We start from the raw sequence: 43,170 nt of genomic DNA, 5'->3' as shown, positions 1-43,170 counted from the left end.
AACCTGACGCTGGCACCAGAAAACTGGGTAACTGTCAGATCAGGTCTGAGCTAGTACAAATAAAGAATACTTTGTATGTGCGCCGGTTCGAATCCCATTTTATTCTTACTATGATCCACAGTGCTAATATCCTGTTTTAATTAGTGCTGATTGGTGAAGTCCAACATAAAGTTGCTCGATTCGCGCTACGCTATTTCTTTCTATTGCTTTGCCCGGGTGGGACACGATGGCAGCTCCAGGGTTTATGTTTCGCATTTTCACGAATGTTTTCGTCAACGAATTGGTAGTAGCCTTCTTTCATCTTTGTCCAAAAGTCATCAGAAATGTCTGCACCGTGTGCACGAATGATTGTCTCAATGCCATCTAAATTGCAGTGGGTCGCGTCATAGCCGATATGCAAAGTGTTTTTGGCTTCTTCAAATGAAACGGCATCAATACCAAAGGTCCCATCAATTTCAGCAACAATTGCTAATAAATTACCGTCGGTAATGCCGGTTAACTTCAAATGCCGTACCACTAAATTAGCCTCAGAAACGCCCACTCTGTGATCTAAATCGCTCATACTTTTCTCCTATAAATTAATTGCCTACACAGTTATGTCAGTCACGTCTCTAATTGCTTAAAACGCTATTGGCATTAACCACTTGCTGCATTAACGATTGTAAAACTGTCATTCTTTGTTCTATTAACAACAAATGTTCATCTATCGAGTTCCCCATCACAACAATGTCGCTTGCTGATATGCCGCTTTCGATAAGAACAAGACTTCTTTGCAGGCCTTTTCTATATGTCTCTTTTAATCGTATCTTTTGTTCAGTATTAGATTCACTTTGGATCCTCTTCTCAATACTCGTTAAGTAGGTATCCATCATCTTCATATGCTCAACAATCAACGTTTGCCTCTCAGAAACGTCATTGATCCGTTGGATGCGTTGCATTAATGCATCCATGACGCGCTCGTTACTGCGTAACATCTCATCGGCACTCATGGATGTCTGAGCACTCGTAAAGGTAGCGGATAAAACGCCTGCGACAAACAATATTGAAACTAATGCTTTCTTCATTTTGTAATCCTTACACGGGGCTTGAAACGTTTGAATTGAGAAATCGTGGGAACCAACCTGGCGTGGCTTGCTTATATTGCCTATAGGTATCACCAAACTCAGTTTCGGCGTGCTGCTCTTCGCGTTTGGCCAGTCGAACATAGACAACAATGAGAATGGGAAACATGAGCAAAGTGGGTAGTGTTGGCCATTGCAGTAAAAAGCCAAACATGATCACAATGAAGGCAACATATTGGGGATGCCGACAACGTGCGTACCAACCGCTGGTCGCTAAGCTGCTCGTTTTTTGCGCGTGATGCAGGACATTCCACGAAGCAGATAAAACAAAGAATCCTAAAACGATGAGAACATTACTTAAGATGTGCAGTACATCCCAATGCGCATCGCCAGATAACCCCAACAGTGTATGCCACAAGTGACCATTTTCGTGACTTAAAAAATCTACGCCTGGGTAACTTTCGGCTAACCAACCGGACAAAAAATAGATAGTGAGCGGGAAACCATACATTTCAGTAAATAACGCCACGATAAAAGCGGAAAATACGCCTAAGCTTCGCCAGTCTGTTTTTGACTTCGGCTTGACGAAACTAAACGCAAAAAAGATAAATATTGCGGAGTTAATGATGACTAACGTCCAAAGCCCATAATCTGATTCACCGTGCATTGTCGCTCTCCATTTTACGTTTTTCCTTGCGTGCCTGCTCTAACCCTTCGATATAACCTTGTCTGTATTGATCATTGTCTTCGGTTTGCTCTTTAAATGTTTGCTCGTCGTTAGCATGTGTCTCATGCCCTTTACCATGACTTCCGTGCATAAAGATATGCATCACCGGGCATAGCAGCAGGATCAAGTATGGTAAATACGGGAAAACATGTTCACCATGCTCGACAAACAAGAAATAGCTTGCCGCCGCTATAAGTCCGATGGCGGACCAACCACTGGGGGTGCGCCAAAAAGGTAATTTTTGTTTATTCACAATACACCTCGCTTTTGTGTCGTTTAAGTTTTCAGAAAACGGTAAATCACTTGATCACCAAAGTGCCACGGTACATTTGCATCTGACAATGAAACGGATAGCGACCTGCCTTTTGGGGGGGAATAGTGACCATCACACGCTGGTTAAGCACTAATGTTTCACTGATCTCCAACTCGGGTATTAGTAGTGTTTCCGCACAGGGAGTCGCATCTTCTCTGTAGAACATCAGTTGTACAGACTCATTCGCGGGCACTGTGATATTGGCAGGTTGATACACGCCATCTTTCACGCGGACTTCGATGCTGCCGTCTCGTACTTCAGTTGACTTTGTTTGGTAAAGCCAAAACCACCAAACAATAAGCCCAATCACGACTAACCCTATCAAATTAATCCACATCATCTTTAGGTTCTCCTAGTGCTCTTTAGCTTTGAATAAACGTAATCGATTCGCGTTGGTCACTACCGTTAACGACGAGAATGCCATCGCTGCACCGGCAATTACTGGGCTAAGTAGTAAGCCTAAAAATGGATAAAAAACACCTGCAGCAAATGGGATCCCCGCGACGTTATAGATAAATGCTCCGAAGAGATTCTGCTTTATGTTTCTCAGCGTTGCCTTACTCACTGCAATCGCATCCGCTAACCCATGTAAGGAGCCTCGCATCAACGTGATATCTGCACTTTCTATTGCGACATCAGTGCCTGTTCCGATAGCAAATCCGACGTTGGCATGGGCTAAGGCGGGCGCATCATTGATCCCATCGCCGGTCATTCCGACGATTTCACCCTCACGTTGAAGTTCGAGCACTTTGTTTGCTTTATCTTCTGGCATCACTTCAGCAACGTAATCAACAATCCCCGCCTTTCGAGCAACGGCTTTTGCAGTCATACGATTGTCCCCCGTCAACATCACCACACGTATTCCGTTGTGCTGTAGGCGGTTAATCGCATCTATTGAGTCTGATTTTATTGGATCGGCAACAGCAATGACGGCAACTAATTTTGAATCAATCGCGAAATACATTGGGGTTTTAGCCTCTGCGGCCAGCCTCTGCGCTTTATCAACGTAATGATGAAGTTCTATTGATTTTTCTTTCATCAATTTTTCATTGCCAAATAGCAAACGCTGAGAATTCAGTGTTGCCGCTACGCCCTTCCCTGCAATGGACTCAAAATCAGTCACCGAGTGGATCGGCACACCTTGCTCTTTCGCTGATTCAACGATCGCCATTGCGAGTGGGTGTTCGGAACCCGACTCCAGGCTTGCAGCTAACGAAAGCACGTCATCTTGATTGTGAGCTGACGCAATAACAACGTCGGTAACTTTAGGCGCCCCCTCTGTTATGGTGCCGGTCTTATCTAATACCATTGTGGTAATTTTCGAAGCAGATTGCAGCGCTTCACCGTTGCGGATAAGTACGCCTGCTTCAGCCGCCTTGCCAACCCCCACCATGACCGACATCGGCGTGGCTAAACCTAATGCGCAAGGACATGCAATAATCAGTACCGTGGTTGCTGACACGATTGCGAAGGCAACCTCGGGAGCCGGACCAAAATTGAGCCACGCTAGTGCGCTCATTACGGCAATGATCATAACAACCGGCACGAAATAGGCAGAAATAACATCTGCCAATCGACCAATAGGTGGTTTTGAATTTTGTGCACGTTTTACCATGTTGATGATCTGAGCTAGCGCGGTGTCTTTTCCCACGCGTTCTGCCCGAAAGACGATAGAGCCTGATTTGTTGATGGTACCGGCCACAACCTCATCGTCTTTTCGCTTCTCAATTGGCATAGGCTCACCCGTTAGCATTGATTCATCAATACTGGTTTGGCCCTCGACGACTACACCATCCACAGAAATGCGTTCTCCGGGTCGAACCCGGATAAGATCATTGAGCAAAACATCTTCAATAGGAATATCAATATCATCGCCATCTCGGATGACACGTGCAGTCTTGGCTTGCAAGCCTATCAGCCTTTTAATGGCCTCTGAGGTTTTACCGCGTGCTTTGATCTCAAGGGCCAGGCCTAAATTAATTAGGCCGATGATCATAGCGGTTGCCTCAAAATAAACATGTCGTGCCATTTCAGGGACATAGCCCGGGAAGAACACAACTGTCATCGAGTACAACCAGGCGGTTCCTGTACCCAAGGCTATCAAAGTATCCATATTGGCCGAATGATTTTTAAACGAATTCCATGCACCCACATAAAAATGCCGACCAGAGAACACCATGACACCTAATGTCATGAGCCCAATAATCAACCATACAATTCGCTCCGTGGTCGTGTTGACGCTCATTTCCCCGGTTACCAAACCATAGATCATGAGCGGTACTCCAAGCGACAATGCGATGACCATGTGTCGCATTAGCTTTTTATAATATGCCCAATCCGCTTGCTCTTTTTCTTCAATGGCAGCCTCATCAGAATCGGCATTTGCCAGCGTTGCGTTATACCCAGCTTCTTCTACCGCACCAACCAGTTCGCTTGGCGAGGCATTACCATTGATAAGCACTGTACGCTGTGCAAAGTTCATTTCTGCGCTGGTGACGCCTGCGACTTGTTTTAAGGCTATTTCAATTTTAGTGACGCAACTGGCACAACTCGCCCCTTGAATATTAAGTTGTATCTCGCCTGCATCGGAAGACACCTGTCTGGTCTGCGTTTTAGTGTCAACCGCTTCGTTCGCAGTTGATGTTTTATCGCCGCCACTACAACACCCATGTGCTTTCGCACTGTCTGTTTTAGAATTCATAAACCACTCCCTATTTAAACCTTGTTATGACTTAAGCGCTGTGAAACCTTCAATTAAATGGCATATCGTATCGGCCGTTGGAGGTTGATCGGGTTTGTTTTGCCACTCTGAAGTGGCTAAGCGCATGCGCTCTCTAAGTTCATGCATGTCCTGATACCGCTGTTCAGTCTCTTTCAACCTCTTTTCAATAAGACGCCTTACCGTTGGACACGGCGCATTGGTTTGTGAAGATGTAACTAGGATCTCTTTAATATCATTGACCGAAAAACCTAGTGACCGAGCACTTAAAATGAATCGTAGTCGCGTCACATCCGCCGGCCGATAATACTTGTATCCATTGTGGGATCTATTTGGGACCAAAAGTCCAATGCGCGTATAATAGCGTACGGTATCAACGCTAATATCTAGTGCATCTGCTATTTGTTTTACCCGCATTTTAAACCCCCTTCTTTATCAACATAGTTGTGCTGCTACAACACGCCTTTAATCCTATGTTTTACTCTCACCTTCATACGATAAACCTGTGAGCCGCTCACAGGTCAACACCTAAACCTTCAACAGATCCGTGGAAGTGGCTCATCTTCAAGTTCACTCATGAAGCGTCGCCCTCCCATTGGCGTAATAATCGACACGCGGCCCTTTAAGTCTGTATTTTTTGATATAACACCAATATGTTGGGCATTTTCACCGTTTTTTATACCCCGCCAATGAGTGAGTACTTCGCTGCTAATATCGGGACTGACAATTGCAATAACGCGTCCCTCACAAGCCAAAACGAAAGGATCAAAGCCTAGAATGTCACACACGCTTGCGACCTCTGGACGCACCGGAATGTTATTTTCAATTAGCTCGATATTGAAACCCGTTTCAGTTGCCACGTCATGGAGTAACACTGATAGTCCTCCACGCGTTGGGTCTCGGACAAAACGAACGCCTTCTAAGTCTCTGATTGCATTGACTAACGGGAAAACGCTGGCACAGTCGGACTTTAATTGGCCATGCAACCCATAGTCCTCACGCGCCAGTAATACGCAAGCACCGTGATCGCCAACAGAGCCACTGACAAGTACATGATCGCCCGGCCTTATAAGACTCGTATCCCAAATTGGTGTTTCTTGGCTGTCACCCACACCCGTTGTATTGATATAAACGCCACCACCGAATCCCTTTGGAACGACTTTAGTATCTCCCGTTATTATGGACACATTGGTTTCTACAGCAGCTTGATGCATTTTATGGACAACCTCCTTGAGAGCCGTCATCGAAAAGCCTTCTTCAATAATGAATGCAGTACTGATATACCGAGGGGTCGCGCCAACGACAGCCAGATCATTCACGGTACCGTAAATACTTAATGCCCCCACATTGCCACCTGGAAATGTGTAAGGTGAGACAACGAAGCTATCGGTTGTCATACTCAGAAAGGGACCTGCGAAGGTTACCGAAGCCGCGTCGTGTAGCAGATCTAGTTCTTTATTGGCAGTATTTTTAAACACATCATTAATAAGTTTTTTGGTCAATATTCCACCATTGCCTTGCGCTAACCGAATAGTATCGGTGTCCAACGGTTCTGATGATGCTCGATTATTACGCTCTATGCCTTTCATGATGATCTCCTTGAGCAATATTCGTGAATTTGCCCGACACTTATTGCTGCATCGTTTAAAGGTAAACTGCTTGGGATAACAACAGGAATGTCTGATTGTGCAAAACGTTCAGCTAGGCCATCGCATAAAATGCGGTTTTGGAAGACGCCTCCGGCCAAACCAATATGTTTGAAATCATACTTTTTGCGACAACGCTGGGTTAACTCCCACGCAGTTTCAATGAGTGATGCGTGAAAATTTGCGACGCGAACTGCTGGCGAACATGTTTTTGCGGATTGCATTAGCCTCTGTCCTCTATTAACTGTGCTGTGCTGGTATCGACCAGCCAATCACAAAGGATAAGGAAACAACAATCGCGCAAAGACCAAGCAATTGAAGCGATTTGAAGCGTTGTTCTTTGGGGCGCAGTAGTACTAGCTTGAATGCGATGAGTGTTTGTATAAGGTAATACAGTGCAAATCCCTTTGACGCGAGATTAATGATTTCAAATACGTTGGATGACCAAACTAATATGCCTGCAATCGCGATAACCAGAACATAGTAAAACTGAGGAGATATGGGTAAGTGGAAGAGTTCTTTTAGCAGTCCTCCGCCACCGATAGTATCGGCCAATGCGGCGCTTAACTGACTTGCTGTCGCTGCCACTAACAATAATATGGGCAATACCCAAATGGCTTGACCCAGGGTATAACTAATGGTGGTTTCATTCAGTTCGGTTATCGGAAAATCGAGAAATATGGGACAGGTTAAACCAATAAACACAGCGTAAAGAAAAATGGCAATCCACTGGGCATATCGCCCTGCTTTAATGCGCTGCTCTGCATTGTAGTTACTGCCCATGAAGCGCGTTGTCTCAAACCCTTGCGTAACCATGAGCATACCCGCGAGCATACTAAGGGTTTCAAAATGGCTGAGGGATTGTATCGCTTCGTGTTTAAACCACGCACTTTGGACTTGTATGTCGTAGGTTGCCAGCGCGACAAGCACACCCACAATAATCGCCAACTTAATGGTTACCGCGAATAGCTCGATGGTCTCTAGCCCTCTCGCACCGCGAAGCCAAGCGACCAGCATAATGATGACAAGCAGCCCACTGGTAAACAATTTAATGAGTGTTGTATCAGCGATAGCCAAGCGGTCAAAGACAAATGCGGCAAACAAGCTAATGTAAAACGCCACGGAAATCGCATAGGCAGCGCCAAGTGCCCATTGACTGGCTTTCTCAAGCGTTGCGATACTGCCGTGGGGATTGCGAGCAAGCTCAGGCTCTGCGTGACGTATATTGAAGCGAATGACCGAACCCAACGTATATGCCAGAATGGACAACAGAATAATGCCCAGCAGCGCCCATTTGCCCATCACCGAATGCAGCAGTGGTGCAATGATCAAAAAGCCACTGCCAATTATTGAAGCCAACGGGGTGACTGTTGCTCGCCATTGGACAGATTGTCGTAGGCGAGGCAGAAACAATACTATTGCTACCAACAGTGAGGTTGCCAGCGCAATGGAATTTGTGATCACAGTTTCTCCCCCTTAATGATGCTTGTACCAGCCGGCACGCTTAATATCGTTCCAGGAAGTCGATTGATGACAGGCATAACACGCCTCCACTTTGGCTTTTGGCTCGCCAGCGACTTTGGCGGAAATCATTTTAAAATGTTGCATGTAGTGACTGGGCGGCGCTTCATGACATTGATTGCAATCACGAGATTGACTCGAGGGGTGAATAAACGTCGGCAGTGACCACTTGTCTGTACTGTGGCATTGCACGCAATCCTCTCCGAACAACGTGAAGTGGCGATCATCGTTGCTGTGGCACTGTGAACAATTCAATAATGCTTCTTTATCACTGACGTCGGGATGCACAAATAGGGGATCAGCCGTTTGCTTATTCGCTAGAACATTTTCTAAAAAAGCCATCGTGGCTGCGCCTTCGTCAAATGGCACGTTTGGGTTGGGGAGCATATTGAACCCAATATCGACCAATGCAATATGGTTCATCAGTGAAATCTTAGCATCCTCACCTTGATGCTCAGTATGACAACTAGCACATTCTGTTATGTCGGCGTGAAACGCAGTAGGTTGACGCGCGACGATATGGGTATCATTTGCATGACAGGCGACACACTTGTCGCGCTCAACGCCTTCTACTGGCGTGTGACAACTCAAGCAGTCATCCGCCAAAAACGCATGCGCTTTGCTCAGTGAACCAGGCTCTACCATTTGTTCCCACGGAATTTTTGCAAGATCCTCTGGTGTGTGAAAAAAATGGCTAACACCAAAGCCCGCTGCAACTAAGCCCAGAATAACTATTATCCACTTGATCATAACCAGCGTAGTCCAAAATAAACTTCGCTGAAAATGTGAAAGAACAATACGCCATAGAGCGTTATCGAAATCACGATATGAAACTTCAACCAACGAGCAAACCAAGTTTTCGCAGTGTCGTGAATCAGAATGCTGTATTCAACATCAGAAATGGCATCGATAATGGATAGAACCTTACTCTCTTGTCGAAACAGCTTACTTTGCGCTGAAGTAGGTACACTTAAAGCAATGTATGGAATGTGTCTCGCTGATGTTTGGGCGAAAGTCGAATATCTTACGTCGCAGACCGCGTCTTTAAGCGATTGTTTGGCGCTTGAAAGTGCACCTTGGAGTTCTGTCACTTGACGCTTTTTCTCTTTTACATTTGAGGAAATAAGCCCTAGCACATACCGACCAACAAACCCACTGATCACAACGACCATCATAAAGATGATGATGGAGACTCCAGTAGCACTATCAAAACGATGAGCGCTATGGATGAGTGCAAGAATAGGTCCCAATACTCCAGCATAAATATGAATGCGCAGCAGCGTAGGCATGGCTATTTGCTTGGTCACGACTTTCTTTAGTGCTTTGTTGCGTTTAATGATCATGTAAAGCAACGGAATAAACATTAATACCAGCGCAGTCAAACCAACGACAAATCCAGCAAAGCTGCCAGGGAATGCAGGGTCACGGTGCCACACAAACCCTAGCCAAAGTAAGATCATTAAGACCACCAAGCTGCCTACAATGGTACGCTCTTGACTATTCACTATGCTTCCACCTCCACATCAGTTTTAGGGATGGCTTGACATGCTAAAATATAACCACTGACCCTATCTTCTGGCTCCAACCCATCATCAACCTCCATATCAACATCGCCGCGCAGTAATTTCACTTTGCAACTGCCGCAAGAGCCTGCCCGGCACGAATTCTCAATATCAACATCAAGTCCATCAGCAACGTCCAATACGGTTTCATCTGTGCCGGCTTGTGCCTGTGCATTTGATAAACTAAATCGCACTTGGCGCGTATTGTTTGCAGGCGTGTTTGGGGCAACCTCCGTTTTAGTGGCCGTTTTCTTCGGACTCGCACCACCGAAAGCTTCTGTTTTAATATTCGCTTCAGGCATACCCAATTCAGATAAAATATCCTTGGTTGCATCCATCATTGCCGGCGGCCCACAAATGTGTGCTGTTTTTAATGCTATGTCCGGCACGAATTCATTTATCAATGCCGATGAAAAACGCCCCTGAGGTCCCATCCAAGAAGTGCCATCCGCCTGTGTCATACTGACGAGTACTTTCAACCTTGGGTGACGTGCTTGTAGATATTTTAATTCCTGTTCAAAAATAAAATCGTTAGACGTTCGCGTACAAAACAGAAAATAAATGTCACCGTCCCAGCACGTCGTGGTTAAATAACGCACCGCGCTCATCATGGGCGTGATCCCAACCCCCCCTGAAATCAATACAACGCTACTTGCATCTTGACCATTGAAGTAAAACTTGCCGCCAGGCGCTTTAATTGAAAGCGTATCTCCCACATTTACGACGTCATGCATATGACGAGAAACAACACCGAATTCCTCGCGTTTGATGGTGACTTCAAAGTAATACTGCTCAGTGGGTGATGATGCGATGGTGTAAGACCGCTTCACCGGTTTTTCAACACCATCAATCGTGAGCGTAAAAGTCACAAATTGTCCAGGTTCAAAACTAAATGGGATGACTTGACCATCGGCGCTGGCAAGTCGAAACGTTTTAACATCATGGGTCTCATGAAAAATACCGGTGACTTGCATACTGCCGCTATAGACACCTTTACGCGGTGACATAGTCGTAGAAGATAATGCCTGCGCTGTAGCGGGTATTAAAACAGCGTCAGTCCCTACAGGTGCGTTAGTAGGTATCTCGTTAAGTGATGTGTGCTTCGTGGGCGCAGAAGCGCTTGCGGTCTCAGTGGACCTAAGCTCTTCTAGCAATGCGGCAGCTCTGCGCATTTTAAATCCATAAACATACACCATGACGACAGTGAAGATCAGCAGAACAAGCATCACTGCAGTATGAAACGGCGTCATGCCAAATAGTGTTGAGGAATCATTCACTGGTGAACTGGGTAGCAAATTCATTTGCGATTTAAACCAGGTTAATGCCACTCTTCTGGGCTCTTGCCCATCTTGTATTGCCCGTTTTGCCGCCAGACCACTATCAAAATGCGCGATCCCTTCTTTAACGGTCTCAACAGCTACTTGCATTTGGGTATAGTCATCAACGGCTGCGGCACGGGCGAGCGATTCAAACCCGGTAGTCAGTTGTTCACTTCCTTGTTGCATACGCGCCGACGCTTTGCCTAAGATACTATCTCTTTGTTCCGGCGTGGTTGATTGCATCCGCATTAAAGTTGGATAGAGATCTTTAGGTTTAGGCGCTCCCATTTTCTCCATCATTTTATCCATGCCTTTTGCCATACCTGGCCCCATCATTGCGTTGGCATTGCCCGGCTGACCTTTAACTTGGCTGGCTAAAGCTGGAGAATCTGTGCTTGCCGCAACAATCGGCCCATTCGCTGCCTCAGGATGATGACTGGCATGCTCACTATCCTCAGTCTGTTGCTGTGCGTGCGCATTTATAATCACGAAAAAAAGAACGACGTTTAGAATGACACAATAGCGGTGAATCATTGATGCGCGTTTACTCCCCCTAGTCATGACGCATCCTTTTGTTCAGCCGCCCACAGCGCATTTATTTTCGCAATCTGCGGGGGTGTTAATACAGAGACGGCTTTCCCCACCGAAGCAATAAACTGTAGGCGTAGGGTGCTGTTTATGGCCTCTATTTTACTAATGGTGTCTTTAATATTGTCGTATTGAGGCAATCCTTGGGCTGTCAATTCCCACAATGATGCCTCTAATGCACTACGCTGCTGCGCAAGGCTTTTTTGGAAAGACTCCCACTCAGATTGAATCAATAACAACGTTTGATACTGCGTATCTGTTATTTCTAATGTTGTTGTATGGTTTAAGAAAAAGGCTTGTTCACCAAGGTGGTAAATATGAGGTGCACTACTCGCACCTGGCAAGCTTATCGTTGATGAAGGTTTGGATATCTCCGGTGTATTTTGTTCAGGAGGCATACCCATCATCGAACTATTTTTCATCATCATCTTACACATCATCCCCATGCAAGACTTTCCGTTCATTGTCATCTTCTTTTTCCCTTTTCCCATGCCCATCTTCATCTTGCTCGTCGCTTGGGGGGGCGTAGATGATTCGTTGAGTTGAGGGCTGGTATCGCTCTGTTTAACGCCGGTATTGCTTTTTGATTGCGCTACCAGTGAGTTGTCTAATGAGCGCAAAGCTGATTGGATCTTTGCAAAGTCAGCCGGCGCTAACTCGGGCGTAGTGTCTGAAGATTGTGTTTCTTTAGGTTTTTCTTTCGAACTAGTTTGTTGTGTTATCGCTGAACACGCGGTTGTGAATAAGACACTAGATAATACCAGACTCACAATAGCCGCTAAACGGTAGGTTTGGTGACACTCTCTAATCTTCACAACGGCATGCTCCTATTCAAAAATATCGACTAAAACCCACGATCAAACTCGACCATGTCATAACGTGCTAGTTCGCCATCAAGTACAATAGCCTCTGCAAAATGCTCATCCTTCGTTTTACCTAATCGAATTTTGCCCACGAATTCGCGCGAGTAGCCGTCTTCCCCTTCAGAAATTGCTGTCGCATCAAAAACGGTGCGATAAACATTAAAGACTTGATGTTCTTTGAGACCATCGGTGTCAGAGACACACACCACTACTTGTTTATCATCGACGGTAACAACCTGCCCACTCATGATGTAGTCATGGTATATCTGGCTTGCACAGCCCCCTAGTAGCCCAACAGACAAGACTGCAATTGATAAAAGCTTGATTAATTTTTTCATGTAAAACTCCCGCGATTATTAAAAGAAAAGAGGCAGTCGCTTTTCCTGCCTCATAACGCATTGATTAGTTCTTTTTATGCTTGTGTATTGGCTTCGCTTTTTCAGCCGTATGTCCCATCATTTGCCCCATCATGTCTTCCATCATGGCCATACGCTGTTCCATCATTTTCATTTTCTCATCGGTCGACATATCACTGTGTTTATGCTCCATGCCCATGCCGCCTTTCATTCCTTTTCCATCTTTCATTCCCATCGAATCTTTGCCTTCCATCATGCCCATCATGTCTTGCATCTTTTGGGCATGCTCATGCAACATGGCTTCACGCTTTTCAGGATCAGATTCACTTTTTACTGCATCTAAAACTGCTTGCATTTCTTCCATATGTGTTTGCATTTTCTTCATCATCTGACCGTCCATCATCGGCATGTCAGATTTATCAGTGTGTTGATGCGCGTAAGAAGTCGCAATTGGCGCAGCGACAAGGGCGCTGGCCAGTAATAATGACGTTAATGTTTTCATAATTTTTCCTTTAATTGTGCTCACATGAGCGGTTTAGGTTTGAAATAGACGACTTGTCACCTTAATCCTATGTCTTAGACTCAGGTCAAGGTGCTATTTGGGCGATAAAAATTCGGCCAAAACCTCAAGCTCTTCATCTGTTATAGGCATTTGTGGCATTGCAGATTAGTGCTATCGTAATTTTTTGCACCCGATTTATCCTTTGCTTTTGATGAAATCCATCCTATAAATCACACGATAAATGTAATTGATTTAGATCAATCCTTCACGACAATCGGATTACAGAATCATTACATTTCCGTAATCAAATCATGGGTTTATTTATCCTTGGTTCAAAATTATCTATGCTCAAGCTGCGTCAACAGGTCTCCTCATAGCTACTTTGCAGCGGCATATGCTGAATACCAGATGCAATTTTTAATTGGGTGAGCGGATAATAAGAAATGACGAAACACAAAATTGCGGTAATTACCGGTGCAGGATCAGGGATTGGATTAGCATTGACTAATGAATTCTTATCAAGGGATCCAAATATGCTTGTTGTTGCACTGTGTCGTGATAGCTCAGGACTAGGAGCGTTCAATGAAAAATTTGAACCCCGCCTCATCATAGAACACGTTGATTTTAATAACGAAGCGGCAACGATTGAAATTCAAGAAACGCTTAGCCAATACGAACAGATTGATTACTTAGTGCATTGTGCAGGTATTGTCACACCGCTTAAACCTATTCAATCAATAGGCTACAAAGAATGGCGCACGGCACAAAGAATCAACTGCGATATCCCCTTTTTGATAACACAACTGTGCCTGGATAAGTTTAAACATAGCCGCGTACTGTATTTGACAAGCGAGCAACCCGTTAGTGCAGTGAAAGGCGCATCAGCATACTGTGTGAGTAAAACGGCTTTAAATATGGTGTGTAGTTGTTTTAGACAAGAAGTTAATGAAGATGTAGCTGTTTTTGCCACCGCAGCTCCCGGAAATGTTGATACAGCGATGCAAAAAAAAATCCGGCAAGTGCCAAGCGATGTACTGCCGATGTCGGCCTTTTTAAGAGGCTTACATGAAGAGAACAAGCTACTACCGCCGCGCCTTGTTGCACAATACCTTTGGCAATTGTTAAATCGTATAGACCCAAAGACATTTAGCAGAACAAATTGGGATTTATTGCAAAGCATTGACGAAGCGCCGCTCAACCCAATTGATACCAATAAAACTATTTCAACGAAGCCAACTGAATCTGACTTACTGTCGTTGCGAAACAAGTTAAGCGGCAGTGTCTGGGACGTTGGAAGTACAGGCTATTCAGCGCGGCGTCATGTTTTTAATCGAGCCATTTCACATTTTCCATATGCGATAGTCGTGCCTGAGTCAGACGTCGATATCATTAATACAATTGACTATGCCAATCGCCTTAATTTACAAATATCAGTTAAAGGCGGCGGCCATGGGGTAACGGGTGCGGCCGTTATTGACGGTGGCATTGTCCTTGATATGTCTGCCTTTCAAAGTATAGAACTTTGCGCAGTTGGTCAGTCAGTAAGAGTGGGCGCGGGTGTGAAAAATCATAATTTGGATCTGTTCTTATCGAAATATAAGAAAGTGATCCCATTAGGCACCTGCCCGGATGTCGGTGTTGTAGGAGCAACGTTAGGCGGCGGGATCGGTTTTTTGTCACGCAAACATGGGTTAAGTTGCGACAATGTCTTGGCGTTTAATCTGATCACAGCAGATGGTCAGCAAAGAGTTATAAACACTTTGGAACACTCTGATCTTTTTTGGGCACTACGCGGCAGTGGCGGCTCTCAATTTGGCGTTATCACCCACATAACATTTAGGCTGCACCCGGCTCCAGCTTATGTTCAAGGAGGTATCATTGAATGGCCAATTCAAAAGGCAAAGCCTATTTTAAAGCAATACAGCGATGCTGTACTGCAGGGGCCGAGAACGCAATTCTTATATGCATACATCGCTCGTTCAGCGTTACAAAATGCAAAAATATCAATTATGGGGTTTAGTGAAGACCCTGACTCCAACCTAAATAACATAGCAAAATGGGAAACGGATGCCGATATCTCTGTTACGCATAAACAATACATAGAGTGCCAGTCAAATGAATATGAACAAGGGCACGCACTTTATTGGCGCAATGGGATCATTGAAGGTGAACTTACGGAACAGTTTATTGATGCGCTTTTGCAATGCTATCAGTCTTGCCCAGACAACGCAGCGGGCATTATGCTCGATCCGTTATGTGGCGCGATCCAGGATATCGAGACCCATGAAACCGCATTTATTCATCGCGATGCCTCATTTGTATGTAGCATCACGGGTGTGACTCTGCCCGATCAAGACAATACCAAGGTTATAGACTGGGTTAATCAAACCTATGAACGATTATCCCCATTTTTTAATGGCCATGCCTACCAAAATTATGACATGGGCAACGACTGTCCATTGACCAGTTATTTCGGTCACCATGTAGAGCGTTTGATTGCTTTAAAAAAGAAATACGACCCTCAACTTAGGTTTGCAGGCTCTTTGCAGCGGGATTTACAATAAACCGTTAAGCTGGTGTAATACTTACTCAAGCGCTATGGCGATCAACCGTCAGTTGCAGTAATTAGGATATATACAGTGTTTAAATGGATGTTAGTTTTTACTCTACTTCTTCCCACCATTTGCTTTGCCGATACCGATGACTATGTTCACGCAGACTTCTATCGCGGATTAGTTGGCCTTAAAAAACAGGTTGATGAGATTAATCGAGATTTACGACTATTGGAAAATGCTACGCTTTCCAATGCAGAAGTTAATCGTCGACTTGCGCGTATTGAACAAGATATTGATGCGGTGAAAACGTTATATAATGAAGCGACACGCAATTTGGCCAACACAGTATTAACATTAACAGCCATCCTAGTTGCCGTTATTTCTGCGGTTATTGCTTGGATGAACCCACACTATTACTGATATACAAGTGCTAGAAACGCCGAGACTACTTGTAAAACAAACAACGCTCTACTTTTGTCAAAGGTCCCTTATTATCATTGTCTCATCTTCAACTTAGACTCACATAACCGAATGCGAAAGCCAATACACGCTGCCTAATGTTACAAAAAACAGAGGTTGATGTAACACATACACAGCAAGACTGTGACGTCCTAAAAACGTGATTTTAGTTGATAATTTCAGTGAAGCACAGGGATCTATACCCTTAATAAACATATGGCCAACGCCAATGCCCAGCAATACAACGCCAATCCAAGGAAATAGTGCAACATAATCGTTGGGTGATGACGGCAGCCCCAATTCCCATAAGTTAAACGGCCATTTACTTGTAACCACATTCGTTAAGAACAGTGTAATAATCCCTATCCCAATAAAACAAGCCATGACTGGATAACGTGCGAAGGGAAGGCATAGTACACTGGCCACGGCGATAAAGTGTAAAACACCAAAAAATATCCAATTACTATTGAAAAACCAATAAGTAAATAGTGATATAACGCATGCCCATACCACTATCCACATTATTCGCTTCGCAAAGGATTTCAAATCCACGCGTTGGTGATGAGCGAACACCAATGATGCACCCACACTTAAGAAAAAGAGTGATAAAATGACATACCGAAATTGTTTCCAGCCAGGACCATTTGGCACACTCCAATCTACCCAGCCAAAGAACCGCAAGTCATACGCGAAGTGAAAGATCACCATTAATACAATGGCGACCGTGCGCATGATGTCTAGGGTAACGTTGCGAGTGATGGGCATACTGACGTCGCTTAATGATGCTTGTGGGGCTTTTTATCGCGGGTAGACGAATGTGAATGTATGACTTTCCATCCTTTACTCGTTCGTTTAAACAAGTACGTTTGGTAGCCCTTTTTGTCAAATGTTGAGCCAGTTTTTCTTACTTCACCAGACACATTTACGGTCGTAATCGCCCATGCCATATCGTCATCAATTGTAATATCCATATCCAATATATCGATGGTGAGGCGTTTGAGTACTTCTTTCTCTGGCTCCACATGATTTTCGACGAGATCACTTAATCCTGTGTTTTGGCCGCCTGATTCAATGTATCGAGCACCTTTATGGTCGAGATAGTGTTCATAAAAAGGCCGTCCTTGGCCCGACTCCCAACCGTTTTCAATAGCAATGATAATTTCTTCAATCGTCGCTTTGTCTTCATCTGCCTGTGATGCAAAGACGCCCAGTGTAGTTGTGCTTAACATCAGGACGAGTGAGATTCGCATAAGTAACGTCATTTAAAGTTTTCCTATAAATTAAAGTGTTAATGGGACCAGTGGATATGACTTATTTTCCAATGACCATTGATAAGGTTAAGTACCAGTGTTTCATTTCCTTGCTTATCAATTTGTTTACCTTTGTATGTGCCAAGGGTGTGGCTTCTGGCAATTGAGACCGCCGTATCCCCATAAACGCGAACATGATGTTCAATTGTTGTGGTTTTGACAGCCGCAGAAAACCGCATATCACCGTGTAAATGATGTTGTCGATATTCTTCAGCACTGCGTTCTATTCGCGATCCCTCTAAAATAATGACTTCGGATGTCAATGCACTCATGACGTCATCCGCTTGTCCATTAGATAATGCTTCGTGATAAGCGAGCACACTGCGACCCGCTGCAGTATCCAAGCCACTGAAGTGAGTTGCAGAGTGCTCTATTGATTTGAGTGGCTCATGAGCAAACGTACTAAATGAAAGCAGCGCAATAGACAAAACAGTCGTTAAAACGTAATTAATTTTCAGATAAATCCAAAGTTAAGATTGAGGACCAAGAACAGTAGTCAAAACAGCGGTGATCAGAAAAATGCATAGTCCAATGAGCATTTCAATTTGGATCGAACGGCGCATGTCTATCGCTGCGTTACTGTGCGTTAAAAGCTTGGGCGTTAATTTTAATTTATGCCATGCGGCAAGCAGCAGGATCGCATTGACAAAGCCCAGCTTTAACAGAAGGCTTTGTCCATAGATTTGATTGAATAAATTACCTACAGAACCAACTAGCTCCCATGCTAGCAGAGTGCCGGCAAGGAGCAGCAGGCTCACCAGTCCTATAGCAAGATGACCAAATTGCCGCATCAGACTGTATAGCGGTGTAGGCGATAGGTGTAGGCATGCTGCTGACAACGGCCAAAGAGCGCCCATCCAGCTTAGCGCGATGATCACATGCACAGCTAATGCATAACCATATGAACGTTCCAGTTGCACGGTATGCCCGGAAAGCATGAATACATATCCAATACTCCCCCACAGAATTATTGCACCAAGAAGAGTCACGATAAATTGAGGCGTTTTTTTGCGAGCGAGTTGCCAATAAAACGATCCACAAAAAGCAATGCCGACGATGAATATGCACAGCCGACTTATTGCAATAGTCCCTAAAGTAGATTGTGCAACCATACGTCGCATGACCGCATCAAACATGCCTGTGAAACCCGTTTGAGATAGCGACCCCACTTGGAAAAAGAAATCCAACGTAGTCGCGAAAACACCAACTAAACCAAACATAGCCATATACTTAATAATATGACCTTGCAGAAGCAGACGAGCGTGAGTTTGTTTTTCCAGGCTAAACGGCACTAAAAGAAGGATAAGAAATCCGCCCAAAAGCGCCGACAGTCCTAGATAGACAGTAAGCTTGGTGGATAGGATCAATACTTCCCAAATTGCCATTTTAATCTTCCTCTTTAATGGTCTTTGTGTTGACTATGGGCTTTTTTGTCATCTTGCATGGACTTGTTTCCGTGAACCATGAAGTCAAATGAACCGTCCATTTTGTGCCCATCCTCACCAAGTAACATCCACTGTGCGGTATAGTTACCCGGCGATAACGTCGGTAAGTCGTAATTAAAGAAAGTGCTAGACTCCATCGATGGAGAAAAATTAAAGTCGACAGGCTCGCCGTTTTGAGAATTTAACGTCAATTTGGCCAAACGAACTGGCTCAGTAAAAACAACGGACAATTGTGGAGGCGATGACATTAACATCGCATTGTTTTTTGGCATGGACGTTTTCAACGATGTGTGAGCATAACTGCTTGTGCTCAAGAAAAGAGCGGTCAGTAAGAACGTTGACAATAGTGTTTTCATAAATAAACCTCGGTAGTTTTAAGTAGTAGTAAATGGTGAAAATGAATCGATTTGTATAGCATTTTCATTGACGGAGTAGCGTAATAGTAACTGGGTTACATCGTTCATCATTGCCGGAGGACCGCAGAGGAAAAACAAACATCGATGGAGGCTACGGTGCGCAGACACAAATGCATTCAACGGCGTTTGTACGCGGCCCACCTGTCCATACCAAACAGAAGACGCGTTAGACACGATAGGTTGATAGGAGAAATTGGAATGCTGTGTTTCAACCGCTTTTAACCAGCAATGATTTGCCAATTCAACAGGGTGTTTGGCGCCATAAAAGAGGGTTATAGGCAGTGTCGAATGCAAGCCAAATATTAGTTCATCGATTAGAGCTTTTAGAGGTGCTATACCCGAGCCCCCTCCGACCAACACAATTTCTCGTACACCAAGATCATCAGGTAAGTTAAATCCCCCTCGAGGCGCAACTATATCAACCACAGTGCCGATGCTTAAATTACCAAGGTGAAAAGAACCGATGCCAGGTCTTTGGTTGTTAGATTGTGCCGGTTGCATTTTTATATTGAATGTAAGCACGCCACTACCATCATTTCGGTTTGCAACTGAATAATGCCTGACAGTGTTTGGATGGGAAAATGTAGCTGATTCAAAACGCGGCCAATAAGGCCGATAGCGTCTCGGTAAGTCTTTCGGAAACGCTAAAGATTGACCTTCTTTAATCGTGAATTGAACAAAACTGCCAGGCTTAAAATCCAGTGGAACACTGCCTTGATGTTTAAATCTTAATTCTTTGATAAAGGGTGTAATGAATGTGTTTGAGAGCAACTCGCATGATACTGTTTTGGGGTTTGGAGACTCTACAAGCTGAACGTTGCCTTTCAAATCAGTGTTTTGCTGACAAGCTAAACGGTATCCGGACAACAACCTGTCTTGAGATAAGCGATATCGTTCTGCAACTGAAATGGCAGCCGTTGGATCAAGACGCACGATACATTGGCCGCATGTTCCCCCTCCCCCACATACTGACTCAATAGAAAGGGCATTGTGCTGTAAACAGTCCAGAAGTGATTCATTGTCCTTAGCAACGACGTTTTGGAGGTAACCTTGCTGATCAAGTACCACTATGTCTTGCTTTCTATACCACCACCCAATGAATACTTGCTTATTTTTAACGAGGCTAACCAGCCACAGAATTCCTGAAATACTCAACAGCAAAGTCAGTAACGCGAGGAACTTGATCCACCAGTGATTAAATGAGCCGGTGTTCTGATAGTCCATAAAGTGCAATAACATCAACAAGTTTGTCCATTCTCTGTTGCTATCGACGACGCCGGCTATTTCCCCTGTCGATGCTCGGACATAAATGTGTGTCGTTTCTCTGTCTGATAAACGTACATGCCAAACCGATTGTTGCTCTTTGGGTAGATGCTCTATCGGTGGATGAACAAGGCGTAAATCTTGAATAGGCGAAGTTAACCGGAAGTGATTGTTGACCAGATCACGGATATCGTTCGCTGTTAGTTCTATTTTATTTCCCTTTATCGCGTCTATTAACTCATACTCTCTTTCATGGGCATGTCTAGCATAGTGCGTCATAACCTTATAGGTCGGGTTTCCCAACAAGCTAAGCAGCTCAATAGAGAGCGCATTGGGTGAGCGTATAAGGACGTTCTCGACGGATATTAGGTTTTGCGTTAATACACTTCCTGCAATAGCGTCACTTGCGATTCTGGAGAGGGGTTTACTGTGCTCAGCCTGTCCGAGTAAAAAACCCGTAGCGAGCCAAACCATTAATTGTGAAAACACAATTAATGCAAGGTATTTGTGAATGATCCGCCAGAACATTTCAGTCAGCTGCCTTTCGCGATGACGAAAAGGAATAAGGCAGCAATAGCAAGCCTGCTAATGCGGCCAACAGCCCTATGATAGTCATGCTCACTAATAGTGTATTACTAACGTCTTCACCGTCTTGGTAATCCATAATATGGAGGCGCCATAACCAATCAAATACTTGCCAAGGGGCATGTCGAATATATTCAACCGTACCTGTGTCTTGACTGACGTAAAATGTTGGCGCAAGTGCGCCTTTAAATTCAACTCGCCATAATGGACGTCCTCGTTGCCCAACCGGACTATCCTCTTCGTTTTCACCCAGCAAGGTCACATTGTCGACCTCATACGACCGACTTGACCTGGACATTGCGATGGCGGCGGCTTGTTTGTCTGACAACGGTTGGATGATGTCTCCAGATAAGCCGCTGATCAGGTGAGTCTTACTGGTGAGGGTTAATCGGTAAACCGGCATCTCCCCCACACTGCCCAAAACGATTGACTTAGCATCAGGGTAGCGAGCGACTATCTCATCAAAGCCAACGTTTACCGTTGACAATGATGAAAGCGCGGGCGAGCTTTTCATGAAATGATCGCCTTGAATATAGTGGATATCAAACCAGACCATGTAGAGTCCACTCACTGACCAGAGGAGCATCTGCACACCGACAATCAACAGTAGGTATCGGTGTAACCGACGAGCAAGGCGACGCATAACTACCAATTACTCATCGTTTTGAGCTGCTGTTTTCGCCATATTAAATAAATGGCTGGTAAAATAAGTAGCGTCAATAAAATCGCACTGACCATCCCGCCCACCATGGGCGCAGCGATACGACTCATCACTTCAGACCCCGTACCTGAGCCATAAAGTACCGGTAATAGTCCGAATATAATGGTTGCGGTCGTCATCATGACTGGCCGGACACGCAAACCCGCGCCATGCAATACGGCTTCGGTTAGCATTCCTACGGTGGGTTTGATACCGTCCATTTTGCATTTGTCGATTAACGCCTGGTACTCATGATTCAAGTACACCAGCATAATGACGCCAATCTCGACAGCGACCCCGGCCAATGCAATGAAGCCAACGCCCACTGCCACTGAAAAGTTATACCCCTCTAAGTACATAAGCCAAATACTACCGACCATCGATAAAGGCAACGTTCCCATGATGATCGCTACTTCAATAAAATTGCGGAAGTTGAGGTATAACAAGATCACGATAATAGCTAAAGTCAATGGCACTACATAGGTTAATTTTTCTTTTGCCCGCATCATATATTCATATTGTCCCGACCACGTTATGGAGTATCCTGCAGGCAATACCAGCTCCTCACTGACGACCTGCTGCGCCGCGACGACATAAGAGCCAATGTCTACGCCATCAATATCCACATACACCCAGCCATTAAGGCGTGCATTTTCACTTTTAATGCCTGGGGGACCATCTTCAATATACACATCCGCGACATCAGCCAACGCAATGCGTTTGCCTTGTGGTGTGACAATAGGCAACAATGACAATGATTCAGGTGATGAGCGATATGATTGTGGATATCGAATATTCACTGGGTAGCGCTCTAATCCTTCGACGCTCTGTGTAACATTCATTCCTCCAATGGCACTAGAAACAACTTGTTGAACGTCTGCTATGTTGAGACCATAGCGAGCGGCCCGTTCACGTTGGATATCGACTTTGACATAACGCCCGCCGGCAACGCGCTCTGAATAAACGGATGCCGTGCCCTCAACATCTGAAAGTATCGTTTCAATTTGTTGACCAATCTTTTGAATTTCCATGAGATCTGGACCTCCAATCTTGATGCCAACGGGGGTCTTAATACCGGTAGCCAACATATCAATCCGCGTTTTAATTGGCATAACCCATGCGTTCGTTAACCCCGGCAAATTAACCACAGCATCAAATTCTTTGATCAGATCTTGGGTAGTCATGCCTTCACGCCATTGATCTTGAGGTTTTAATTGTATAAACGTTTCTATCATTGTTAATGGCGCAGGATCGGTTGCCGTATCGGCTCGGCCGACCTTGCCAAACACCGTTTCGACCTCAGGAACGGTCTTGATCAGTTTATTGGTTTGTTGCAATAACTCGCGTGCTTTACCTATCGAAATACCGGCATAAGTCGTCGGCATATACATTAAGTCACCTTCATCAAGCGGCGGGATAAATTCGCTACCGATCTTATCAATTGGCCAAAGCCCAATTCCCAGTACTATAACGGCGACCAGCATGGTCAACTTGGGAAAACGTAATACCGTTTTCAGTGTTGGCATGTATAAAAACGTCAAGAACCGATTTACAGGATTCTTATGCTCCGCAAGTACTTTACCGCGCACAAAGTACCCCATCAAAACTGGCACCAAGGTGATAGCAAGCGCTGCGGAAGCGGCCATCGCATATGTTTTGGTGAATGCAAGCGGCGAGAACATCCTGCCCTCTTGCGCTTCTAGCGTAAACACTGGTACGAAACTAACGGTGATGATCAACAAACTGAAAAACAGCGCAGGTCCGACTTCAGACGCTGAATCCATGACGACCTGCCATCGATTTTCTTTCGTCAGGGGGGTTCGCTCCATATGCTTATGCATATTTTCGATCATGACAATGGCCCCATCGCTCATTGCACCAATAGCAATAGCGATCCCCCCCAAGGACATGATGTTCGCATTGATACCTTGCATATACATCACGATGATTGCCGTGATGATTCCGACAGGAATACTTATAATTGCGACCAACGAAGAGCGTACATGAAATAAGAACGCGATACACACTAGGGCAACGACGATAAACTCTTCTACCAGTTTGGAGGCCAAGTTATCTACCGCCCGTTCAATCAAAGCTGAGCGATCGTAAACCGTGACGATTTCGACACCATCCGGCAATCCTTTTTTAAGGTCTTCTAGTTTAGCTTTGACTCCGTTTATGGTTGTTTGAGCATTTTCCCCAAATCGCATTACAACGATGCCGCCTACGGTTTCTCCCTCGCCATTCAGCTCAGCGACCCCCCTGCGCATTTGAGGGCCTAATTGCACATCCGCGATATCCCTAACCAACAGCGGCGTACCATTTTCATTCACGCCGAGAGGGATCGTTTCGATATCTTGTTTGCTTGAAATATACCCTGTCGCCCTGACCATATATTCAGCCTCAGCCATTTCAATAACAGATGCGCCAACTTCTTTGTTGCCTCTTTTGATGGCCGTTTGAATATGCGATAGCGGGATCCCATAAGCCCGCAGTTTTTCAGGATCAACTTTAACTTGATATTGCTTTACCATACCGCCTAACGCAGAAACCTCAGAGACACCGGGAACGGTTTGCAGTTCGTACTTGAGAAACCAATCCTGCAGACTACGTAGTTGTGATATGTCGTTTTTGCCTGTGCGGTCAACCAATGCATACAAGTAAACCCAACCCACACCCGTTGCATCTGGGCCTAATTGTGGCCGAGCATTTTCAGGCAAATTGGGAGCAACTTGAGACAGGTATTCTAATACGCGGCTTCGGGCCCAATATAGATCCGTGCTGTCATCAAAAATGATGTAGACATATGAGTCGCCAAAGAAAGAATAACCCCTGACTGTTTTAGCGCCTGGTACCGACAACATCGCTGTTGTAAGCGGATAAGTCACCTGATCTTCAACCACCTGAGGTGCTTGTCCAGGGTAACTCGTCTTAATGATGACCTGGACATCAGATAGGTCGGGCAATGCATCAATTGGTGTATTCTTTATCGTGAATAAACCACCGCCGATAATAATTAAGGTCGCCAGTAATACGAAGAAGCGGTTGGAAACTGACCATCGAATAATAGCAGCGATCATTCGTGTGCTCCTCCATGGTTGCTATGATCCATCGAAGCATCTTGGCTTTCAGACTGAATGCTCAGGATCCTAAAGTTGCCGTCAGTGATCTCAAACGTAAATGTAATGTCAGCACCGACCGTAAATTGGCTGATATCGATATCGTCGCTCAAGGTAAAGTCAAGAGTTGCCGCAGGCCTATCCCACTTTGGGATCGCTTCACGTGAAATATTGACTACACGAGACTGCGTATTGATGGCATTAATGGTGCCTGTCACCATTGCGCTTTGCGCTGAACTTGGTTCTGCTGATTTTACATGGATGGTTGTTACCAGATAGTCGCTATCACCGGTTTTGGTGATTTCAATATGCAAATCCATACCAGCTTTCAACTGTGATAAATCGATAGTGTCAGCAACAAAGAAATCCATTGTCATCGCGGGCCAATCCCACGCTTCAATTGCTCCGTGGTCAAGATTTAGCATTTTGTGTGAGGGCATAACCGAATTAATCGTTGCTTCAGTCCATATAGTGCGTCCATTTATCGTCTGTGTATCAGCATTGTCGTCAATGATATGCACCGTCGTTACCACATACTGACCATCGTTTTCTTTACTAATTTCAATATGCGCCCCCATACCTTGCCGCAAACGCGTTAGGTCTACGTGGTTAGCGACAGTAAAATCCATTGTCATTTCTGGCCAATCCCATTCACTGATGGCGCCATGGTTCACTGTTATCATGTTATGTGAGGGCATAACATCGGTGATGGTGGCTTCGGTAAAAACCGACGACGGGAGTGCACCAGGTGCTTCCATCCGTTTAAAATCTGAACTGATACTGCTTTCTGAATCGAGTAAAAAGTGTGCCGAGGTGACAATCTGATCCCCGTCGATGAGACCTGTAGTAATCTCAGTGTAGTCCTCTACCACTCGACCTACATCTACGGCAATGGACTTGAATTGCCCGTCACCCAACGCCAAGACAACACGATCTTGCGTGCCGGTTCTGATAACCGCTTCTGATGGTACAAGAACGTTGTCAGAGTCAAATTCTGAATGTATTGTGATCTGGGCAAACATGTTCGGCTTAAGCGCGTAATCGGCATTTTTAAAGCGTAACCGAACCCGCAGCGTTCGAGTGCTCTGTTCAAGTGTGGGGTAGACGTAATCAACCTCACCCTCCCATGTTTTGCCGGGTAAAAAATCCAACGTCATTGTGACGGGAAGTCCGACAGTGACTTGCGCGGATTGCCGTTCAAAGATTTCAGCATCAACCCACACCTCATCCAACGCACCAATGGATAGGAGGGTATTGCCTGGCTTGATAAAGAATCCTTCGCGAATATTTAAATTGTCAACAAACCCGGTTTGCGGTGCCGAAAAAGTGATCGTTTGACGAACTTTTTTGCTCGACATTAAGGACTGAATCGCTTCATTTGGCATTTGCAACGCATCTAATCGCGAGCGAGCAGCACTGATCAAATCGTCGCTCCCGCGGCGCATCGCGAGCAGCAGCTCTTCTTGCGCATTGACCAATTCAGGGGAATAGAGCGAATACAATGGTTCGCCTTTTTTGACATACTCACCCGAGGCTTTCACATGCAGTGTATCTACCCAACCTTCAACGCGTGGGTGGATATGTATCAAGGTGTCTTCATTGTATTGCACATAGCCAACCGTACGAATAGGGACATGCAGCGAGCGGCGTTGAACCGATGCTGTTCTTACCCCTAAATTATTAACTACATTGGGTGATATGCTAATGGTTCCCGGACCTTCATTACCTCCCGTGCTCTCCTCATAAACGGGGACGAGATCCATTCCCATCGGAGATTTACCCGGTTCATCACGACGGTAATTGGGATCCATCGGTGCCACCCAATAGAGTGGCTGGGGTTCTGTGCTTTGCCCTGCTGCGTTAGATGGTGCATCAGAAGGAAGTAGGAATGTATATGCTAACGCAGTCATTGCACCGCCGATAACACATCCTAAAATAATGGCTTTCGTGTTATTCATTATTGTTCTCCGAATTGAGTCTTGGAAATACCTGCGGTGGTATTGAAGTAATAATTAAGTCGAATGTTTGTTCTGACGAGATCCACATCGATATCCAATGCATCAATACGCGCATTCAAATCCGCGATACGCGCGCGAGCAACTTCGGCGAAATCGCCGTCATCATTGGTGTAGGCATTCAAGGACGCATCTGCTTGTTCTTGCATTTGTGCTAATAACTCGTCGTTGTATAACGATTGCCTGTCAGTTAAACGTTCTCGCTCAGCGTATAACGACTGGATGGCAGACATCATTTCGCGCAGTGCGAGTAACTTGTCAGTCTTTATGGCTTCTGATTGATTTACGGCTGCAGAGACTTCTTTGTCTTGACGGTTTTCAGTAAAAATAGGTAAATCAAAACTAACACCGACTGACAAGAAATCAGCTCGACTTGCACCTGCCGGGGTATCATCGCGAAAAGCGTAACTGGCATTTACGCCCCATTGGGGTTTGTATTTTTCTTTAGCTAACTCAACCCCGGTTTGACTCGCTCTGATACGTTGATTAATGGATAAAATATAAGGGTGATCTGCGAGTAATTCCGCGAGCTGTTGTTGGTTTTTCCTTTTTACCATTAACAACGTGTTGTCAGTGATTTTTGCAATGGCAGGTAATGTATTAGGCAACTGCAACGCGCTAAATGCATCAAAGCCAAGTTGGCGTGCAGACTGCTGGTTTTTTAGGATCCATTCCAATAACTTACCTGTGGCGCGTTCTTCCAGTGCTTGTAGTTTTGTTAATCTGTCTTCTAACCGCGTCAATTCTAACTTTGCCCTAATGATGTCTTGCTGTCGCACGCGTCCAAGGGCGGTCGCATAATTCGCTTTGGCAATGTCACTGAGTTGCTCAAACAATGCCCTATCTTGATGGATTAGCTTAATACTCTGCTGCGCGCGATAAATTTCAAGCCAAATATCAGAGACCTGCACACGTGTGCGGGCGATGCGATCAGCACGCATTAATGGGTGCTCGGCGGCTTGCTCTCTTAATTGACGAGAACGAATATCTAACGAATCCCCTCTGGGGAACATCTGTGAAACCCCTGCCTTAAGTTGCGTCATGGGTTCTTGATCGAATGCGAATCCATCTGTTGGTAAGTTCGCTAAACCAATATTAACTACCGGGTCCGGCAAACTAGCGGCTGCCACGCTACTTGAAACAATGGCTTGCTCGCGATACTCACTGCCTACAAGCCAAGGATCGTTGTTAATCGCGATTTCAACAGCCTGCTCCAATGTCAATACCGACTTGGTTTGACTTTGGGCGAGCCCAGTATTCAAAAGCGTCATTAGTACAATGACATGAAATGAAAAGCGTCTCATTAGAATTGCTCCTCATAGGTATTAACTTCGGCATAAGTGGTTGCGCTGCCATCGTCATTGAGTTGCAGAATAAGATAAGGACGAAATTGATCACCGACTTCCATACCAGGTGACCCAATTGGCATAGCCGGCACACTGAGTCCGATGGCGCCTTCAGGTATATTGTCTAAAAATTGCTGAATGAATTTTGCTGGAATGTGACCTTCAAAAACAAAACCGTCTGGGGACAATGCCGTATGACACGAACGGTAATTAGGCGCAACACCATATTTGTCTTTAATTCGAGACATTAATGTAACATTGGATACGTCCGTGTCGAACCCGTGCTCTTCAATGTGGTTCACCCACTTTTGGCAACACTTACAAGAACGGCTTTTGTAGACTGTTAAGGAAGCTACCGGGGATTCAGCAACTGCATCCGAATCATTATTTATCTGTATTGAGTCGGTACATGCTGATAAAAACAGTGCAAACACCAACGCTATCCACATCGAGCGATGCGTAATAATTGACATAATTACTTTCTCATTTCTATTGTTTAAATAAATGGCTTGCTACGAACATTCGACTAACAAGCGATATCATTGCCCGGATTCTAGACGGACTTATACTGCTTAAATGAGAGAGTGTTTCGGAGGGCGCTGCAATCCACCTAAAAAGATTTGGTTTAGGTTTGGGTTAAGAGACTGAATACTCAGCGACACGCCTTCGGGTGACGAATGAGTTTGGCTAGAGAGAAGACCAATATGAAACATCGCCATTGGACAACAGCAATCTTGCTGACAACAATCATTCATATCATCGCTTTGCGAGTGTTTCATCATGTCATGAACGCTGTGCAAATCGTGAAATCCGAGATCCATCTCCGCTGCCATTTCGTCACTGCATGGCATTTGCGCGAATGCAAATGACTCACTCATTTGCACACTGAGCAATGCAATCACAATAATTAAGTGAATGAAGGCGCTTTTCACGGTCTCGTCGTTCCTTGGTGTTTGACAAACAGCAGTCAATGACTGTTTATTAATTGTTGCTGATGTTAGCACCCTCGCCTGACAACCAGATTACCCCTACATTACAATTCGGTAATAAATGCAATTAGACGGATTATCATAGATCAAAGGCAAGGATTTCATTGCATAATCAGCGACCTAAGGGCTAACATCTTGATAGCGCTCAGCATTAAGATTACGGGACATTAGCGAAATTACAAAGCGACCTACATAGTAGGTATTTCGTTTCACGGTTTCGTTAGGTACATTAATATTGTAAGCGGGCTTATCATAAGTAACACGGGCGGAACATCGCATGAAAATATTAGTCGTTGAAGACGAAACAAAAACTGGAGACTACATCAAACAAGGCCTTGCCGAATCGGGCTTTGTTGTTGAGTTAGTTCGGACCGGCCTCGATGGCCATCACAAAGCCATGCTCGGTGAATATGAGTTGATCATCTTAGACGTCATGCTGCCTGATATCGATGGTTGGAAAATATTGTCATCGTTACGAGAGTCTAACAATCATACACCGGTTCTTTTTCTTACTGCTCGTGATCATGTGAATGACCGTGTTAAAGGTTTAGAGCTCGGCGCAGATGATTACTTAGTGAAGCCGTTTGCATTTGCTGAGCTGCTAGCGCGTGTGCGTACGTTGATCCGCCGCGGCACGTCCGTGCCCAATAATATTTTACACATAGCCGATTTGGAGCTCGACATTCCTTCGCGTATTGCCACGCGAAGTGGGCGCACAATAAACCTGACAACTAAAGAGTTCACCTTATTAGAATTAATGGTGAGACGCCAAGGCGAGGTATTGCCGCGTTCTCTTATTGCTTCGCAAGTATGGGATATGAATTTTGATAGCGATACCAATGTGATTGATGTCGCCATTCGCCGTCTTCGAGCAAAAATCGATGATGACTTTTCACCAAAGCTCATTCAGACTGTGCGAGGGATGGGATATAAAATGTGCAGTAATGAATCTTAAGGATCTATCAAAGCGACCAAGCTCTCTCGCCTTTCGGGTCACTATACTTGTTGGGCTCACTATCTTTGTGTGCCTAACGTTTATAAGTCTTATGGTGCAGCAATCGATTGCTCAGCATTTTGAAGAGCAGGATGCAGATGAGCTGAATGAGGTGTTTCTAGCCGTGAAACGCAAGCTTAATACAGCGTATAATGAAGGGGTCGCACCGTCTAGCATATTATTCCAAGCTGTCTCTGGGCATCACGGTGTCTATTATTTAGTTAAAAATAAAGACAACGAAGTTATTTTTAGCAGTGAGAGCGCGGTGCTAGAAAAATACCCTGGGGATACGTATGAAATAGAACAAATAACGCCATCCATGTTAAGCCTCTTTTTCGACGGCGAACATATGTTACGGGCAACGGAAATAACCGTGCGTATTGAAGACGGCAACAGCCAAACACATTATCAAGTCATCGTTGCCTCGAACATGGAATTTCATATGAACTATATGGAAGACTTCGAGACAACATTGTGGGGGATCATTGTATTGTCTGGGGCTATTACGATCTTAGCCGCGCGGTTTGCTGTTTATCGTGGTCACTCCCCCTTACGACGTCTCAGTCGCAAAATCGGTTCCATCACCGCGGATAAATTAGATATCAGGTTGGAACCCACCGAAGTCCCAGTGGAGCTTGCTAATCTGGTGGAGTCCTTTAATGCGATGATTGAGAGACTTGAAAGCGGGTTTGAGCAGCTGTCCCATTTTTCCGCTGACATAGCTCATGAACTAAGAACACCTATCACCAACCTGACTACACAGACCCAAGTCATACTCAATCAGCCACGCTCGACTAATGAATACACTGACATTTTATATTCTAACTTGGAAGAGTACGAGCGAATGTCGAAAATGGTCAGTGACATGTTGTTACTAGCACAAACGGAGCATGGCTTGATCAAACCCAACGCTGAGCGGATAGACTGTCAGAAAGAAATCGGTGAATTAATCGAATACTTTGAGCTCTTGGCCGAAGAGAAGCACATCAGCATTCAACTTATTGGTCACAAAATAACGTTAATGTGCGACAAATCGATGTTTCGACAAGCACTGAGCAACTTGTTATCTAATGCCATTCGGTACACTCCCGATAATGCAGAAGTAACCGTATCTACTCAAATACAGGATAACGAAGCATTGATATCGATTTCAAACCCAGGTAATAAGATCCCTGACATTCAACTTTCTCGCCTTTTCGATCGTTTCTACCGCGCGGATCCATCTCGGAAACGTGACGGGCAAGGCGCTGGATTAGGATTAACCATTGCGAGATCTGTTCTTGAAGTTAATGGTGCACATATACAAGTGGGATCAGATGAGCAGGCAACGACGTTCACGGTCGTATTTCCATTGAGTAGCTGACGCCTCGAACACACGCGAGTGTTAATTCGAGACGCCAGTTGGATTAAAAGGTATACACGCCTTTTAAATAATAGAAACCGCCGTTAACATTAAAGGATGGCACGGCGGCTTGCATCATTGTCGTGATGTCGGTGGACCCCGTACTTTTAAATTCTTCTGCGCTGATAATGTCAACAGGTACCGCAGAATCTCCTATCGAGCGTGGCGCTGAACGCGTACCGACCACTGCGATTTTTTCTACATCCGCCTCAGTGGTGCCGGCCTGCTCTTGTGCAACCAGCGTGGGTGAAATAGCCACTGCGATGGAAGCAGACAAAAGAGTCTTTGCAAACCCCAAACTTGTCGCCTTTGATTTAGTGTTAGTCATGTGTTTCCCTGATTTTATGTCTATGTCGTGTTGTTTGAAAAATCTCTTGAGAACCCAAACCGGTTGTTACAGATGTAGGAGGGCTAAGAGACTACCGTGCTGCGCAAAATACGCGCAGACACTGGCCAATACTGACAAAATCCGCCATGACCTACATGGCGGTGGGATTACATGATAATTACAATTTTGAAAGGCACTGAGAGTGTAAGAAATGCCTGATCTTCAGCCGGCAAATCATGACGATGCCATGGGACGCATAGGCTATGCTGCGCAGCGCCCCAGCACCGGTAGCGTCATGAACAACGGTAGGGATTGGATCTTGAGCACAGCAATGTCATAAGAAAAGCAGACGGTCGATGTGCTCACCTGGTGAGACATTGTTCATTTGATAAGGTGGTATGTTTATCGTTCGCTACATAACATCTTGTGTCGTTTACGCATCAACAGCATTATCATTGCGGCGTATCATCGTTTACGCTTAACTTCTTCGTTTTTTTCACCGTTTTGTTTGTTTGGTGCATGTATTCTGCGATCAGATGCGCTTGTGTGTTTACCGTCGCGTCAGCTGCCACTAATTGTTGGCGAGTTTCATTAAGTGCAATCGTTTGTGTATTCAGAGCGTCAGTCGAAGAGGACAGATCATCGCGAAGCAGATCGGATGCGTGCTCTAACCTCTCGACGGTTTGTTCAAGACGCTGATTGTTACTGCGGGATTGCGCGAGTGCCTCTTCCAAAAAGCGGTTCTGCTCTGCCAATGCTTTGTGATCGTTAAGCGCCTGAGACAATGTAACCTCCAATCGCGCCAGTGTAAGTTTTTGCTCTTGGTTGGTGCCGGTTAAGCCGGCCAGCTCTTGCGTCAACGCGTGTTGTTGATGATTGAGTTGTGCGATCGTACTTTCAAAATGATGGGTTTCGCGCTCACGCTGAGACGCGACAGACGCACGATAATGCTCAAGCGCCGCACGCGCATCCACGTGCTTGTCCTCTAATGATTGATTATGCGTTGTCAGTAACTGGATTTCCTGTGTCATTGATGCGAGCCGTTGTTCGTAACGATCACACTCGCGAAGTGCTGTATCGCGCGCCGCTGTGATGTCAGTCACATATTGAGTCAATTCAGCGATGTCATTGTTAGCTCGCGCAATCTGAGCCTGCAACGTATCGTTTTGCTCCGATAGTGCGACTGCGCAAGCCGCCTGCTCGTCAAGTGACTTTTTAAACCTACTTTCACGTTCAACCAACGTGGCATGCGTCTCCTTTTTTAATCGCGCCGCAACGTGGCTTACAAGCTGCTGTAATTCTTCAGACAGTAAGACTTCTACCGGCGCATTTGCGCCCCCTTCGGTTAAGCGTTTCAAATGCTTATGAATAGTGCTCTTTGAGCCCGTATGCCCGAGCTCTGCGCGCACAGCGTCGATCGACACACTGTTACCGCGCGCAATGATGGCCTCTGTGGCTTGTTTAACGTTTGTCAGCGTCACGCCGGTTCGCGCCATGATAATGTACTGTATTACGTAATATGTATATACAGTATAATGTTTGAAGCATTCGAAATCAAAATAGGGAAATATAAACAAGCGATAATCACAATTATGCTATCTTGACTGGTGAATATCCCCTATTCTCATTCTTTAGAACTGTACTGACCGGACGGAGTCATCACGTCGTGACGAAATCACTCTCTCAACACAATGAAGCAAACGAGCAGGAAATCGCTGAGCGAATTTCTCGGTATATCAATGCGGCTACCCGGGATAACACGCGTAAAACGTATCGCTCGGCAGTCGAACACTTTGAGGTGCATTGGGGCGGAAAGTTACCCACGACGCCTGAGAATATCGGACGCTATCTGGTGACGTATGCCAATGACTTAGCCCCTAGTACACTAAAGACACGACTGGCTGCGCTCAGCCAATGGCATAAAACGCAAGGGTTTTCAGACCCCTGCTCTTCTGTACACGTTCGCAAAATCATGCGAGGGATCCAGGCAGTTCATAATAAAAAGCCAAAACAGGCTCATCCATTACAAATAGAGCATTTGCAACAGATTACTGCATCGTTGGACGCACAAATTTGCGCTTCTGAGAACAATGCCAGTGTACTACGCGCCTACCGGGACAAAGCCCTGGTGTTATTGGGGTTTTGGCGAGGGTTCCGGAGTGACGAATTGTCCAGGTTAATGTTTGAGGATTTGGACATCATCGATAATGTTTGTCTTCGTGGTTATGTGAGGCAGTCCAAAACCGACCGTCATAACCAAGGAATGTACTTTGAAGTGCCGGCACTTCAAACATTATGCCCCGTTAACGCTATTTCAGAGTTTGCAGCGCAGATAGAAATGGCTAATGGACCTGTATTTCGTAAGATTGACAGATGGGGCAAGCTAAATCAAAACGGCGTCAGTGCCGGCAGCATTCCGGCAATACTCCGTCGAGTTTTATTTCAATCAAACATTCCAAATTACAAGGAGTTCAGTAGCCACTCTTTGCGGCGTGGATTTGCTCATTGGGCTAACCAGCAAGGATGGTCTTTACATGAATTGATGCAGTATGTGGGCTGGAAAGACATTCAGTCTGCAATGCGCTATCTCAATCGTAGTGAGGCTTTTCCAAATCGATTAACTGCAAACGACCCTGAAAATCACTATTTTCAACATCGAAATTAGTTGGATTAAGTTAGTACTTAACTTAACTAGCACTTTACTTTGCTGACGTAACGTAGTTATTAACTCTGTTTTTCTAGCCCTATTGCAAATTTTTGATCTGCACTATGTTGTCCCCCATCCACAGTCCCCACCAATTCGTCACTCTTCCGATAATAACCACAATGGCAATTTTGTTTTTGAATGCTTTTTGCCAACTATTCAAGTCGATGGTCGAGGGCGAAGGGTTATCCTCCGGATGTGTGTGCCACTCCCCAATGTATACTAACTCTTTATACATTTGGGCTGCTTTTTTCATCTTATTTAAATGATGTTCACATTGTCTTACGAATCGAAAACGCGTCGCGTGATCCTGGTCACAGGGCTCGGTAATGGAAAGCACTTCAATGCAAGGCGGATTTTCTAAAGAGAATTGCTCTTCATCGTCAGCCCTAAATACCCCTAACAACATGCCGCCCTGCTCTTTGCTTGAGGGCTGAAGCTGTCGATACTGCTCGAGTGTTCTAATCAGGTTAGACGGTACAACTAAGAAACGGCCATTGGGCAAGGTAAATATACAATCGCGCATCAGCGTCTGCACACACTGCAGTTATCTAATGGCTTCAAATTTTGCCATTTTAGGTCTGGCGCACTAGAGCTTACTTTGTACTGACGTAACCGAGGTGAGCTTTTGTTATTTAAATTGTCCAATAGTGTATTCACAATCAACGCTGCCCCGGCCATTGAGACACTCGCCGCGTAAGGTGTAAAGCTCTGGCCGCAACTCATCGCTAATCGAGTATTAGTGTTACCTTCGTCTTGGTTTTTGAAAATTGGAAATCGTTCTTTTCCTTCAACACGCAAACAATGAAAGCATCCACCCGTTTTATCATCCAGCAAGCACCTAATGGCTCCGCCATCTGAGTCTACCCAGCCATGCAGAAGGATAGTCTTCTCTGAAAAGGTTGAACAATGGTAAATAGAAGAAAGCAATTTAGACAACGGAATATTACCGACAGCATCAATGACTACATCACAATGGGCTAACAATCGTTTGCTATACACTTCATCCAATGACGGCCATACCTCACACTGTAGCGGCCAGTAGACGCTGTTTTGTAAAAAATGCTGAAGAGCAGTCGATTTAAGCTCGCCGACATAGGTTGCATCAAGCACATGGCGACCTAAGTTTTCAGGTTTTAACCAATCCCCATCACTGAAGATAAGTTTACCACCCTCACCTGTTCCTGCGCCAAGTTTGACTAGTGTATTTGATATGAACCCACCCAGAGTACCACAACCCACAACGGCGATTTTTAAGCCAGATAATTCCTTTTGTAAGGTATTGCGGGCAATCACAAATCGTGGCGAAGCATTGAGAATTCCAATCCGTTCAAATGATTTGGCCTGCTGCGCAGAGAACATCCCAATAATATCTTTCAGTTTTCTGCCTTTTTGTCTCGATTTTTTTGCAGAGACACGAGCCCGTTGGTCGCGTTTGGCAGTCTCACGGATGCCCCGTTTAAAGAGGATCCTTACAGCAAAATAATGAATTAAACCATTTGCATTGTTGTAATTGAGCACTATTGTAATGTCGTTAGTTCGAAGCGCAATGTTCGCCACTTTCTCCAGCAGTGAAGCTACAAAGCTGTTACCTTGTGATTGACTCCAAGTTATAAACGCCTGCCATGATGATATCGGCCAAGAAAAAGCTCCTTCAATCTGTGCTTTAACAGGCGAATTTTTTAAGGTCAATGCAACAACATTCTCAACCGCGTTTTGCTCGATTCTAGTGTAACCCCGTTTTCCTGCCCAGGCTTGAAAAGTGGAACTATCTTCCCCTTCATGAAGCAGTGATTCTGAAGATTCACGCTGGGTTATTGGTGACCATCGCTTATATGTAGCAAAATATCGTACTTGTTCACTGCCAATCAAATACACGTAACGTTCTGGTCGCCAGTAGGCATCAAACTCATTATTGAAATCCTCTAATGCAAGCTCTGGCGATATCATACGTTTGATAGTCAGGTTAATGAAGCCAATGATATCTGACGCAGCTTTTTCGGGATGTTCAGCATCAAAATAATAAGCATTGTCGTCAAAGTAACACAAGGTATCCCCTTCCACGACATGGGTTTGTTTTACGCCTTTTATCTTTGGTTTACTTAAGATTGTGACCTTAGGAGCGTGTAAAAATGAAGCATCTGGTTCGTGAATGAGAAACGAAAACGCGTGGCCTGATTCAGTTAGTTCATAACGATAGCCCACTGCAGGCGTTGAGACTGGTTCAACACCTAAATCTTTCATTGCCTGACAGTATCTGGCTAATGTATCTTTCGCCATTAACCTGAAACGTGTGACCGAGCTGCAGATGGTGTAATGGCCGTTGCAGCGACAACAGGCTTTTTACGAATAGCTGCCGGGGTGGTTTTTTCCGTTACCCAGTCTTCGCGATTAGGTAGACGCTGCCCTAACAGAGTAATTAACAGATCCACAGCGGATTGTTTTGTTGGTGATGTACATACTGCCTGAGTATAGCGTATTGACAGAGAAGTAATGCGCGTCTTTATATCATCTACTTCAGCGCTGTTCTTACATCGCGACGGAAACATGTTTTCATTCTCGTCTATAGGGTTATTGATGTCTCCACCAAATATTTCCGGTAATGTTTGGGTCACGACCAACAATGCTTCACATTCGCTCTCTGGTGTTTTAGCAAACTGCTCTAATGCCTTTGCCGCCGCAACCATTAACATGATTGATGAAGGTCCGCCTTCTTGCCATTCGAAATCACGCCAGGCTTTGAGGTATCGACAGACATTGCGTAAAAATGGATAGCGTTTTGTTTGGGCAGTGAACCAGTCGTGAAGCTGTTTTGGATCTGATTGTTGCCACGGGGCATTATCATCCAACAACGCTAAATAAACTTGTGTGGGGTCCAACCTTTGGTAAGGAACTAGTTCGTCTTTGTAAGCAAAATTAAGGGCTGCCGATCTAGCTTCGGTCAGCAGAGCATATTTATCATCCGGGATTGCATATACAGGGATATCGATATGGATTTGTTTTTCTATTTGCAGCCGAAAACACATCTTTTTCTCGGACAATGGCCAACTTTGGAGTTGTGATATCTCTGATAAGGATTCGCGGACTAATGCTATAAGTATTGATTTGTTCGCTGCGGGATTGTTTTCAACAAACGTCATTGGAAAATAAACGCCGTCATCCAAATCGATTTCCTGATTGGGATAACAGGGAAGATTTTGTGTTTTATAGGCGTGACTGCCCTGAGTGAAAAACTTAGGGGTCAAACTCTTAATATACTTCTCTTCGACTTTTCCATTGGCTGTCGCATTTTCACGGTGTAGTGAAAAGTCACTTCGCAGTTTATCTCGGATAATCTTTCTGCAAGTGAGCATGTATTTATCAGTCTCATCTGGCACATCGAGTCTGTCTTTAAACGCAGGCTCTGTTTGATTATTCTTGAGCAGCTTTTTAACGATATATTTTGGGTTCACGGTCAGCCCTCTTTTGTCTTTTTAGGGCCATGATAAAAGGTTGGCCGCTTTGCTGTATGATTTATAAAATACTTGAAATTTGGCGCATTAACCTGCTCCATCGCAACCTTGTGGGCACTGGCACGGAGAATTTCAATGGCTTGATCACTGGCATTGTCGAGCGTCAAAATACTGGATTTTTTCTCTCCAGGCACTTCATCAATGTTCAGCAATCGATTGCTATCTTCTATAATCTTACCGGCCAAAAAATTATGCAACGTTTCGGTCGTTGACATGGCTAACTCGATAATCCCCTTACCCATCTCCCATGTCTTCAAATAGCCACCTGTACGTTTTTCAGAGTGGTCACTCGTACGTTTACTTCCCATAGTGCCTACCTGCATGACATACACATCTGATAGTGGAAGCCCAAGGTAGTATTTCGCCTCCATCAATCCCATAAGGACAGGAGAGTTGGCGGCTAGTCCGCCATCAACAAATCGCTCACTCTCAATTTGATGTACAGGAAAATAAGTAGGAGCTGCACTGGTGGCCAGTGCTACGTCAACAAGAGATAATTTGTAATCGGTTCGCAAATGCGGGTGATGCGGTGTTTTAAAAGCTCTGATTTGCCCATTGGTCAGACTGATAGCTGGCACAAGCACATATTTCTCTAACTCCCCTATTCTTTTTGTTTGAAATAAGGTATCCAAAACGGCTTTAAGGGATTGCGCTTTATAGAGAGGGTGAAACAATCTCAGCCAGCTCATTTTCTTTGGAAAGATAGTGAGACGGTGCGTCAACATCGTTTGCGCAACCTCACGCGCTGTGAGCCCACTAGCCAAGCTCAACGCAATGATCCCGCCAATAGAGGTGCCACAGATCATGTCGAAGTGTTGCGCAATAGAATACTCTTCGGCTACTGTGCCAGTCAGGCCTTTTTCTTCGATAATATAGGATTCTAATTGCGCGAGCACCGAGGCGGTGAATACCCCACGAATTCCCCCACCACTGAGTGACAATATATTAAATTGCTGTTCCATCGTTTTTCTTGTGTTTTGTTTTAGCGCTAACACTATAATGGTGATAATAGAATATTTTTCAACCTATTAACTGAGTATATTTACAGTATGTTGATAAGAAGGGACTATCGTGGTGATGAATATCTATTGCTAAGATAAGTAAACGCCCCTATCCAAGGCATATAAACGTTATTAGCTCGCTATTTGATCAATCAAGTCATGTTGACTCTGGCACTGTCCTTCGAGACGATTTTTCTCAGTATGTATGGCTTTACATTCTTTAACCACGTTGCTGTTGTTAGTTTCAGGTTCTGCAGAGCAGTTTTTAGGATGTCTGCGCTCTGTATGTTAACAGAATACGCTTTGTTCAGTTCCTCAATCGATTCTTGAAGCCATTGACATTGTGCCTTAATAGCGTTTGCCGACTTGATATTAGCTTTAAGCTCACTGAGACGCGGTATCGCTCATTGGTCAGCCTAACAATTCAACGCTTAGGAGGCGACTCATCCACCTCGTTAGTTCTGGGCAACAACACCTCTGGCCCGACACCAAGCACGTCTGCAAGTTGAAACAACATTTCAACAGTGATGTTCGTTTCGCCGCGCTCAATGCGACCCATATAACTTCTATCAACTTTCGCCTTTAACGCAAACGCCTCTTGCGATAACCCAACAGATTTGCGTGATTTACGAATATTACGTCCCAACGCAAGGGATAAATGTGACATAAACTGACCCACTTAAAAGTCAGTAATATCTCTACTTGCCGCTTAACAAGCCACGGACTATAATCCGCAATTAAAAATTCCCTTTGCAGTAAAAAGGTAACATTATGCGTCAATTTACACCTCATCCTGATTTGGTTAAGGCCATATCCTCTTTTGGTGAAACCCCTTTTCGTGTAACGATGTTGCGTGATCGTTACCTCGAATTATTTTCGACTAACAGAACTAAAAATGAAGTTAGACGCTGGGCGCATAGTTTTATGCGGACATTTGTCAAACATGGTTTGTTAATTGAGTTGAACGGGACTGAATACAACGTTGCACATTACATGGCAACGGAAAAGCTATTGGGTGAAAGAGGCACTGAACAATCTGGCTCTAAGGATGTTTCACCACTCTATAATTACGCATCAGAGATCCAAAAAAGACTTCAGGCACGCCAAAAGGACATTTTAATAAGCCTGGGAGCGACGGAAGAGTTAGAAAGTTTGAGAAAGGAATTTCCTGAGATGGCGAGCCGTATTGACAGTAAGCTGCATGATTTAAGAGAAGATAATGTCCGCACATTAGGCAAGATAAAGGCGTTGGAAACTTTATTGGCTACACACTCATGATATTAAGGTATTGGCAAGAAGCATGTCGTGATCTGGCCCTCACCCACTTTCTCCTGGGATATCGTCAGTTTGGTTGTTCAGCGACTCCCGGCTCTGGAAAAACCATCTTTGCGGCGGCAACCATCAAGGCCATGTTTGATAATGACATGATAGATTATGTTATTTGTCTTTCCCCCTCACTGGCTGTTAAGGAAGGATCTCGAAAAACGTTTGAGCAAGTGTTGAATCGCCCAATGGATGGCCTCTTTGGATCAGTCGGAATCTCACTCACATTTCAAAGCCTTGCAAATATCGCTGAAAACGTTATACAACGTTGGCAAAAATATAGACTGGCGATAGTCGTCGATGAAATTCATCATTGTGGCGGGCAAGAATTAGATAACGCTACAGCTTGGTCAAAGCCATTAATCAAACTGATTGATTCAAAAAAAGATATTTTTATCTTATCGCTTTCTGGGACGCCCTGGAGAACAGATGGCGCAATGGTAACGACATTATCCTATAACAGTGATCTTAAACCGAAGATGCATTTTGAGTACGGATTGAGAGAAGCGATAAAGGATGGCGTATGCCGAGTACCGACGATATTAATGGTGGATAATGATAATTGGAAATCAACCGACTCACGAAAAGGAGATCGCTACCATTCCTCATTATCTGCACTTCTGACAGATAACGCATTATCCTATCAAATGGTGCTTAATGATAAAGAGTTCCTTAAGCACATGCTAGACTTATCAGTCACTGCACTAAACAGATATCGACGAGACAAGCCAGATGCTGGCGGTTTAATCATTGCGTCTTCTATCTCTCATGCAAAAGGAATATATAACCTGCTAGAAAAAGCGACAGGCGAGTCCCCGGTATTGGTAACTAGTGAGGACAAAAACAGTCAAGACACTATTGCAAACTATAAATCCGGCACTCAAAAATGGCTGATTTCGGTAGGCATGGTCACTGAGGGAACTGATATCCCTCGCCTACAGGTCTGTTGCCATTTGAGTCGTATCTGTACTGAACTTCACTTCAGGCAAGTTCTCGGTCGGATATTAAGAATAGAAACCCAATATAACGATCATACAGCGACATTAATCATGCCAGCTCAACCTGATTTGTTTGATTTTGCCTCTCGGTTGAAATGCGATGTCCCTGCAGCTGTCGTTAAGATAAACTCTATAAAGGCTGAGAAGCCGAACACGATAAAATCTTCTAATGCTGCACCGAACAGACAGGCCTATTCAGATAAATCCAAGATTGAAGACATTAAGTTAATAGAAAACGGTATAGCGCAATGCCCAGGTGATGGTGTTAACGAAATAGTACCTACAATCGCTACAATTTCAGTCTATGGTCGTTTTAGGGAAGAAGTGTTGCGGTTTTCACCGTAGTAAATGTAGATGAGATTTTAAGTCTGGAGTCTACTGTGAATGATAAACTGCAGTATACAAAGGCAGGGTTAAAGCCGTTACGTTGGAAGTCTAACGTGAATTAGTTCCGACCAGATCTGACACATCTACTTGAAAAGATGAGAGTTACCCGGTTTGATAAAGGTGTCGAATCTTTATTAAACAAACCCAAAGGTAACTCTCATGTTGCATACTAACAATCCAATCATTAAACACAAAGCAGGTTTACTCAATCTGGCCGAAGAACTAGGCAATGTATCTAAAGCCTGTAAAATCATGGGCGTTTCTCGAGAAACGTTTTATCGTTATCAGGAACTCGTTGAGGACGGCGGCGTTGATGCGCTAATTAGTCAGTCCAGACGAACCCCAAATCTCAAGAATCGCGTGGATGAACAAACGGAGCAATCCGTTATTAATTACGCAGTAGAGTTTCCGGCACACGGCCAAGCCAGAACCAGTAATGAACTGCGTAAGCAAGGTATATTCGTGTCTGGTAGTGGTGTTCGTTCCATCTGGCTCCGTCATAACCTGGAGAACTTTAAAAAGCGCCTCGCAGCTCTGGAAGCCAAGGTTGAAAAGGAAGGCATAATCCTTAGCGAAGACCAAGTTGCAGCGCTAGAAAAGAAAAAGCAAGATGATGAAGCCTGCGGTGAAATTGAAACGCATCACCCTGGCTATCTAGGCTCTCAGGACACGTTCTATGTAGGCAACTTAAAAGGCGTTGGCCGAATTTATCAGCAGACGTTTGTTGATACCTACAGTAAAGTCGCGTTCGCTAAGCTCTACACAACGAAAACACCAATCACGTCGGCAGATGTGTTAAATGACCGTGTATTGCCGTTCTTCGAGGCTCAGGAACTGCCCATGCTGCGGATTTTAACTGACCGAGGTACTGAGTATTGTGGCAAGGTTGAACAGCACGATTACCAGTTATATCTGGCAATCAATGATATCGACCACACCAAAACCAAAGCGAGACATCCGCAAACTAACGGTATCTGTGAACGCTTCCATAAAACCATCCTGAATGAGTTTTATCAGGTGACGTTCCGTAAAAAGCTCTATGATTCTCTGGAAATGTTGCAGAAAGATCTGGACGACTGGCTAGATTATTACAACAATGAACGGACTCATCAGGGCAAAATGTGCTGCGGCCGAACGCCAAT

General features: G+C 44.8%; 43 protein-coding genes. 8 read left to right on the top strand and 35 right to left on the bottom strand.

What is annotated here, in order from left to right; genetic code table 11:
• Positions 1-190 precede the first annotated feature (190 nt).
• From D9T21_RS08995 to D9T21_RS08920, 16 genes are all read right to left on the bottom strand, one after another.
• A complete protein-coding gene (locus D9T21_RS08995) occupies positions 191-562 on the bottom strand; it encodes a hypothetical protein (RefSeq protein WP_013755265.1) in 372 nt (123 codons plus the stop codon).
• 49 nt (positions 563-611) lie between these two features.
• Positions 612-1,064 carry a hypothetical protein gene (locus D9T21_RS08990; RefSeq protein WP_123324661.1) on the bottom strand — a complete coding sequence of 151 codons (453 nt, stop codon included), beginning with the start codon at positions 1,062-1,064 and terminating at the stop codon, positions 612-614.
• 10 nt (positions 1,065-1,074) lie between these two features.
• Positions 1,075-1,728: a methyltransferase family protein gene (locus D9T21_RS08985; protein WP_013755267.1), complete on the bottom strand. Its 654-nt coding sequence runs from the start codon at positions 1,726-1,728 to the stop codon at positions 1,075-1,077.
• The gene (locus D9T21_RS08980) at positions 1,718-2,041 is read right to left on the bottom strand and encodes a DUF2933 domain-containing protein (RefSeq protein ID WP_123324660.1); all 324 of its coding nucleotides are present in this window, start codon (positions 2,039-2,041) and stop codon (positions 1,718-1,720) included. The genes D9T21_RS08985 and D9T21_RS08980 overlap by 11 nt, the downstream gene beginning before the upstream one ends.
• Positions 2,042-2,087: 46 nt before the next feature.
• Positions 2,088-2,441, bottom strand: coding sequence for a cupredoxin domain-containing protein (locus D9T21_RS08975; protein ID WP_123324659.1), 354 nt, complete (start codon positions 2,439-2,441; stop codon positions 2,088-2,090).
• Between the two features lie 12 nt (positions 2,442-2,453).
• Positions 2,454-4,802, bottom strand: a complete 2,349-nt coding sequence (locus D9T21_RS08970; RefSeq protein WP_206427252.1) for a heavy metal translocating P-type ATPase — start codon at positions 4,800-4,802, stop codon at positions 2,454-2,456.
• Positions 4,803-4,826: 24 nt separating this feature from the next.
• Positions 4,827-5,237, bottom strand: coding sequence for a MerR family transcriptional regulator (locus tag D9T21_RS08965; RefSeq protein ID WP_123324658.1), 411 nt, complete (start codon positions 5,235-5,237; stop codon positions 4,827-4,829).
• 119 nt (positions 5,238-5,356) lie between these two features.
• Entirely contained in the window at positions 5,357-6,409 is a 1,053-nt protein-coding gene (hypE, locus tag D9T21_RS08960; RefSeq protein ID WP_013755272.1) for a hydrogenase expression/formation protein HypE, read from the bottom strand.
• Positions 6,406-6,690, bottom strand: a complete 285-nt coding sequence (locus D9T21_RS08955; protein ID WP_241155671.1) for a Kae1-like domain-containing protein — start codon at positions 6,688-6,690, stop codon at positions 6,406-6,408. Before D9T21_RS08955 ends, hypE begins: the two co-directional genes overlap by 4 nt.
• 16 nt (positions 6,691-6,706) lie before the next feature.
• Positions 6,707-7,930, bottom strand: coding sequence for a hypothetical protein (locus tag D9T21_RS08950; RefSeq protein ID WP_123324657.1), 1,224 nt, complete (start codon positions 7,928-7,930; stop codon positions 6,707-6,709).
• A gap of 12 nt (positions 7,931-7,942) precedes the next feature.
• A complete protein-coding gene (locus tag D9T21_RS08945; RefSeq protein ID WP_105935246.1) occupies positions 7,943-8,737 on the bottom strand; it encodes a multiheme c-type cytochrome in 795 nt (264 codons plus the stop codon).
• The gene (locus tag D9T21_RS08940) at positions 8,734-9,492 is read right to left on the bottom strand and encodes a hypothetical protein (protein ID WP_013755285.1); all 759 of its coding nucleotides are present in this window, start codon (positions 9,490-9,492) and stop codon (positions 8,734-8,736) included. Before D9T21_RS08940 ends, D9T21_RS08945 begins: the two co-directional genes overlap by 4 nt.
• Positions 9,492-11,429: a 2Fe-2S iron-sulfur cluster-binding protein gene (locus tag D9T21_RS08935; RefSeq protein ID WP_123324656.1), complete on the bottom strand. Its 1,938-nt coding sequence runs from the start codon at positions 11,427-11,429 to the stop codon at positions 9,492-9,494. Before D9T21_RS08935 ends, D9T21_RS08940 begins: the two co-directional genes overlap by 1 nt.
• On the bottom strand, positions 11,426-12,271 hold the full coding sequence (locus tag D9T21_RS08930; RefSeq protein ID WP_123324655.1) for a hypothetical protein: 846 nt from the start codon (positions 12,269-12,271) through the stop codon (positions 11,426-11,428). Before D9T21_RS08930 ends, D9T21_RS08935 begins: the two co-directional genes overlap by 4 nt.
• A 29-nt stretch (positions 12,272-12,300) precedes the next feature.
• Positions 12,301-12,657: a hypothetical protein gene (locus D9T21_RS08925; protein WP_123324654.1), complete on the bottom strand. Its 357-nt coding sequence runs from the start codon at positions 12,655-12,657 to the stop codon at positions 12,301-12,303.
• A 64-nt stretch (positions 12,658-12,721) separates the two neighbouring features.
• The gene (locus D9T21_RS08920; protein ID WP_105935250.1) at positions 12,722-13,177 is read right to left on the bottom strand and encodes a hypothetical protein; all 456 of its coding nucleotides are present in this window, start codon (positions 13,175-13,177) and stop codon (positions 12,722-12,724) included.
• A 443-nt stretch (positions 13,178-13,620) separates the two neighbouring features.
• Between D9T21_RS08920 and D9T21_RS08910 the strand changes: the two genes are divergently transcribed.
• Positions 13,621-15,741 carry an SDR family NAD(P)-dependent oxidoreductase gene (locus D9T21_RS08910; RefSeq protein ID WP_105935251.1) on the top strand — a complete coding sequence of 707 codons (2,121 nt, stop codon included), beginning with the start codon at positions 13,621-13,623 and terminating at the stop codon, positions 15,739-15,741.
• A gap of 75 nt (positions 15,742-15,816) precedes the next feature.
• Positions 15,817-16,152 (top strand): hypothetical protein, encoded by a 336-nt coding sequence (locus tag D9T21_RS08905; protein WP_232366234.1) that lies wholly within the window; start codon positions 15,817-15,819, stop codon positions 16,150-16,152.
• 99 nt (positions 16,153-16,251) lie between these two features.
• On the opposite strand, the gene D9T21_RS08900 is transcribed toward D9T21_RS08905, so the two are convergent.
• The 12 genes from D9T21_RS08900 to D9T21_RS08845 all read right to left on the bottom strand — a co-directional run bounded on the left by D9T21_RS08900 (position 16,252) and on the right by D9T21_RS08845 (position 29,322).
• Complete coding sequence (locus D9T21_RS08900; protein ID WP_123324653.1) at positions 16,252-16,956, bottom strand: acetyltransferase domain-containing protein; 705 nt, start codon at positions 16,954-16,956, stop codon at positions 16,252-16,254.
• 11 nt (positions 16,957-16,967) lie between these two features.
• Entirely contained in the window at positions 16,968-17,453 is a 486-nt protein-coding gene (locus tag D9T21_RS08895) for a nuclear transport factor 2 family protein (RefSeq protein WP_105935254.1), read from the bottom strand.
• A 26-nt stretch (positions 17,454-17,479) separates the two neighbouring features.
• Positions 17,480-17,929: a YybH family protein gene (locus D9T21_RS08890; RefSeq protein WP_240621974.1), complete on the bottom strand. Its 450-nt coding sequence runs from the start codon at positions 17,927-17,929 to the stop codon at positions 17,480-17,482.
• Positions 17,930-17,971: 42 nt separating this feature from the next.
• Positions 17,972-18,886, bottom strand: a complete 915-nt coding sequence (locus D9T21_RS08885) for a copper resistance D family protein (RefSeq protein WP_123324652.1) — start codon at positions 18,884-18,886, stop codon at positions 17,972-17,974.
• 14 nt (positions 18,887-18,900) lie between these two features.
• Positions 18,901-19,302 carry a copper resistance CopC family protein gene (locus D9T21_RS08880; protein ID WP_123324651.1) on the bottom strand — a complete coding sequence of 134 codons (402 nt, stop codon included), beginning with the start codon at positions 19,300-19,302 and terminating at the stop codon, positions 18,901-18,903.
• An 18-nt stretch (positions 19,303-19,320) separates the two neighbouring features.
• Positions 19,321-21,153 carry a 2Fe-2S iron-sulfur cluster-binding protein gene (locus D9T21_RS08875; RefSeq protein ID WP_123324650.1) on the bottom strand — a complete coding sequence of 611 codons (1,833 nt, stop codon included), beginning with the start codon at positions 21,151-21,153 and terminating at the stop codon, positions 19,321-19,323.
• A 1-nt stretch (position 21,154) separates the two neighbouring features.
• Positions 21,155-21,766 carry a peptidase gene (locus D9T21_RS08870; protein ID WP_241155670.1) on the bottom strand — a complete coding sequence of 204 codons (612 nt, stop codon included), beginning with the start codon at positions 21,764-21,766 and terminating at the stop codon, positions 21,155-21,157.
• Positions 21,767-21,855: 89 nt separating this feature from the next.
• Entirely contained in the window at positions 21,856-24,990 is a 3,135-nt protein-coding gene (locus D9T21_RS08865) for an efflux RND transporter permease subunit (protein ID WP_123324648.1), read from the bottom strand.
• A complete protein-coding gene (locus D9T21_RS08860; RefSeq protein WP_123324647.1) occupies positions 24,987-26,987 on the bottom strand; it encodes an efflux RND transporter periplasmic adaptor subunit in 2,001 nt (666 codons plus the stop codon). Before D9T21_RS08860 ends, D9T21_RS08865 begins: the two co-directional genes overlap by 4 nt.
• On the bottom strand, positions 26,987-28,348 hold the full coding sequence (locus tag D9T21_RS08855; protein ID WP_123324646.1) for a TolC family protein: 1,362 nt from the start codon (positions 28,346-28,348) through the stop codon (positions 26,987-26,989). The genes D9T21_RS08860 and D9T21_RS08855 overlap by 1 nt, the downstream gene beginning before the upstream one ends.
• Positions 28,348-28,863, bottom strand: a complete 516-nt coding sequence (locus D9T21_RS08850; protein ID WP_123324645.1) for a DUF411 domain-containing protein — start codon at positions 28,861-28,863, stop codon at positions 28,348-28,350. Before D9T21_RS08850 ends, D9T21_RS08855 begins: the two co-directional genes overlap by 1 nt.
• Positions 28,864-28,962: 99 nt before the next feature.
• A complete protein-coding gene (locus D9T21_RS08845) occupies positions 28,963-29,322 on the bottom strand; it encodes a hypothetical protein (RefSeq protein WP_123324644.1) in 360 nt (119 codons plus the stop codon).
• Positions 29,323-29,656: 334 nt separating this feature from the next.
• On the opposite strand from D9T21_RS08845, the gene D9T21_RS08840 reads away from it, so the two are divergent.
• Positions 29,657-30,334 carry a heavy metal response regulator transcription factor gene (locus D9T21_RS08840; protein WP_071978925.1) on the top strand — a complete coding sequence of 226 codons (678 nt, stop codon included), beginning with the start codon at positions 29,657-29,659 and terminating at the stop codon, positions 30,332-30,334.
• Positions 30,324-31,736 carry a heavy metal sensor histidine kinase gene (locus D9T21_RS08835; protein WP_123324643.1) on the top strand — a complete coding sequence of 471 codons (1,413 nt, stop codon included), beginning with the start codon at positions 30,324-30,326 and terminating at the stop codon, positions 31,734-31,736. The genes D9T21_RS08840 and D9T21_RS08835 overlap by 11 nt, the downstream gene beginning before the upstream one ends.
• A gap of 43 nt (positions 31,737-31,779) precedes the next feature.
• On the opposite strand, the gene D9T21_RS08830 is transcribed toward D9T21_RS08835, so the two are convergent.
• Together D9T21_RS08830 and D9T21_RS08825 are read right to left on the bottom strand one after the other, a co-directional pair.
• Positions 31,780-32,103, bottom strand: a complete 324-nt coding sequence (locus D9T21_RS08830) for a hypothetical protein (protein WP_206427251.1) — start codon at positions 32,101-32,103, stop codon at positions 31,780-31,782.
• Between the two features lie 452 nt (positions 32,104-32,555).
• A complete protein-coding gene (locus tag D9T21_RS08825) occupies positions 32,556-33,599 on the bottom strand; it encodes a DNA-binding protein (protein WP_123324642.1) in 1,044 nt (347 codons plus the stop codon).
• 170 nt (positions 33,600-33,769) lie between these two features.
• Here D9T21_RS08825 and D9T21_RS08820 point away from each other — a divergent pair, with 170 nt between their 5' ends.
• A complete protein-coding gene (locus D9T21_RS08820) occupies positions 33,770-34,768 on the top strand; it encodes a tyrosine-type recombinase/integrase (RefSeq protein WP_123324641.1) in 999 nt (332 codons plus the stop codon).
• A 79-nt stretch (positions 34,769-34,847) separates the two neighbouring features.
• Here the strand turns inward: D9T21_RS08820 and D9T21_RS08815 are convergent, their stop codons facing one another.
• The 5 genes from D9T21_RS08815 to D9T21_RS08795 form a co-directional block, all read right to left on the bottom strand.
• On the bottom strand, positions 34,848-35,333 hold the full coding sequence (locus D9T21_RS08815; protein WP_123324640.1) for a Mov34/MPN/PAD-1 family protein: 486 nt from the start codon (positions 35,331-35,333) through the stop codon (positions 34,848-34,850).
• On the bottom strand, positions 35,333-37,087 hold the full coding sequence (locus D9T21_RS08810) for a ThiF family adenylyltransferase (protein WP_123324639.1): 1,755 nt from the start codon (positions 37,085-37,087) through the stop codon (positions 35,333-35,335). The genes D9T21_RS08815 and D9T21_RS08810 overlap by 1 nt, the downstream gene beginning before the upstream one ends.
• Positions 37,087-38,259, bottom strand: coding sequence for a CBASS cGAMP synthase (locus D9T21_RS08805; RefSeq protein WP_123324638.1), 1,173 nt, complete (start codon positions 38,257-38,259; stop codon positions 37,087-37,089). The genes D9T21_RS08810 and D9T21_RS08805 overlap by 1 nt, the downstream gene beginning before the upstream one ends.
• Positions 38,260-38,261: 2 nt before the next feature.
• Positions 38,262-39,281, bottom strand: a complete 1,020-nt coding sequence (locus D9T21_RS08800) for a CBASS cGAMP-activated phospholipase (protein WP_123324637.1) — start codon at positions 39,279-39,281, stop codon at positions 38,262-38,264.
• Positions 39,282-39,744: 463 nt separating this feature from the next.
• Positions 39,745-39,987: a helix-turn-helix domain-containing protein gene (locus tag D9T21_RS08795; RefSeq protein WP_123324665.1), complete on the bottom strand. Its 243-nt coding sequence runs from the start codon at positions 39,985-39,987 to the stop codon at positions 39,745-39,747.
• A 104-nt stretch (positions 39,988-40,091) separates the two neighbouring features.
• On the opposite strand from D9T21_RS08795, the gene D9T21_RS08790 reads away from it, so the two are divergent.
• The 3 genes from D9T21_RS08790 to D9T21_RS08780 all read left to right on the top strand — a co-directional run.
• Positions 40,092-40,598: a hypothetical protein gene (locus D9T21_RS08790; RefSeq protein ID WP_123324636.1), complete on the top strand. Its 507-nt coding sequence runs from the start codon at positions 40,092-40,094 to the stop codon at positions 40,596-40,598.
• Entirely contained in the window at positions 40,595-41,986 is a 1,392-nt protein-coding gene (locus tag D9T21_RS08785; RefSeq protein ID WP_123324635.1) for a DEAD/DEAH box helicase, read from the top strand. The genes D9T21_RS08790 and D9T21_RS08785 overlap by 4 nt, the downstream gene beginning before the upstream one ends.
• A gap of 201 nt (positions 41,987-42,187) precedes the next feature.
• Positions 42,188-43,170, top strand: a 983-nt coding sequence (locus D9T21_RS08780) for an IS481 family transposase (protein ID WP_123324634.1), incomplete at its 3' end; no start/stop codon positions are given.

Origin of the sequence: Marisediminitalea oceani (assembly GCF_003731635.1) — a bacterium.
GTDB classification, from domain to species: domain Bacteria; phylum Pseudomonadota; class Gammaproteobacteria; order Enterobacterales; family Alteromonadaceae; genus Alteromonas; species Alteromonas oceani.
Note: the sequence above shows the minus strand (reverse complement) of the source record. Positions and strands in the feature narration are given on the sequence as shown.

What these genes read in the sequence shown, in the direction of transcription:
- D9T21_RS08835 (WP_123324643.1), top strand. Translation starts at nt 30,324, where the DNA reads ATGAATCTTAAGGATCTATCAAAGCGACCAAGCTCTCTCGCCTTTCGG.
- D9T21_RS08965 (WP_123324658.1), bottom strand. Translation starts at nt 5,237, where the DNA reads ATGCGGGTAAAACAAATAGCAGATGCACTAGATATTAGCGTTGATACC.
- D9T21_RS08990 (WP_123324661.1), bottom strand. Translation starts at nt 1,064, where the DNA reads ATGAAGAAAGCATTAGTTTCAATATTGTTTGTCGCAGGCGTTTTATCC.
- D9T21_RS08945 (WP_105935246.1), bottom strand. Translation starts at nt 8,737, where the DNA reads ATGATCAAGTGGATAATAGTTATTCTGGGCTTAGTTGCAGCGGGCTTT.
- D9T21_RS08785 (WP_123324635.1), top strand. Translation starts at nt 40,595, where the DNA reads ATGATATTAAGGTATTGGCAAGAAGCATGTCGTGATCTGGCCCTCACC.
- D9T21_RS08875 (WP_123324650.1), bottom strand. Translation starts at nt 21,153, where the DNA reads ATGTTCTGGCGGATCATTCACAAATACCTTGCATTAATTGTGTTTTCA.
- D9T21_RS08855 (WP_123324646.1), bottom strand. Translation starts at nt 28,348, where the DNA reads ATGAGACGCTTTTCATTTCATGTCATTGTACTAATGACGCTTTTGAAT.
- D9T21_RS08880 (WP_123324651.1), bottom strand. Translation starts at nt 19,302, where the DNA reads ATGAAAACACTATTGTCAACGTTCTTACTGACCGCTCTTTTCTTGAGC.
- D9T21_RS08975 (WP_123324659.1), bottom strand. Translation starts at nt 2,441, where the DNA reads ATGATGTGGATTAATTTGATAGGGTTAGTCGTGATTGGGCTTATTGTT.
- D9T21_RS08925 (WP_123324654.1), bottom strand. Translation starts at nt 12,657, where the DNA reads ATGAAAAAATTAATCAAGCTTTTATCAATTGCAGTCTTGTCTGTTGGG.
- D9T21_RS08995 (WP_013755265.1), bottom strand. Translation starts at nt 562, where the DNA reads ATGAGCGATTTAGATCACAGAGTGGGCGTTTCTGAGGCTAATTTAGTG.
- D9T21_RS08910 (WP_105935251.1), top strand. Translation starts at nt 13,621, where the DNA reads ATGACGAAACACAAAATTGCGGTAATTACCGGTGCAGGATCAGGGATT.
- D9T21_RS08920 (WP_105935250.1), bottom strand. Translation starts at nt 13,177, where the DNA reads ATGAAAACATTAACGTCATTATTACTGGCCAGCGCCCTTGTCGCTGCG.
- D9T21_RS08840 (WP_071978925.1), top strand. Translation starts at nt 29,657, where the DNA reads ATGAAAATATTAGTCGTTGAAGACGAAACAAAAACTGGAGACTACATC.
- D9T21_RS08895 (WP_105935254.1), bottom strand. Translation starts at nt 17,453, where the DNA reads ATGACGTTACTTATGCGAATCTCACTCGTCCTGATGTTAAGCACAACT.
- D9T21_RS08865 (WP_123324648.1), bottom strand. Translation starts at nt 24,990, where the DNA reads ATGATCGCTGCTATTATTCGATGGTCAGTTTCCAACCGCTTCTTCGTA.
- D9T21_RS08815 (WP_123324640.1), bottom strand. Translation starts at nt 35,333, where the DNA reads ATGCGCGATTGTATATTTACCTTGCCCAATGGCCGTTTCTTAGTTGTA.
- D9T21_RS08850 (WP_123324645.1), bottom strand. Translation starts at nt 28,863, where the DNA reads ATGTCAATTATTACGCATCGCTCGATGTGGATAGCGTTGGTGTTTGCA.
- D9T21_RS08790 (WP_123324636.1), top strand. Translation starts at nt 40,092, where the DNA reads ATGCGTCAATTTACACCTCATCCTGATTTGGTTAAGGCCATATCCTCT.
- D9T21_RS08870 (WP_241155670.1), bottom strand. Translation starts at nt 21,766, where the DNA reads ATGGTCTGGTTTGATATCCACTATATTCAAGGCGATCATTTCATGAAA.
- D9T21_RS08860 (WP_123324647.1), bottom strand. Translation starts at nt 26,987, where the DNA reads ATGAATAACACGAAAGCCATTATTTTAGGATGTGTTATCGGCGGTGCA.
- D9T21_RS08825 (WP_123324642.1), bottom strand. Translation starts at nt 33,599, where the DNA reads ATGGCGCGAACCGGCGTGACGCTGACAAACGTTAAACAAGCCACAGAG.
- D9T21_RS08955 (WP_241155671.1), bottom strand. Translation starts at nt 6,690, where the DNA reads ATGCAATCCGCAAAAACATGTTCGCCAGCAGTTCGCGTCGCAAATTTT.
- D9T21_RS08795 (WP_123324665.1), bottom strand. Translation starts at nt 39,987, where the DNA reads ATGTCACATTTATCCCTTGCGTTGGGACGTAATATTCGTAAATCACGC.
- D9T21_RS08970 (WP_206427252.1), bottom strand. Translation starts at nt 4,802, where the DNA reads ATGAATTCTAAAACAGACAGTGCGAAAGCACATGGGTGTTGTAGTGGC.
- D9T21_RS08830 (WP_206427251.1), bottom strand. Translation starts at nt 32,103, where the DNA reads ATGACTAACACTAAATCAAAGGCGACAAGTTTGGGGTTTGCAAAGACT.
- D9T21_RS08985 (WP_013755267.1), bottom strand. Translation starts at nt 1,728, where the DNA reads ATGCACGGTGAATCAGATTATGGGCTTTGGACGTTAGTCATCATTAAC.
- D9T21_RS08935 (WP_123324656.1), bottom strand. Translation starts at nt 11,429, where the DNA reads ATGACTAGGGGGAGTAAACGCGCATCAATGATTCACCGCTATTGTGTC.
- D9T21_RS08800 (WP_123324637.1), bottom strand. Translation starts at nt 39,281, where the DNA reads ATGGAACAGCAATTTAATATATTGTCACTCAGTGGTGGGGGAATTCGT.
- D9T21_RS08885 (WP_123324652.1), bottom strand. Translation starts at nt 18,886, where the DNA reads ATGGCAATTTGGGAAGTATTGATCCTATCCACCAAGCTTACTGTCTAT.
- D9T21_RS08900 (WP_123324653.1), bottom strand. Translation starts at nt 16,956, where the DNA reads ATGCCCATCACTCGCAACGTTACCCTAGACATCATGCGCACGGTCGCC.
- hypE (WP_013755272.1), bottom strand. Translation starts at nt 6,409, where the DNA reads ATGAAAGGCATAGAGCGTAATAATCGAGCATCATCAGAACCGTTGGAC.
- D9T21_RS08810 (WP_123324639.1), bottom strand. Translation starts at nt 37,087, where the DNA reads ATGGCGAAAGATACATTAGCCAGATACTGTCAGGCAATGAAAGATTTA.